54 protein-coding genes, 1 pseudogene and 1 riboswitch (1 of these 56 running past the window's edge) are annotated in these 57,671 nt (G+C 58.0%); of the genes and pseudogenes, 12 read left to right on the forward strand and 43 right to left on the reverse strand.

Annotation, left to right across the window (positions count from 1 at the left end):
* Positions 1-86: 86 nt before the first annotated feature.
* Positions 87-950 (forward strand): Cof-type HAD-IIB family hydrolase, encoded by an 864-nt coding sequence (locus ACTQXI_RS06575; protein ID WP_441548431.1) that lies wholly within the window; start codon positions 87-89, stop codon positions 948-950.
* A 118-nt stretch (positions 951-1,068) separates the two neighbouring features.
* Here the strand turns inward: ACTQXI_RS06575 and ACTQXI_RS06580 are convergent, their stop codons facing one another.
* The 4 genes from ACTQXI_RS06580 to ACTQXI_RS06595 all read right to left on the reverse strand — a co-directional run bounded on the left by ACTQXI_RS06580 (position 1,069) and on the right by ACTQXI_RS06595 (position 7,514).
* The gene (locus tag ACTQXI_RS06580) at positions 1,069-1,863 is read right to left on the reverse strand and encodes a Cof-type HAD-IIB family hydrolase (protein ID WP_427794984.1); all 795 of its coding nucleotides are present in this window, start codon (positions 1,861-1,863) and stop codon (positions 1,069-1,071) included.
* Between the two features lie 206 nt (positions 1,864-2,069).
* Complete coding sequence (locus ACTQXI_RS06585; RefSeq protein ID WP_441044634.1) at positions 2,070-3,890, reverse strand: adenine deaminase; 1,821 nt, start codon at positions 3,888-3,890, stop codon at positions 2,070-2,072.
* 357 nt (positions 3,891-4,247) lie between these two features.
* Entirely contained in the window at positions 4,248-5,459 is a 1,212-nt protein-coding gene (gene tyrS / locus ACTQXI_RS06590) for a tyrosine--tRNA ligase (RefSeq protein WP_427717719.1), read from the reverse strand.
* A gap of 96 nt (positions 5,460-5,555) precedes the next feature.
* Positions 5,556-7,514 carry a U32 family peptidase gene (locus tag ACTQXI_RS06595; protein ID WP_441546763.1) on the reverse strand — a complete coding sequence of 653 codons (1,959 nt, stop codon included), beginning with the start codon at positions 7,512-7,514 and terminating at the stop codon, positions 5,556-5,558.
* Between the two features lie 160 nt (positions 7,515-7,674).
* Here ACTQXI_RS06595 and ACTQXI_RS06600 point away from each other — a divergent pair, with 160 nt between their 5' ends.
* The gene (locus tag ACTQXI_RS06600) at positions 7,675-9,849 is read left to right on the forward strand and encodes a transglycosylase domain-containing protein (protein WP_441548432.1); all 2,175 of its coding nucleotides are present in this window, start codon (positions 7,675-7,677) and stop codon (positions 9,847-9,849) included.
* Positions 9,850-10,021: 172 nt separating this feature from the next.
* Here the strand turns inward: ACTQXI_RS06600 and ACTQXI_RS06605 are convergent, their stop codons facing one another.
* The 23 genes from ACTQXI_RS06605 to yqeB form a co-directional block, all read right to left on the reverse strand.
* Positions 10,022-10,459, reverse strand: a complete 438-nt coding sequence (locus ACTQXI_RS06605) for an arginine repressor (protein WP_154516043.1) — start codon at positions 10,457-10,459, stop codon at positions 10,022-10,024.
* 132 nt (positions 10,460-10,591) lie between these two features.
* Entirely contained in the window at positions 10,592-11,719 is a 1,128-nt protein-coding gene (locus ACTQXI_RS06610) for a glycosyltransferase (RefSeq protein ID WP_441548433.1), read from the reverse strand.
* A gap of 68 nt (positions 11,720-11,787) precedes the next feature.
* Complete coding sequence (gene truA / locus ACTQXI_RS06615) at positions 11,788-12,612, reverse strand: tRNA pseudouridine(38-40) synthase TruA (RefSeq protein WP_441063375.1); 825 nt, start codon at positions 12,610-12,612, stop codon at positions 11,788-11,790.
* Positions 12,613-12,704: 92 nt separating this feature from the next.
* On the reverse strand, positions 12,705-13,187 hold the full coding sequence (gene rplQ, locus ACTQXI_RS06620; protein ID WP_271742473.1) for a 50S ribosomal protein L17: 483 nt from the start codon (positions 13,185-13,187) through the stop codon (positions 12,705-12,707).
* Between the two features lie 30 nt (positions 13,188-13,217).
* A complete protein-coding gene (locus tag ACTQXI_RS06625) occupies positions 13,218-14,159 on the reverse strand; it encodes a DNA-directed RNA polymerase subunit alpha (protein WP_154516055.1) in 942 nt (313 codons plus the stop codon).
* A gap of 32 nt (positions 14,160-14,191) precedes the next feature.
* On the reverse strand, positions 14,192-14,788 hold the full coding sequence (gene rpsD, locus ACTQXI_RS06630; RefSeq protein WP_006235275.1) for a 30S ribosomal protein S4: 597 nt from the start codon (positions 14,786-14,788) through the stop codon (positions 14,192-14,194).
* Between the two features lie 19 nt (positions 14,789-14,807).
* Positions 14,808-15,212, reverse strand: coding sequence for a 30S ribosomal protein S11 (gene rpsK / locus ACTQXI_RS06635; RefSeq protein ID WP_006235274.1), 405 nt, complete (start codon positions 15,210-15,212; stop codon positions 14,808-14,810).
* Positions 15,213-15,226: 14 nt separating this feature from the next.
* On the reverse strand, positions 15,227-15,601 hold the full coding sequence (gene rpsM, locus ACTQXI_RS06640; RefSeq protein ID WP_154516058.1) for a 30S ribosomal protein S13: 375 nt from the start codon (positions 15,599-15,601) through the stop codon (positions 15,227-15,229).
* 14 nt (positions 15,602-15,615) lie between these two features.
* A complete protein-coding gene (gene rpmJ / locus ACTQXI_RS06645) occupies positions 15,616-15,729 on the reverse strand; it encodes a 50S ribosomal protein L36 (RefSeq protein ID WP_006363204.1) in 114 nt (37 codons plus the stop codon).
* A gap of 150 nt (positions 15,730-15,879) precedes the next feature.
* Positions 15,880-16,098: a translation initiation factor IF-1 gene (gene infA, locus ACTQXI_RS06650; RefSeq protein WP_035137443.1), complete on the reverse strand. Its 219-nt coding sequence runs from the start codon at positions 16,096-16,098 to the stop codon at positions 15,880-15,882.
* 232 nt (positions 16,099-16,330) lie between these two features.
* A complete protein-coding gene (map, locus tag ACTQXI_RS06655; RefSeq protein WP_441063374.1) occupies positions 16,331-17,119 on the reverse strand; it encodes a type I methionyl aminopeptidase in 789 nt (262 codons plus the stop codon).
* On the reverse strand, positions 17,116-17,742 hold the full coding sequence (locus tag ACTQXI_RS06660) for an adenylate kinase (RefSeq protein WP_347486596.1): 627 nt from the start codon (positions 17,740-17,742) through the stop codon (positions 17,116-17,118). Before ACTQXI_RS06660 ends, map begins: the two co-directional genes overlap by 4 nt.
* Positions 17,743-17,760: 18 nt before the next feature.
* Complete coding sequence (secY, locus tag ACTQXI_RS06665) at positions 17,761-19,047, reverse strand: preprotein translocase subunit SecY (RefSeq protein WP_370450586.1); 1,287 nt, start codon at positions 19,045-19,047, stop codon at positions 17,761-17,763.
* On the reverse strand, positions 19,041-19,490 hold the full coding sequence (gene rplO / locus ACTQXI_RS06670; protein ID WP_006235267.1) for a 50S ribosomal protein L15: 450 nt from the start codon (positions 19,488-19,490) through the stop codon (positions 19,041-19,043). The genes secY and rplO overlap by 7 nt, the downstream gene beginning before the upstream one ends.
* Positions 19,491-19,493: 3 nt before the next feature.
* Positions 19,494-19,676 (reverse strand): 50S ribosomal protein L30, encoded by a 183-nt coding sequence (gene rpmD / locus ACTQXI_RS06675; protein ID WP_154516067.1) that lies wholly within the window; start codon positions 19,674-19,676, stop codon positions 19,494-19,496.
* 2 nt (positions 19,677-19,678) lie between these two features.
* Positions 19,679-20,203, reverse strand: coding sequence for a 30S ribosomal protein S5 (rpsE, locus tag ACTQXI_RS06680; protein ID WP_154516070.1), 525 nt, complete (start codon positions 20,201-20,203; stop codon positions 19,679-19,681).
* Between the two features lie 14 nt (positions 20,204-20,217).
* Complete coding sequence (rplR, locus tag ACTQXI_RS06685) at positions 20,218-20,586, reverse strand: 50S ribosomal protein L18 (RefSeq protein ID WP_118270231.1); 369 nt, start codon at positions 20,584-20,586, stop codon at positions 20,218-20,220.
* A 75-nt stretch (positions 20,587-20,661) separates the two neighbouring features.
* Positions 20,662-21,198 (reverse strand): 50S ribosomal protein L6, encoded by a 537-nt coding sequence (gene rplF / locus ACTQXI_RS06690; RefSeq protein WP_370450587.1) that lies wholly within the window; start codon positions 21,196-21,198, stop codon positions 20,662-20,664.
* A gap of 33 nt (positions 21,199-21,231) precedes the next feature.
* Positions 21,232-21,630: a 30S ribosomal protein S8 gene (gene rpsH, locus ACTQXI_RS06695; protein ID WP_006235262.1), complete on the reverse strand. Its 399-nt coding sequence runs from the start codon at positions 21,628-21,630 to the stop codon at positions 21,232-21,234.
* Positions 21,631-21,749: 119 nt separating this feature from the next.
* The gene (locus tag ACTQXI_RS06700; protein WP_441548434.1) at positions 21,750-21,935 is read right to left on the reverse strand and encodes a type Z 30S ribosomal protein S14; all 186 of its coding nucleotides are present in this window, start codon (positions 21,933-21,935) and stop codon (positions 21,750-21,752) included.
* Positions 21,936-22,014: 79 nt separating this feature from the next.
* Entirely contained in the window at positions 22,015-22,572 is a 558-nt protein-coding gene (gene rplE / locus ACTQXI_RS06705) for a 50S ribosomal protein L5 (RefSeq protein WP_154516073.1), read from the reverse strand.
* A gap of 665 nt (positions 22,573-23,237) precedes the next feature.
* The gene (locus ACTQXI_RS06710) at positions 23,238-24,281 is read right to left on the reverse strand and encodes an XdhC family protein (RefSeq protein ID WP_441548435.1); all 1,044 of its coding nucleotides are present in this window, start codon (positions 24,279-24,281) and stop codon (positions 23,238-23,240) included.
* 9 nt (positions 24,282-24,290) lie between these two features.
* Positions 24,291-25,085, reverse strand: coding sequence for a selenium-dependent molybdenum cofactor biosynthesis protein YqeB (gene yqeB / locus ACTQXI_RS06715; protein WP_441042533.1), 795 nt, complete (start codon positions 25,083-25,085; stop codon positions 24,291-24,293).
* A 102-nt stretch (positions 25,086-25,187) separates the two neighbouring features.
* On the opposite strand from yqeB, the gene yqeC reads away from it, so the two are divergent.
* A complete protein-coding gene (gene yqeC, locus ACTQXI_RS06720; RefSeq protein WP_441548436.1) occupies positions 25,188-25,925 on the forward strand; it encodes a selenium cofactor biosynthesis protein YqeC in 738 nt (245 codons plus the stop codon).
* A 113-nt stretch (positions 25,926-26,038) separates the two neighbouring features.
* Here yqeC and ACTQXI_RS06725 read toward each other — a convergent pair whose 3' ends face one another.
* Positions 26,039-26,629 (reverse strand): nucleotidyltransferase family protein, encoded by a 591-nt coding sequence (locus ACTQXI_RS06725; RefSeq protein WP_441537924.1) that lies wholly within the window; start codon positions 26,627-26,629, stop codon positions 26,039-26,041.
* Between the two features lie 267 nt (positions 26,630-26,896).
* Between ACTQXI_RS06725 and ACTQXI_RS06730 the strand changes: the two genes are divergently transcribed.
* The 5 genes from ACTQXI_RS06730 to ACTQXI_RS06750 all read left to right on the forward strand — a co-directional run bounded on the left by ACTQXI_RS06730 (position 26,897) and on the right by ACTQXI_RS06750 (position 31,049).
* The gene (locus tag ACTQXI_RS06730; RefSeq protein ID WP_441038800.1) at positions 26,897-27,550 is read left to right on the forward strand and encodes a helix-turn-helix transcriptional regulator; all 654 of its coding nucleotides are present in this window, start codon (positions 26,897-26,899) and stop codon (positions 27,548-27,550) included.
* Between the two features lie 123 nt (positions 27,551-27,673).
* On the forward strand, positions 27,674-28,363 hold the full coding sequence (locus ACTQXI_RS06735; protein ID WP_441548437.1) for a hypothetical protein: 690 nt from the start codon (positions 27,674-27,676) through the stop codon (positions 28,361-28,363).
* A 298-nt stretch (positions 28,364-28,661) separates the two neighbouring features.
* Positions 28,662-28,752: riboswitch (SAM riboswitch) on the forward strand.
* Between the two features lie 8 nt (positions 28,753-28,760).
* Positions 28,761-29,183: a hypothetical protein gene (locus tag ACTQXI_RS06740; RefSeq protein WP_441548438.1), complete on the forward strand. Its 423-nt coding sequence runs from the start codon at positions 28,761-28,763 to the stop codon at positions 29,181-29,183.
* Between the two features lie 215 nt (positions 29,184-29,398).
* On the forward strand, positions 29,399-29,704 hold the full coding sequence (locus tag ACTQXI_RS06745) for a hypothetical protein (protein ID WP_427717667.1): 306 nt from the start codon (positions 29,399-29,401) through the stop codon (positions 29,702-29,704).
* Between the two features lie 10 nt (positions 29,705-29,714).
* Positions 29,715-31,049 (forward strand): hypothetical protein, encoded by a 1,335-nt coding sequence (locus ACTQXI_RS06750; RefSeq protein WP_427717665.1) that lies wholly within the window; start codon positions 29,715-29,717, stop codon positions 31,047-31,049.
* A 207-nt stretch (positions 31,050-31,256) separates the two neighbouring features.
* Here ACTQXI_RS06750 and ACTQXI_RS06755 read toward each other — a convergent pair whose 3' ends face one another.
* The 6 genes from ACTQXI_RS06755 to ACTQXI_RS06780 form a co-directional block, all read right to left on the reverse strand.
* Positions 31,257-34,289 carry a restriction endonuclease gene (locus ACTQXI_RS06755; RefSeq protein ID WP_427717663.1) on the reverse strand — a complete coding sequence of 1,011 codons (3,033 nt, stop codon included), beginning with the start codon at positions 34,287-34,289 and terminating at the stop codon, positions 31,257-31,259.
* A 3-nt stretch (positions 34,290-34,292) separates the two neighbouring features.
* On the reverse strand, positions 34,293-36,158 hold the full coding sequence (locus tag ACTQXI_RS06760) for a site-specific DNA-methyltransferase (RefSeq protein WP_427717661.1): 1,866 nt from the start codon (positions 36,156-36,158) through the stop codon (positions 34,293-34,295).
* Positions 36,151-36,921: a DUF4391 domain-containing protein gene (locus ACTQXI_RS06765; RefSeq protein ID WP_427717659.1), complete on the reverse strand. Its 771-nt coding sequence runs from the start codon at positions 36,919-36,921 to the stop codon at positions 36,151-36,153. The genes ACTQXI_RS06760 and ACTQXI_RS06765 overlap by 8 nt, the downstream gene beginning before the upstream one ends.
* The gene (locus ACTQXI_RS06770) at positions 36,918-40,196 is read right to left on the reverse strand and encodes a helicase-related protein (protein WP_427717656.1); all 3,279 of its coding nucleotides are present in this window, start codon (positions 40,194-40,196) and stop codon (positions 36,918-36,920) included. The genes ACTQXI_RS06765 and ACTQXI_RS06770 overlap by 4 nt, the downstream gene beginning before the upstream one ends.
* 260 nt (positions 40,197-40,456) lie before the next feature.
* The gene (locus tag ACTQXI_RS06775; RefSeq protein ID WP_441548439.1) at positions 40,457-45,688 is read right to left on the reverse strand and encodes an AAA domain-containing protein; all 5,232 of its coding nucleotides are present in this window, start codon (positions 45,686-45,688) and stop codon (positions 40,457-40,459) included.
* Between the two features lie 383 nt (positions 45,689-46,071).
* On the reverse strand, positions 46,072-46,806 hold the full coding sequence (locus ACTQXI_RS06780; RefSeq protein WP_441548440.1) for an exonuclease domain-containing protein: 735 nt from the start codon (positions 46,804-46,806) through the stop codon (positions 46,072-46,074).
* A gap of 237 nt (positions 46,807-47,043) precedes the next feature.
* Here ACTQXI_RS06780 and ACTQXI_RS06785 point away from each other — a divergent pair, with 237 nt between their 5' ends.
* Positions 47,044-47,190, forward strand: a complete 147-nt coding sequence (locus ACTQXI_RS06785) for a hypothetical protein (RefSeq protein ID WP_441548441.1) — start codon at positions 47,044-47,046, stop codon at positions 47,188-47,190.
* A 434-nt stretch (positions 47,191-47,624) separates the two neighbouring features.
* Here the strand turns inward: ACTQXI_RS06785 and ACTQXI_RS06790 are convergent, their stop codons facing one another.
* Positions 47,625-48,083 (reverse strand): solute carrier family 23 protein, encoded by a 459-nt coding sequence (locus tag ACTQXI_RS06790; RefSeq protein ID WP_441548442.1) that lies wholly within the window; start codon positions 48,081-48,083, stop codon positions 47,625-47,627.
* Positions 48,084-48,324: 241 nt separating this feature from the next.
* Here ACTQXI_RS06790 and ACTQXI_RS06795 point away from each other — a divergent pair, with 241 nt between their 5' ends.
* Positions 48,325-48,981 carry a helix-turn-helix transcriptional regulator gene (locus ACTQXI_RS06795; protein ID WP_427717642.1) on the forward strand — a complete coding sequence of 219 codons (657 nt, stop codon included), beginning with the start codon at positions 48,325-48,327 and terminating at the stop codon, positions 48,979-48,981.
* Positions 48,982-49,226: 245 nt separating this feature from the next.
* Here the strand turns inward: ACTQXI_RS06795 and ACTQXI_RS06800 are convergent, their stop codons facing one another.
* On the reverse strand, positions 49,227-49,604 hold the full coding sequence (locus ACTQXI_RS06800; RefSeq protein ID WP_441548443.1) for a RidA family protein: 378 nt from the start codon (positions 49,602-49,604) through the stop codon (positions 49,227-49,229).
* A gap of 299 nt (positions 49,605-49,903) precedes the next feature.
* Between ACTQXI_RS06800 and ACTQXI_RS06805 the strand changes: the two genes are divergently transcribed.
* On the forward strand, positions 49,904-52,399 hold the full coding sequence (locus tag ACTQXI_RS06805) for a DUF3656 domain-containing U32 family peptidase (protein WP_441548444.1): 2,496 nt from the start codon (positions 49,904-49,906) through the stop codon (positions 52,397-52,399).
* 15 nt (positions 52,400-52,414) lie between these two features.
* Entirely contained in the window at positions 52,415-53,074 is a 660-nt protein-coding gene (locus ACTQXI_RS06810; protein ID WP_441548445.1) for an RluA family pseudouridine synthase, read from the forward strand.
* 444 nt (positions 53,075-53,518) lie between these two features.
* Here ACTQXI_RS06810 and ACTQXI_RS06815 read toward each other — a convergent pair whose 3' ends face one another.
* From ACTQXI_RS06815 to rplP, 7 genes and pseudogenes are all read right to left on the reverse strand, one after another.
* The gene (locus ACTQXI_RS06815; RefSeq protein WP_427717633.1) at positions 53,519-54,265 is read right to left on the reverse strand and encodes a DeoR/GlpR family DNA-binding transcription regulator; all 747 of its coding nucleotides are present in this window, start codon (positions 54,263-54,265) and stop codon (positions 53,519-53,521) included.
* A 3-nt stretch (positions 54,266-54,268) separates the two neighbouring features.
* The gene (locus ACTQXI_RS06820; RefSeq protein WP_441548446.1) at positions 54,269-55,348 is read right to left on the reverse strand and encodes a Gfo/Idh/MocA family protein; all 1,080 of its coding nucleotides are present in this window, start codon (positions 55,346-55,348) and stop codon (positions 54,269-54,271) included.
* 579 nt (positions 55,349-55,927) lie between these two features.
* Positions 55,928-56,233, reverse strand: a complete 306-nt coding sequence (rplX, locus tag ACTQXI_RS06825; RefSeq protein ID WP_006235043.1) for a 50S ribosomal protein L24 — start codon at positions 56,231-56,233, stop codon at positions 55,928-55,930.
* Positions 56,234-56,246: 13 nt separating this feature from the next.
* On the reverse strand, positions 56,247-56,615 hold the full coding sequence (gene rplN / locus ACTQXI_RS06830) for a 50S ribosomal protein L14 (protein ID WP_117734331.1): 369 nt from the start codon (positions 56,613-56,615) through the stop codon (positions 56,247-56,249).
* A 118-nt stretch (positions 56,616-56,733) separates the two neighbouring features.
* On the reverse strand, positions 56,734-56,994 hold the full coding sequence (gene rpsQ, locus ACTQXI_RS06835; RefSeq protein ID WP_006235040.1) for a 30S ribosomal protein S17: 261 nt from the start codon (positions 56,992-56,994) through the stop codon (positions 56,734-56,736).
* Positions 56,995-57,010: 16 nt separating this feature from the next.
* Positions 57,011-57,226, reverse strand: a complete 216-nt coding sequence (rpmC, locus tag ACTQXI_RS06840; RefSeq protein WP_006235039.1) for a 50S ribosomal protein L29 — start codon at positions 57,224-57,226, stop codon at positions 57,011-57,013.
* A gap of 86 nt (positions 57,227-57,312) precedes the next feature.
* A pseudogene (gene rplP / locus ACTQXI_RS06845) lies at positions 57,313-57,671 on the reverse strand (50S ribosomal protein L16) (its annotated part continues 58 nt past the right edge of the window); the annotation flags it as partial.

The following is a 57,671-nucleotide window of genomic DNA, read 5'->3' on the forward strand; positions in this document are numbered from 1 at the left end:
GCCAGCCCCAGCTCCCGGGTCGCCCGGTGAAGGCGAGGAAGAAGGGCGTGAAGGGAGCGAAGAGCGTTGCTGCCTAGGCTAGCCCCTTGTCACACAAACTACCGAAGCCTCTTGTTTTTTCCGATATGGATGGAACACTGTTGACGAGTGACAAGCAGATGAGCGACGCCACCTGGGCGATGCTCGACGAGCTCGCACGTCGCGGCATTGAGTTTGTACCGTGCACGGGGCGTCCGCTGTCGGGCGTCTTTGAGGCCATCCTCGCCCATCCCGCCGTGCACTACGCGGTCTGCGCCAATGGCGCTAGCGTCTGGCAGCTCGACGAGGATGTGCCCACCGATGCCTCACGCGCCACGCGCATATTGAGCCGACCGCTCGACCGCGCCATCGCCCACCGCGTCCATAGCATTGCCGCCGGCCACGATGTGACCTTCGATATCTTCGCGGACGGGCAGTGCTTCCTCCCCCGCTCGCTCTACACGCGCCTGGACGAATTCTGCGGCGGAGATCCTCACATCGCGGCTTCGCTCAAGCGCACGCGAACGCCGATCGACATGGATATCGACAGCAAAATCGACGAGGTCGAGGTGCTCGAACGCATCGCCATGTACTGGCACGACTCAGCCGACCGCGATGCTATCGTGGCGGCGCTCGACACGCTCGAAGGCATTGAGGTCACGCGTTCGTACGCCATGAATATCGAGGTCATGGGCGGGGGTGCCACCAAGGGAACGGCATTGGCTTGGCTATGTGGGCATCTGGGCGAGCCTCTCGCCGACGCCTGGGCGTTCGGCGACAACATCAACGACATCCCCATGCTGCAGGCAGCGGGCCACGGTACGGCGATGATCAATGCCGAGCCCGAGGACCGCGAAGCCGCCGGCGCCATCACCGAATACGACAACGACCACGACGGCGTCGCCCGCGCCGTCATGGCCGCCCTCGCCTAGCAGCAGCAACCCGGCAGGGTAGCTAATTTGGGACGGGGCTTTTTTAGCTACCCTGGTCACAGTAGTCGTTGGGGGCACTCTTCGCGGGGCGCTGCAAGGACTGTCCCCATCTGCCGAATTAGGCGAGACTCTCCAGCACGCGACGGAGCTCCTGCTGGACGGCGTGGTCGCGGTTGCACCCCACCACGCGATCGGCGACTGCCTTGAGCGCGGGGCGCGCGTTTTCCATCGCGCAGCCCGTGCCGACAAAGCGAATGATCTCGTAGTCGTTCATCGAGTCGCCAAAAGCCATGACCTCGTCGCGTTCGACGCCATAGTGCTCCATGAGCTGTGCGATGCCCGAGGCCTTCGACACACCGGGCTGCATGGCATCGATCCACGCGTTGCCCGAAGGCGCAAAGGTAAAGAACTGGCCGAGCTCGCGCTGCAGTACGTAAGCGCTGTCCATAACGGCACCATCATCGCAAAAGATACTCGCCTTGATGATATTTACGCTGGGATCGGGCAGCTCCCAAATGCGCTCGGCATTGGGAAGGTCCTTATCCACCTCGCGCACGAACTTACTCTCGTCATCGAGCAAGAAGGACTTGGTTCGGTCAAAGAGCGCAAGATGCAGATTGGGAAACGTCGCGACGGCCTGGGCTAGCTTTCGAATCGCCAGGTGCGAATACACCTCACGGCCTACCATTTTGCCGTCGGCGTAGACCTGGGCACCGTTAGCTGCGACAAAGTCCATTTTGTCGCGAACGGGCGCAAAGAACTCGCACAGGCGATCGTAGCGGCGGCCTGACGATGCGGCAAAATGCACGCCATGCTCGCGTAGCGCCAAAATCAGTTCGTAGGTCTCGGGAGGCACCTGGCCGTTTTCGTCAAGCAACGTGCCGTCCATATCGGATGCAATCAGCTTAAACATAGAAAAGCTCCCTTCGGGCTTGCTGGAATCGAACGTGTATCCGATTCCAACGTACCCAAAGGGAGCTCAAATAAGACCCCGCAGTCATAAACGTTACATAGACCTGGCAAATAGCTCACGCGCGCCAGAGAGCCCACGGTCGCGGCGTCAGGCGACACGCCAAAGAGTGTCCCCAGCGACTAGTCGTTTAAGAACGTCCCCGATGACTAGTCGGCGTAGGTGAAGGTCGTGACGTCGAACATGCCCTCGGGGCGGATGCGGAGCGTCGGGATGACCGGCAGGGGCAGGAAGATGATGCCCATGATGGGGTCGAGCGGCGGCTCAATACCCATGGCGCGCGCCTTGACCATAAAGTCGTCGTGCTGCGCCGCGACATCCTCGGCCGTGCCCTCGCTCATCAGGCCACCGAGCGCCAGCGGAATGCGCGCCACGACCTCGCCGTTGCGCACCAGCACGTGACCGCCCTGGCCCACGGCCTCAACAGCAGCCATCATATCGGCGGCGTTGTCGCCCACCACGCACACGTTGTGCGAGTCGTGGCCGATTGTGGAGGCAATGGCGCCACCGGTGATGGTGAAACCGCGCACCCAGCCGCGACCGATATGCTTGCCGACCAGGCCCAGGCCAGCGGGGCCGTCGCCGTCGACGCCCTCGGCTTGCAGCGACACGCCGCGGCCATGGCGCTCAATCAGCATAATGCGGCGCAGGCCCTCGGCGCTCTCGGGGCGAGCCATACCCGTGATGGCCTTACCCGGCACCACGTCAATCACAGCCTCGCCCGGCTTAAAGGCATAGTCGAAAACGTCGAGCGAAAGCTTCGGCAGCTTAACAGAGGCGCGCAGCTCATCGGCAAGGGCTGCAACCTCAGCCATCTCGGGTGCGATCTCGCCCACAAAGGTGCCATCCTGCGCCACCAGAGCACCGGCGGCATATACGCGATGCGGGGCCGTGGCAAACGTCAGATCGTTGAGCACCAGCAGGTCGGCACGCTTGCCCGGAGCGATGGCGCCGCGGAGCTCATGCGGGTCACGACAGCCGTGGTCCAGGCCAAAGGCCTCGGCCGTGGAAAGGGACGCCATGGAGATGGCGACCACCGGGTCGATGCCGGCCTCGATAGCCACGCGGCAGGCATTGTCGATCATGCCGGTCGAAAGTGCATCGGAGGGAGCGCGGTCATCGGTCGCGAAGCAGCAGCGGCGGGCACGGGCGGGGTTTTCCAGCAGCATAGGCGACAGGTTGGCAAGATCATGGCTGCAGGTGCCCTCGCGCAGCATGACATACATGCCGCGGGATAGCTTGTCGAGCGCTTCCTCGGGAATCGTCGACTCGTGGTCGGCGATAATACCCGCCGCGGCATAGGCGTTGAGATCCTTGCCGGCAACAAGCGGAGCATGACCGTCAACCTGCTTGGACGGTGTCTGGTTGGCAGCATCGATGCGAGCGCAGGTCTCGGGGTCGGCCATAAAGACACCCGGCAGGTTCATCATTTCGCCCAGACCAAAGACGTCGCCCGGATGCTCGGCAAAAAACGCCTGCATATCGGCAGCAGTGATGACGGCACCGGCCTGCTCGTCGGGCAGTGCGGGCACGCACGAAGGCATCATGTACTTGATGGAGATGGGCGCGCGACAACCGTCCTCAATCATAAAGCGCAGGCCGTCTAGGCCGGAAACGTTAGCGATCTCGTGGCTGTCGGCAATAGCGGTGGTGGTGCCACGCGTCGCCGCCATGCGCGCATACTCGGCAGGGCGGATGTTCGAAGACTCGATATGCAAGTGTCCGTCAATAAAACCGGGTGCGAGATAGCGACCCTGACAGTCGATAACCTCAGCTGCCTCGTACGTGCCAGCAGCGTCATCTCGACCATCGTAGAGAACACCGACGATCACGCCGTCCTTGACGGCGACGCTACCGGGCGCCACGCGCTGACCGTACACATCGACGATCTGCGCGTTGGCAAACAGCGTGTCGACGGGCACGCGGCCCTCGGCGGCATCGATCACAGACCTCATGACCTCAACGGACATACATACTCCTTTAACCGTAGAAAAAAGCTGCGGAGCGGACAGACCTTCACCGCAGCAAGCCAATAGCCATTGTATGCCCAAACGATGGGCCAGCAATACGCCCCTCTGCTTAACGGCACGCACCACTTGGCGCAATGGGGACAGGCTGCTTTGCACCAAAAAGAAACGTCCCTAAGTGCCAACCAGGACAACGCCGTAGGTGGAGGACGGACAGCGAGCGGACTCCAGAGCGAACAAATTGGCATGAAAAGAGGACGGCATAGACCTTCTGGTCATGCCGTCCTCTTTGAATGACAAGTTGTCGCTCTGGAGCCCGCGCAGCGTCAAGCTGTTACGCGGTTTGGTAAAACCGCGTAACTAAATAAGCTTAAAGCCCTTGCGCTTGCCCACGGAGAGGGTGTCGCCCAGCTTGAGGGCACTGGGGTCGATGTTGTAGCTCTTGGGAGCCACGGCCTTGCCGTTGATCTTGACACCGCCGCCGTCAATGTCGCGACGGGCCTGACCGGCGCTGGCCGAAAGACCCAGGTCCTTGAGCAGGCCGGCAAGGTAAATCTGGCCCTCGTCGTTTACGGTCAGCTCAATATGCTTCTCGGGGAAGTCGGCGAGCTGGCCCTCCTTGAACACGCGGTCGAACTCGGCCTGAGCCTCGTCGCCGGCACCGGCGCCGTGGTAGGTGTCGCACAGGTCGCGGCCCAGAGCGCGCTTGAGCTCATAGGGATCGGCAGAGCCATCGGCCAGGGCAGCGTCGATCTTGTCGACCTCGGCCGGGGTGAGCGAGCTCGCCAGGCGGTAGTACTTGCCAATCATCTCGTCGGGGATGGACATGGTCTTGCCGAACATATCCTTAGGCGCGTCGGTCAGACCGATGTAGTTGCCATAGGACTTGGACATCTTACGGACGCCATCGGTGCCCTCGAGCAGCGGCATGGTGAGCGCGATCTGCGGCTCCATGCCCATCTTCTCCATGAGCTCACGGCCGGCGAGCAGGTTGAAAAGCTGGTCGGTGCCGCCCATCTCCACGTCAGCCTTGATCATGACCGAATCGTATGCCTGCATCACGGGATACAGGAACTCGTGCAGGGCGATCGGCGTCTGGGACTGATAGCGCTTGGTAAAGTCATCGCGCTCAAGAATGCGGGCGACGGTGAACTTGGAGCACACCTGCAGCAGACCGGCCAGGTCCATCGACAAGATCCAGTCGCCGTTGTGCACGATGGTGGTCTTCTCGGGGTCCAAGATCTTCATGGCCTGGCTCACGTAGGTCTCGGCGTTGGCCTCGATCTGCTCCTGAGAAAGCTGCGGGCGGGTGGAGTTCTTGCCCGAAGGATCGCCGATCAGTGCGGTACCGTTGCCGATGATCAGGGTGACGTTGTGGCCCAGGTCCTGGAACTGGCGCATCTTGCGCAGGGGCACGGCGTGCCCCAGGTGCAGGTCGGGGCTGGTGGGATCGACGCCGAGCTTGATGTTGAGGGGCTCACCCTTCTCAAGCTTCTTACGAAGGTCGGCCTCGGGGACGATCTTCGCGGCGCCCGAGGTGATGATACGCATTTGCTCGTCAACAGACAGCATTGGGTATCCTCCTTTTGCTATAGCACCCTCGCCGAAAACGGCGGTGCTGGAAGTCCATAAACTCTCATATGATAACAAACTGACGCGACGCGGCACCTACGACAGGAAAATCCTCGTCCTGCCGCATGCGTCGATGGCAACTGGCAGACGTGTACCGTCACGCTCAACCAGATAGCGCGTCTGCCGGCGACGCAAGCAGTCGCGGCAACAGGCCTGTCCCGTCGCATCGGTGGCACAGACGCCCTCGGCGGTCAGCAGGCAGTGCTCGCACACCATGAGCTCGGGACGGTCGGTATCGACGGGGCCCAGGACGCCAGGACAGGCGGCAAGCTCGGCAACGCGTTTCGCATCGTGAGCGACAAGTTCGGCAGGCAAAAACACGCGCTGCGCCCCAAGCCCTCGCAACCAGGCGAGCGTTGCCCGGTTCGCACAGAACACCGGCGCTGCCACGTCAAAGGCGACGCGCAGTTCGCGAGCTATCGCCACTTGTCCCAGATTACGGCAGACGATGCGGCCGGCGCGCTGCATGAGCGACCGAGTCCGCTCGATATCGCCCACACGGCAGACCTCGTCGAGCACAACAGTCGCACCGGACAGGTCGAGCTCTTCGTTCGGGTCCTGGTCCATCAGCTGCCAGGCAAAGACCAAGCGAGCGGCGACAGACTCTGCAGGTTCTTCCAGCTGCGCGCCACCATCCATCAGAACGCCTGCAAACGGCAGCGTCTCGACAGCGCGTTTCGCAAGCGCGACCGCATCGGCCTCGGCCCGCATGCGCTCCAGTGCCGCTGCCGTTTGCTCAAGCACACCAGCGCTGCGAATCAGATACACTTCGCAGCCCGCGTCGACCTTGCGCTTGCAATGGACAACGATGCGCTCCCCCGCCGCGGCATCCACCGGGCAAGGAACTTGCGGCCAGCGTTTAGGTACATCGGGGCGCGCGTCGGCGCCCGGGTAAAACCTAATCTCGAGCGTATCGCCCGCCGCCACGGCGGCATCGAGCTCGACGGTCACTTCCTCGTGTCCCACGGCAACCAAACGGCCCACACGCACGCCCTGGTTGATCGCGCGTTCAAAACTCATAAGCTCCGCGCCCGAGCGGCCTCGCAGATACGCGTCGGTAAACCCGCGGTTAAACGACCTTCCCAGATCACGTTCGAGCGCCTGCACGGCATCGGGATCCCACGCGCCATCACGCAGCATATCGAGCGCCCGGCGCCACGCCCGCACCACGTTGTAGACGTAGTCGGGGTTCTTCATACGCCCCTCGATCTTGAGCGACGCCACCCCGGCAGCAACAAGCTCGGGTAAATGAGCAATGCCCAGATAGTCACGCGGGCAGAGCAGACGATCGCCTTCGACGGCAACGACGCTCTCCCCAGCCTCATCCACCAAATCGTATGCCAGGCGGCACGGCTGCGTGCAGTCGCCACGCATCGCCGACCGTCCGCGCCGCAGGGCCGAAAACTCGCACGCGCCCGAATAGCCAATGCATATGGCGCCATGGCAGAACACCTCGATGGGCACACCGGTAGCGCAGAGCGTCGCAATCTCTGCCACGGTCAGCTCGCGCGCCGTCGTCACGCGCTCGACCCCCAGCTCGTCAGCCGCCAAACGCACGGCCCCCTTGCTATGGACGCCCGCTTGGGTGGACAGATGAATCTCGACCCCCGGAATTGCCGCATGCAGCGCGCGGGCTAGGCCCGCATCTGCCACGATCAATGCATCGGCGCCCAGCGCATGCGCATGTGCCCCCAGTGCCACGGCTTCGGACAGCTCGTCGTCGAACACAAATACGTTGAGCGTCACGTACACGCGCACACCATGGGCGTGCGCCACGGCACACCCGCGCGCAAATTCGTCGTCACTAAACCCGTGCGCACTCACGCGGGCGTTAAATCCGCTCAACCCGGCATAAATGGCATCGGCACCTGCCGCGATCGCGGCAAGCATCTGACTGAGCCCGCCAGCCGGAGCCAACAGCTCGGGCAGTGCCAGACCCGATGTTGGCGTCCCATTCCCGCATTGTCTGCTAGGCTCCGTCGCCCAAATCGCCATCGGCAAACTCCTTACCAAGGTATGCAATCACTCTGTTAATTGCCGTCAACCAGCATACACGAGGCTTCGCGCGGCTCGATTGGTTTATCGTGTAATAACTTATGTCCATCCTGCCCGACGCATACCCGCCGCCTGGCACGACATACTTGGAGGTCAACATATGGGTCCTCGCCAACGACAGGGACACGGTCGCTCTAAGACGCACGCTCTGCCCGTCATCCTGCTTTCGCTTTTGGGTTTTTTGCTCATCGCGGGCGTAGCATTTGGCATCGGCATGATCGGCAACGTCAACCGCTGGCTGTCCGACCTGCCCGACTACACCGACGCCAACGCCTATCTGGTCAGCGAGCCTACCGAGATTGTTGACTGCAACGGCAACAAGATCGCCAGCTTCTATACCCAAAACCGCAAGTCCATCACCAAGGACCAGGTCTCCCCGTACGTCCTGCAGGGCACGATCGACGTCGAGGACGAGCGTTTCTACGAGCACGGCGGCATAGACCTCTTGGGCATCGCGCGTGCCTCGGTGGCAACCCTTGCCGGCGGCCACGAAGGAGCCTCGACCATCACCCAGCAGCTGGTGCGCAACACCATCCTGCAGGAGGAGCAGTTCGACTCGACCATCGAACGTAAGGTGCGCGAGGCCTATATCGCCATCAAGATGGAGGACATGTACTCCAAAGACGAGATCCTCATGATGTACCTCAACACCATTTACTATGGCCACGGCGCCTATGGCATCGAGGCCGCCGCCGAGACCTACCTCTCCAAGAGTGCTTCCGACCTCACCCTGAGCGAGGCCGCGCTGCTCATCGGTCTGCCCAACTCGCCTTCACAGTACGACCCCACGGTCAATCCCGACCTGGCGCTTTCCCGCCGCAATAAGGTGCTCGACAACATGCTGCGCCTGGGCCACATCACGCAGGAAGAGCACGATGCCGCGCAGGCTGAGCCCATCACCCTCAACGTGACCGAGATCTCGGGCAGCGGCGTCGACGTATACTCACAGCCCTACTTTGTCTCCTACGTCAAGCAGCTGCTCGAGCAGGAGTTCTCCACCGACGTACTCTTTAAGGGTGGCCTGACTGTTAAGACCACCATCGACCCCACCATGCAGCAGGTGGCCGAGGAGGCTGTGCGCTCACAGCTCGACACGCTTTCGCTCGATGGCCTGGACATGGGCATGGTTGTCGTTGACCCCAAGACCGGCTACATCAAGTGCATGGTGGGCGGCTACGACTACAACGCCGACGAGAATCACGTGAACCACGCTACGGCAAAGCGCCCCGTGGGCTCCACGTTTAAGGCCTTTACGCTGGCAACTGCCATCCAAAACGGCATGAACCCCAACGTCATTCTCAACTGCAACTCGCCACTCAAGGCCAAGGGCACCACGACCGAGGTGCAAAACTATGACAAACAGAGCTATGGCAACATCACGCTTAAGCAGGCAACGGCATACTCATCCAACACCGGCTATATTCAGGTGGCCGAAGCCATCGGCAATGACAAGATCATGTCGCTCGTCAAAAAGCTCGGCATCGATCCCGCCAAGGACAATATCGAGGACGTTCCCGTCATGACGCTCGGCACCGGGTCCATCTCACCGCTCGAGATGGCATCGGCCTACGCCGCTTTTGCCAACGGCGGCTATTATCGCCAGCCGATCGCCATCACCGAGATCGACTCGCGTACCGGCTCGGTTCTGTACCAGCACACCGACAATCCCACGCGGGTGCTCACCGAAGGTGAGGCTGCCGCGGTTACCGACGTTCTATCCGGCGTCATGCAGGGCAGCGGCACGGGTGCCGCCGGCGCGCTGAGCGTCAACCAGCCCTATGCCGGCAAGACGGGCACCACTGACAACACCACCAACCTGTGGTTCTGCGGCTACACGCCGCAACTGGCATGCGCCCTGTGGACCGGTTATTCCGCAGGCGAGATTCCCATCCAAAAGTACGGTTCGGACCTGCTGGGCGACAGCACCAACCTGCCCGTCTTTAAGAAGTTCATGAACACCGTTCTTGCGGGCGCCGAGCGCGAGGAGTTCCCGACCGGAACGGCTCCCACGTACAAGAACAATAACGTCTGGAAGTTCTACGGCACAAACAACAAGAAGAAGGAAGAGGGCGAGGATAAGGACGAAGACGAGGAAGAAGAGGAGGAGACCACCGGCGGGAGCGGCAACGAGGGCGGTAACACCGGCGGCGAAGGCGATGGCGGCAGTACCACCCCTACTCCCGACCCCAGCCCCGATCCCAGCCCCAGCCCCGACCCTGGCCCGACCCCCGATCCCAGCCCTAGCCCGACCCCCGATCCCTCCACAGGTCAGTAGATAGCAAAGCGCCCGAGCAGCTCAAATGCTCGGGCGCTTTTTGCTGGGACATACATGGCATATCGCGCGCAATCGAGATGCCACGACAGGAGCGTCACAAAAAGGGCGTCGGCTCAAAACCGACGCCCCTGTATTTCCACCGTCTTAGCTGGCGTTGTTTACGCGCGTAAAGCTATTTACGCGCGGCACTGAGCTTGTTAATCAGCGCTTCGAGACGTTCGCCATCCTCGGCAGTCTGAGCGATAACCAAAATCGTGTCATTGCCGGCAAGCGATCCGAGCACATCGGGCAGCTCGGCCGCATCGACAGCCGCGGCAATGCCCGAGGCGGTGCCGGGCTGAGCCTTAATCATAACCAGGTTGTCGGTGCGCAACACACCGGTAACCAGCTCGGAGACCATGCGCTGCAGGTGCAGGTCCTCAGCCAGAACATAGATGCCCTCGGGCAGTTTGCGCAGCCCCATATCGGCGATGTCACGCGAAACCGTCGCCTGCGTGCAATCAAAGCCCATGGCGCGGAGTTCGTCCACCAGCACGCGCTGCGTACGCACGTCTTTATTGCGCACGATATCTCTGATGGCATCCTGGCGCCCGTTGCGTTTTTTAGCCATATAAAACCTCACTCCATAGATGGCGAAGACAATCTATCAGTGATTGAATAGTTTAGCGCTATTTGAGGCTATTTGTGAATAAGAACGCATTTCGAAACAATTCTATGCAAATTATTTTCGAATATGACACAGCTAGGCTATCCTTGCGCCCGTTCTGTTCAAAAAAGCAGCCAGATGCGCATACATAACGCAGCGCATAGGCTTAACGTTGGCAATCGGCCCAAACAAAAGTCCAAGGCCTCGGCGCTCTCCCTTAAGGGCCACCGCCATCTGGCGGGTCCGCACGTCGTTGAGCATATCACGCAATCGTGCCGTGCGCTCAATTGAAGACACCCCATGGGGGCTCAGGCACAAATTCTCGATACAAGCAACCAAGCGGCCATAGTAAAACCGTTGGCAGGCCAGCTTTAGATGGTTATCGTCATCTATTGCGTCGAATGGCACGCAAAGCTCTTCAAGCGCCTTGGCGTCATCGGAAAGTCGCGAGAACATGGTGGGGTCGAATGAATCCGCAACCGATGGCGCGGCCGTATGGAAACAAGCTTCGGCGCACCCCAATACGCGTTCCGCATGCGAAAGGGCAGGCGCCAAAAAGGCGATCGCACGATACGACTCGGCATGCTGCAGACACAACTCAAACAGGGAGCGTTCATACATCACGCCGGAATGTTGACAAACCAGACCGCTCTCGACCAGCTTGGCCAGGCCTAAAGCCCGGTCTCCATCGTCGGCAAGGGCAATGGATTGCGCGTCCAACATACGAGAATGGCGTTCCCGATGCGTATCGTAGCGATCGAGCGACACCGAGGGAAATACGATATCTGCCGAGGTCTCACAAGCGACATCGAGCATTGCCAAAAACGCGTGCGGCGCAAACCACTCGTCGGCGCTCATTGCGATAATGTGGGCCCCGCGCGAAGCGGCAAAACCCTCGCGAAGGCAAGCTCCGCTCGACGGATCGTCAACGTCTATCAAATCGATGTGAATATCTCTGCCCGCGGCAACATCGAGCGAATGACGAACGCCCGGCGCAGCGTTGCGACATGCAACGACAATCTGCATATCGTAGAGGTCTTGGTTTTGGACGCTTTCGAGTGCACGCATCGCGTAGCTGGGCGAACCCTCCACAACAAGGATCACCGAAAGTCGCGGAAGCGAGCCACGTCGAAGCAAGTTATCCATCCTCTCGACAGCAATAATCAACTGCCGTTCATGGTACACCCCGGCAATAAACGCAATGAGTCGCCTGATGCGCTGCACGCCAAGAACAGATGTTGCACACGGCTCGCCCACACGAGCAGCATACTTAGATGGCTCTCGCTTCTCCTCTATTCGAGCGCGACGAGCTCGGTGGGGTCATAATCTACGCCCATAAAGGTAAGGCCGCACGCCGGCGCCGTGGGACCCGCAGCAGTACGATCGCAAGCGTCAATCACCTCGCGCATCCACTCGGGATCGCGGCGATGCATGCCGATCTCGACGAGCGTTCCCACGATGGTGCGCACCATCGAATGCAAAAACGCATTGCCCTCGATGGTAAACGTGAGGATATCCTCGCCAAAGGCGACCTCGTGGCCAAACTCGGCACGCATCACGCAACGATGCGTTGGCTTGCCCACGGCAGAAGCGACCTTACAAAAGCTCTTAAAGTCCTGTTCGCCCAAAAGCGCTGGGCAGGCGGCTGCCATCGCATCCACGTCCAAAGGATAACGATGCCACCATACTGCGCCACGCGATAGCACCGGACGCGCATCGCGATCGGCAATGCGGTAGGTATAGGTCCGAGAACGTGCGTCAAAACGCGCAGAAAAGCCCTTACGGGCCTTGTAGACCTCATTAACGGCGATATCTTTGGGCAGCAGCGCATCCATAGCTCGCAGCCACCTGCGGCGCGTTAAAGCGAGCTCAGCATCCGCAACGGGCACGCTGATGTATTGGGCCACCGCATGCACCCCTGCATCGGTGCGCCCGGCACACGTCAAATCGACTGAGCGGCGCAAGAGCGTCTCTATGGCAAGACGCAGCTCTCCGGCAACCGTCGTCTGCCCCGGCTGCTCGGCAAATCCGCTATAGGACGAGCCGTCATAGGCAACACGAAACACCAACGTGGCATCGAGCTCTGGAGTCAAATTGAAATCAGACGGCGCGGTCATGGGCGCTCCCAACAAACAAACAACGATATCGCGACAAAAAAAGAGGGGTACGCGAACATACCCCTCGAATATAGCCTATGCAGACGAATTGTCTACTCAGCGGTCTCCTCAGCAGGAGCCTCCTCGGCAGCGGTCTCCTCGACAGCCTCGACCTTCTTGGGAGCAGCGGCCTTCTTGGGGGCCGGAGCAGCCTTCTTGGCCTTGGGCGTGCAAGGCTCGGTGACGAGCTCCATGATAACGATGGGAGCGTTGTCGCCCTTACGGTTACCGAGCTTCATGATGCGGGTGTAACCGCCGTTGCGATCCTGCCACATGCCCTGAGCAGCCTTGTCGAAGATCTCGGCAACGAGCTGCTTATCGCCGAGCTTGGCGATAGCCAGGCGACGAGAGTGCAGGTCGCCCTTCTTGGCCCAGGTGATGATCGGCTCGACAACCGAACGCAGCGCCTTAGCGCGGGTCTCGGTGGTCTTGATGCGGTCGTTCTCGAAGAGGGCCTTGGCCAGGCTCTTCTTCATGGCCTTGGTGTGGCTCGCATCGGTGCCGAGCTTCAGGCCCTTCTTAACGTTGTGACGCATGGTCTAGTTTCTCCTCAAATATGCGAAGCATTAAGCCTTCAGGCTCAGGCCCATGGACTCAAGCTTGTCCTTCACTTCCTCGATCGACTTAACACCGAAGTTGCGGATGTTCAGAAGATCGTTCTCCGAGAACTCAACGAGCTGACGGACCGAGTGAATGCTGGCACGCTTAAGGCAGTTGTAGGAACGGACAGAAAGGTCCAGATCCTCGATCTGCTTGTCCAGCTCGGCGTTGTCGTTGGTGACCTCGGGAGCGAAGATCGAAACCTCCTCCTCGACCTCGGGGGTCTCGGCAAGGTTCATAAAGGCAGCCATATGCTGGTTGATGATATTGGCGGCCTGGACCACGGCGTCGCGCGGGGCGATGGAGCCGTTGGTCTCGATCTCGAGGACAAGGCGGTCGTAGTCGGTGTGCTGACCGACACGGCAAGCCTCAACGAGCTTGGCGCAACGGGATACCGGCGAGTACAGCGAGTCGACGTGGATCACACCGATGGGATCGTTGTCGCGCTTGTTGGCCTCGCCAGAGACATAGCCGCGGCCATAGCCGATGCGCATGCTCATGGTGAGATGGCCACCCTCAGTGAGCGTAGCGATGTGCTGCTCGGGGTTGACCAACTCAAACTCGGACGGAATAAAGAAGTCCGCACCGGTGACCTCGCAGGGGCCGTCAACCGAGATGGTGGCGGTCGCCTCGTCGGTCGTGCCGAGAGCCCTGAAGACAAGACCCTTGACATTCAGGACGATGTCAGTGACATCCTCGACCATGTTAGGGATGGTCATGAACTCGTGCTGCGCACCATCGATCTGAATAGCCTCGACGGCGGCACCCTCGAGCGAGGACAGAAGAACGCGACGCAGGGAGTTGCCCAGCGTATCACCGTAACCGCGCTCGAGCGGCTCGACGGAGACACGAGCAGACGTCTCGTTGATCTCTTCGACCTGAACCTGAGGCCTAATGAATTCTGACATGTATTACCTCCAGCCTCAGCAGCCCGGATGGACTACTTAGAGTAGAGCTCGACGATGAGCTGCTCGTTGATATCACCGCTGATCTGCTCACGCGTCGGCAGAGCGAGCACGTTACCAGACAGCTTCTCGATATCGACCTCAAGCCAGCCAGGGACCTCAAAGCGCTCGGAGGAAATCAGAGCCTCCTTGATGGGGAGGAGGTCACGGAACTTCTCGCCAACAGCGACGACGTCGCCGGCCTTGACGCGGTAGGACGGGATGTCCACGCGCTTGCCGTTCACGGTGAAGTGACCGTGGCGGACGGACTGACGAGCCTCTTTACGGGTGCGAGCGAAGCCAAGACGGAAAACAACGTTGTCGAGGCGAGACTCAAGGATGATCATGAGGTTCTCACCGGTGACGCCGTTCATCTTACGGGCCTTGTTGAAGTAGCCGTGGAACTGCTTCTCCAGAACGCCATAGATGAACTTGACCTTCTGCTTCTCGCGCAGCTGCATGCCGTACTCAGATTCCTTGCGACGGCGCTTGGGCTGACGGATAGATTCCTTCTTGCTGCTGTAACCGAGCTCAGCGGGATCGATCCCGAGCTGACGGCAGCGCTTAAGAACAGGAGTCCTGTCGATTGCCATATTGATACGATCCTTTCAGTTACACGCGGCGACGCTTCTTGGGGCGGCAGCCGTTGTGCGGGATGGGGGTCTTGTCCTGAATGCTCGAGACCTCGAGGCCAGCAGCCTGGAGGGAGCGGATGGCGGTCTCACGACCGGAGCCGGGGCCCTTGACGAAGACGGAAACCTTCTTCATACCGTGCTCCATGGCCTGCTTGGCAGCAGCCTCGGCAGCCATCTGGGCAGCGAACGGCGTGGACTTACGGGAGCCCTTGAAGCCCACCTGGCCAGCCGACTTCCAGGAAATGACGTTGCCCTGGGGATCGGTGATCGAAACGATCGTGTTATTGAACGTAGAACGGATGTGAGCCTGGCCCACGGAAATGTTCTTACGGTCCGCGCGCTTCAGACGGGCAGCGCGAACGTTCTTCTTAGCAGTAGCCATCTATCTAGCGCTCCTTATTTCTTCTTCTTAGCACCGATCTGACGCTTCGGGCCCTTGCGGGTACGAGCGTTAGTGTGGGTGCGCTGGCCGCGGACCGGGAGGCCCTTGCGGTGACGAAGGCCGCGGTTGCAGCCGATGTCCATAAGGCGCTTGACGTTCTGGTTGCGCTCACGGCGGAGGTCGCCCTCAACCATGATCTGGTTCTTGTCGATATACTCGCGGATGGCGTTAACCTCATCCTCGGTGAGGTCCTTAACGCGCGTATCCACGTTAACGTTGCACTCGACGCAGATTTTCGTCGCAGTGGTGCGGCCGATGCCGTAAATGTAGGTCAGACCGATCTCAACGCGCTTCTCACGCGGGAGGTCGACACCATTAATACGGGCCAACGTAGTCTCCTCTCTTAACCCTGACGCTGCTTATGACGGGGGTTCTCGCAAATGACGAGGACCTTGCCATGGCGCCTAATGATTTTGCACTTATCGCACATCTTCTTGACCGAAGGACGTACCTTCATCGTTCTTCCTTTCGGTAGCGCTCAAACTACTTCCCTACTATCTACTCGCCCAGCCGCAGGCGTTTAAAACTATGGCTGGTCTTCACACACAATCCGACCGTAGGTTGAGCTAAGCCTGCAGTCGGAAATAGAGTGCGTGTATGCGTGCCGCTATTTGTAGCGATAGGTGATGCGGCCGCGGGTCAGGTCGTACGGGGAAAGCTCCACGACAACCCTGTCACCGGGGAGAATACGGATGTAATTCATTCGAATCTTGCCAGAAATGTTGCACAGAACCGAATGACCGTTCTCGAGCTCGACCTTAAACATGGCATTAGGCAACGGTTCCTTTACCGTACCCTCGAGCTCAATTGCGTCTTCCTTCTTCACAAGCAATCATCTTTCTCTAGAAAACGACAGCGATTGAGTATTCTACAACACGTATACACGCATCGTAATAACTTCGTAATGGCTCCACAACTACGTGGAACTTGTTACATTTGAAATGTAAAACAAAGCCGTTCCCTGATGCCCAAGATCGCCTTGAAATGAGAAGGCATAGACCTTGGGGTCATGCCTTCGAAATTGAAAGGCGAGGTTGGGCATCAGGGGGCGGCAACTTTTACATTTCTCCGCCTTGGAGCGAACACCAGGATCCTTGCGCATCGGTGGTGAGAATCACCGGACCGTCATTGGTGATGGCGACGGTGTTCTCGTAGTGCGCGGCGGGCAGGTGGTCGTTGGTGGTGACGATCCAACCGTCGGAGCCCGTGCTCACATGGTTGGAACCCATCGTTACCATCGGCTCGATGGCAATGACCATACCGGCCTGGAGGCGAACGCCCCTCCCCTTCTTTCCATAGTTAGGAACATTGGGGTCCTCGTGCATCGCGCGGCCAATGCCATGGCCCACATAGTCACGAAGCACGCCATAACCGTGAGACTCGGCGAGAGACTGGACGGCATGGCCAACATCCCCGATATGGTTACCGGGAACAGCCTGCTCAATGGCAGCCTTAAGGCAATCGCGCGTAACCTCGCACAGGGCCTTGGCCTCGGGCGTAGGGGTGCCGACGAAAAACGTCCATGCGTTATCGCCAACCCAACCGTCGACAACGGCTCCCGTATCGATAGAGATGATATCGCCATCGCGCAGGATCATATCGGGGTTGGGAATACCGTGGACCACGGCATCGTTGATCGATGCGCAAATGGTCCCCGGGAACCCGCCGTAACCCTTAAAGGCCGGGGTGCCGCCATGCATGCGGATAATCTGCTCCGCGAGCTGATCGAGCTCAAAAGTCGAAACGCCGGGGCGCACCATGGCTCCAACGTGGCGGAGCGCCATCTTAGATAGCGCTCCTGCCTTCTTCATCTGCTCGATTTGCGTTGCAGACTTAATCTTAATCATAGACCGAGGGCCTCTTTGACATCCCCGTATACGGTCTCGCGAGCCTGGTCACCGTTGACCGACTTGAGCAGACCCTGGCCACGATAGTAATCGACAAGCGGGCTCGTGGACTTCTCGTAGACGTCGAGACGGTTCTTGATGGTCTCGGGCTTATCGTCGTCGCGCTGATACATCTCGCCGCCGCATTTGGGGCAAGTAACATCGGCAGCAGTGCCGGTGTAACCGCAGGCGCGGCAGGTGCGACGCGAAGACAGACGATCGATGATGACCTCGGGGGCCACGTCGACCAGAAGGGCGCAGTCGATCTCGCGACCCATGGCGGAGAGCTCGGAATCGAGCGTCACAGCCTGGGCGGTGTTGCGCGGGAAGCCGTCGAGGATGAAGCCCTGCTGGGCGTCATCGGCGGCAAGGCGCTCCTTGACAAGGTCGATCACGAGCTGGTCGGGAACGAGCTCGCCAGCGTCCATGTACTTCTTAGCCTGAATACCAAGCTCGGTGCCACCCTTGACGGCAGCACGCAGCAGGTCGCCCGTGGAGATGTGGGCGACGCCAAACTCGGCGACGAGCTCCTGTGCAACGGTGCCCTTACCGGCACCCGGAGCTCCGAGCAATACCAGGTTCATGAGCAATCCTCCTCTAGCCTATTTAAAGAATCCATCGTAATCATACATCTTGATCTGGCCTTCGAGCTTGTCGACCGTGTCGAGCACGACGCCGACCATGATGAGGATGGACGTGCCGCCAAATGCCTGGATCAGCTGATTGCCCGTGAAGGAGAAGATGATCGAAGGCACGATGGCGATGAGCGCCAAAAAGACAGCGCTGGGAAGCGTAATCTTGTTGAGCGCGTTCTTGATGTAGGCCGCGGTAGCCCTACCCGGACGAACGCCCGGAATGAAGCCGCCCTGCTTCTTAAGGTTGTCGGCCGTGTCATCGGGATTGAACACCATGGAGGTGTAGAAGTACGCGAAGAACACGATGAGGACAACGTTAAGCACCCAGTTGAGCCAACCGGTCGAAAGCGCAGAGGCAACTGCCTGAATCCAGCCGATGCCGGGGAAGAACACGGCAACCTGAGCCGGGAAGTACAGCAGCGCCGAAGCGAAGATGATCGGCACGACACCCGCGGTGTTGACCTTGATGGGCAGGTAGGTGGTCTGGCCACCCATCATGCGACGGCCCACGACGCGCTTAGCGTAGGAGACCGGAATGCGGCGCTGGCCGCGCTCAAGGAAAACGATCAGCGGGATAACCAGCAGGATGATGGCGCAGATGATCACCATAGTGATGATGCCACCGCCATTGCCCTCGGTGCTGGAGAAGATCGCCTGCGGCAGACCGGCCATGATGTTCGCAAAGATGATCAGCGACATGCCATTGCCGATACCGCGCTGGGTAATGAGCTCACCAATCCACATGATCAGCATGGCGCCCGCGGTGAGCGTGCCGACGATCATGAGGTCGAAGATGATCTCGGGAGCGGCGGCGCCATTAAAGCTGATGCCGAAGCTCTTAAAGAGGAAGAGGTAACCCACGGAGTTGAGGATTGCCAGAGCCAGGGTGAGGTAACGCGAATACTGCGTAATCTTGGTCTGACCGACCTCGCCCTCGCGGGCAAGCTCATGCAGGGAAGGCACAACGGCCTGGAGCATCTGGAGGATGATCGAGCTGGTGATGTAAGGCATGATGCCCAGCGAAAACACCGACACATAGCTCAACGCGCCGCCAGAGAAAAGATTCAGGAGGGCCATAGCACCTGCGGCGACCGAATTGTTATCGGTCGAGAAAAGGCCCAGCATCCCCTGGAAGGGAATGCCGGGCACAGGAACGTGCGCACCAATGCGGTACACGACGAGCATAGCTATGGTAAAAAGAATCTTTTCGCGCAGTTCTTTGATGCGGAAAGCATTCTTAAGACCATTTAGCACGGCAGCTCGACCTTTCCGCCGGCGGCCTCGATCTTGGCCTGCGCAGAAGCGCTGACCTTGTCGACCTTGACCGTGAACTTCTTGGTAAGCTCACCATTGCCGAGCACCTTGACGGGCTCGAACTCGCTCTTGGTGATGCGAGCGGCCTTAAGAGCGGCACCGTCGATCACAGCGCCATCCTCGAACTTACGCTCGAGACGCTCAACGTTAACAGCGGTGTACTCGATACGACGGGGGTTGCGGAAGCCCGGAAGCTTGGGCAGGCGCATAGCCAGCGGAGTCTGGCCACCCTCGAAGCCGGCACCCTTGGTGCCGCCAGAGCGAGAGCCCTGGCCCTTCTGGCCACGGCCAGAAGTGGTGCCGTGACCCGAAGAATTGCCACGGCCAACGCGCTTGCGGTTCTTGGTGGAACCGGGCGCGGGAGTAAGATCGTGAAGCTGCATTTGCTACTCCTCTACAATCTCGACAAGGTGCTTGACCTTGAAGATCATGCCGCGGACGGACTCGTTGTCAGTAATCTCGCGAACCTCGCGGATCCTGTGGAGACCGAGGGCACGGACAGTACGGACCTGGTCCTGCTTGCAACCGTTGGTGCTGCGGACCTGCTTGATCTTGATGGTGTCAGCCATGCTTAGTTCTCCTTACCGACGAACATCTCGGAGACCGTCAGGCCACGGCGAGCCGCGACGTCCTCAGGGCTGGAGAGCTCCTTGAGGCCCTCGACGGCAGCCTTGATGATGTTGAGGCCGTTGTCGGTACCGAGGGACTTGGACAGGACGTTCTTGATGCCAGCAAGCTCAAAGAGGGGACGCACAGCGCCGCCGGCGATAACGCCGGTACCCTCGACAGCGGGCTTGATGATGATGCGGCCGGCACCAAAGTGGCCGATAACCTCGTGCGGAATGGTGCCCTCTTCGGTCACCGGCACGTGGAACATGTTCTTCTTGGCATCGAGAGACGCCTTGGAGATGGCCATGGGCACCTCAGCGGACTTGCCCATGCCAACGCCGACGTTGCCCTTGCCATCGCCAACGACGACGAGAGCGACGAGGCTCATGCGACGACCACCCTTGACGGTCTTCGACACGCGGTTGATGTAAACGACGCGCTCCTCGAACTCGGAGGCCTCGCGCTGCTGCTTCTGATTACGAGCCATGTGCTACATACCTCCTAGAACTCGAGACCGGCGGCACGAGCACCGTCGGCGAGGGCCTTGACGCGGCCATGGTAGATACGGCCACCGCGATCGAAGGCGACCTTGGTGATGCCGGCCTCGATGGCACGCTTGCCAACGAGCTGACCGACCTTCTCCGCAGCCTCCTTGTTCGAGGTGTGGGTGCCCTTGAACTCGGCCTCGAGGGTCGAGGCAGAGACGAGCGTCAGGCTGGAGCCCTTGCTGTCGTCGATGATCTGGGCATAGATGTTGGCGTTAGTACGGGTCACGCGAAGACGCGGACGCTCGGCGGTACCCGAGATCTTGCCGCGAACACGACGCTGACGACGCTTGAGGCCTTCCAGCTTCGCCTTATGCTTGTTCATACGTAAACTCCTAAAAAGGTTGATCTTGCCAGCACCTAACGGGGTGCTGGTCTTATGCGAGTGAGTCGGTTACGACTACTTGGCGGCCTTACCCAGCTTGCGGCGGATGTGCTCGCCAACGTAGTGGATACCCTTGCCCTTGTAAGGCTCGGGAGGACGGTGGCCGCGGATCTCAGCGGCGATCTGACCGACCTGCTGCTTGTTGATACCCTTGACGTTCACGTGGGTGTTGTCGGGAACCTCGAAGGTGATACCCTCGGGAGCCTCGACGATCACGGGGTGCGAGAAGCCCAGGGAGAACTCGAGGTTCTTGCCCTTCTGCTGCACGCGGTAACCGACGCCGGCGAGCTCGAGCTTCTTCTCGAAGCCCTCGGAAACGCCAACAACCATATTGTGGATGAGGGCGCGGGTGAGGCCGTGGCGGGCACGGGTCTCACGCTCGTCGTCGGGACGGGAAACGGTGAGGACGTTGTCCTCGATATTGATAGCGAGCTTCTCATAGACATCGAGCTCGAGCTGGCCCTTGGGGCCCTTGACGACAACGTTGTTGCCGTTGACTGCCACTTCGACTCCGGCGGGAATCTGGACAGGCTTATTACCGATACGAGACACGGTGATCTCCTTTCCTTCTACCTACCGAGCGAATTACCAGACGTAAGCGATGATCTCGCCGCCGACGTTGTGCTTGCGAGCATCGCGGTCGGTCATGACGCCATGGCTGGTGGAAATAATGGCGGTACCAAGGCCACCGCGGACGCGGGGCATGTCGGCAACGCCGGTGTACTTACGCAGGCCCGGCTTGGAAATGCGGCGGATGCCGTTGATGACCTTAGCCTTCTTGGGACCATACTTAAGCGTGATGTGCAGAGTCTTCTGGGGAACGGTGTCCTCGACATCGTAGCCCTCGATGTAGCCCTCCTCGTGCAGAACACGAGCAATCTCGACGAGCTTCTTGCTGCTCGGCATGGAGACCGTGGCCTTGTTCACAGAGTTAGCGTTACGAATGCGCGTAAGCATATCTGCGATCGGGTCTGTAAGGTTCATACAGATTCTCCTTCGTTCTTGATGAACACGTGCTCTTGGTTCTTCGCCGCCCTTAACGGCAAAGCCTAACTAGCACGTTTTCCCTGTTCCAAACGGATGCTTGAAACGCTGGTAGTGACTTACCAGCTGGCCTTCTTAACGCCGGGAAGCTCGCCCTTGAGTGCAAGCTCGCGGAAGCAGACACGGCACAGGCCGAACTTGCGGTACACAGAGTGCGGACGGCCGCAGCACTGGCAGCGCGTGTACTCACGAGTAGAGAACTTCTGCTTGCGATTGCACTTGACGATCATCGATGTCTTAGCCACTTATATCCTCCTCACATAGAGTATTGTTCGCCCCAAGCGCCGCCCCCTTGTGGGAACGGCGCTTATAGGGCAGGTGAACCTATTTCTTGAACGGGAAACCAAAGGCGTCCAGAAGGGCCTTGGCCTCCTCATCGGTGTTGGCGGTGGTCACGAAAGTGATGTCCATACCACGCTGGTGATCGACGGAGTCAAAGTCGATCTCGGGGAAGATGAGCTGCTCGGTGACGCCCATGGAGAAGTTACCACGGCCGTCGAAGCTCTTGGCGGAGATGCCGCGGAAGTCGCGGATACGGGGGATAGCGACGGAGGTCAGACGATCGAAGAACTCCCACATGCGGTCGCCACGCAGGGTAACCTTGCAGCCGATCGGCATACCAGCGCGCAGGCGGAAGGTAGCGATGGACTTGCGGGCACGGGTGATCATCGGCTGCTGGCCGGTGATGGCGCGCAGGTCGCGCACGGCACCGTCGATGGCCTTGGAATCGGTAGCGGCCTCGCCGACACCCATGTTCACGACGATCTTCTCAAACTTGGGGATCATCATGACGTTCTCGTACTGGAACTTGTCCTGAAGCTGCTGCTTGACCTCGTTGTTGTACTTGGCCTTCAGACGCGGCACATACTTCTCTTCTGCCATTGTTCACTCCTTCTTGGGGTTTTAAGCACGGGGCGTGGCCACGGTGGGTTGTCCTCGTGCCTCCTGACTGCATCCGCGCCGCTCATGGCATTTCGCGGTTTGGACTCGACGCAGCAGGAGCCGACAAAACAATCGGTACTATACGCGCATTGGGTGCGTATTTCCAGAAAAACATCGTCTGCCTGCACAACTCCACAACTCCCCCGCACAAATGGGTCCCAAAAAGCCGTTGCGGTGAAATAGGGACTGTTTGACGGCTTAACCGGCTTAAACAATCCGTATTTCACCGCAACTCATATATGGGGCGTTATTTTTGGCGAGGCAGGACCAGGTTGAGGACGACGGCGACAAGTGCGGCGACGGCAATGGAGGATCCGCCAAACCTAGGCAGCGGCCCTATGCCGCCCAACGGGCGGACATTATAGGGCATATGGCACAGGTAGCATTTTGACCCGCATGCGGCAGAGGGCTGGGGTAGCTAATTTGGGACGGGGCTCTTTTAGCTACCCAACAGTGAGCGAACGCCTCGAGATGATTTTTCTGGGACGGGGATTTAAAAATCATTGCGTACCTAATGATTTTTAAATCCCCGTCCCAGAAAAATCATCGAGCAGGCAGGGTAGCTAAAAGAGCCCCGTCCCAAATTAGCTACCTCTGGGATGCGACTAGCGCTTGCGGGGGACGAGCTTGGTGCGACGCAGATGGATCATCTCGGCGGCGATGGAGATGGCGATCTCTTCGGGATCCTCGGCCTGAATGGCAACGCCGATCGGCAGGTGTAGCTCGTCGATCTGGTCCTGCGTAAAGCCCTCCTGCTCCAAGCGAGCCCGCACAAAGGCCGTCTTGCGGCGCGAACCCAGGCAACCCAAATAGGCGGGCTTGGCGCGCAAGGCTTGAATCACCACATCGATATCGGACTTGTGGCCCGCCGTGGCGACGACTACCAAATCGCGCGGACCGATCGGGCATTGCTCGTCCAGGTTCTTGTAGTCGACCAGACGACGGTCGTAGACGCCGGGCACCCATTCGGGCGTCAGCGTGCCGGGGCGGTCATCGCACGCCACGACGGCAAAGCCCGCCGCCGTGAGCACGCGCGCCGTCGCGGCGCCCACGTGACCGCAGCCAAAGATGTAGGTCAGGCCTTCGGGGCAAAGCGTCTCGATGTGCGCCGGGGGAATCTCGGAGGCGGCGTTGGTGTAGGTGACCTTACTCCCCTCTTCCGTCAGCGAAAGCCCGGGGCAACCCACAATGGTGCGGCGCGACTCCTCGCCATGGTATTCGGCAGCGTCGCTTTCGAGCGCGCTTGCGATAAACGGTTCAAAGTCGATGACGAAGTCGCCGATGCGTCGATACGCCAAGACGTCGGCAACCGACTGGAACAACGGCGCCTGCGATGCATCCAGGTGCAGATAGCACAGGCAGATGGCTCCGCCGCAAATCATGCCGGTATCGGAGTTCTCGCTGCCCATGGTGTAGCGGACCAGGCGCGACTGCCCTGCGGCCAACAGCTCGCGCGCCTCGGCCAGCGCAAGGAGCTCAATCTTACCGCCGCCGATGGTGCCCGCTTGGCTGCCATCGGCAAAGACGGCCATCCATGCGCCCACACCGCGCGGTGACGACCCTGCCGTGCCGGCCACTACCACCAGCTCGCACGTCTTACCAGCCTTCAGAGCGCCAAGCGCAGCATTCACCACATCGAGCTTTTCCATCGTCGCTTCCTATCCCCTAAAAACGTCGGTGAACATGGCGAGCGCCTCGAGCACGCCGCCGCCGACCGACGTCGCCTTGTCCGAAATATAGTTGATATAGCTGGCATCGCCGCGTGGATCGACATCGGCGCATTTAAAGCCCTCGGTCACCAGAACGCCGTCGGCCAAAAGGCCGCGCAAGCAGCCGTCAATCTGCGTGACCATGGGCGCATCGCCCGCATACCCGATCACATCGCCGGCACTCACGATGTCGCCAATCACATGGTCGGACCTAAACACGCCGGCGGCGGGGCTGTGGATAACGCGCTCCTTGCCATAGCCGGCGATGACACCCGGCACGCCCGTATTGGGCTGGGGCGAGCCCTGGGTGATGACGCGGCCGAGGAAATGCCCGCGCATGGTCTCGACCACGGCATCGCAATCGACCGGCGCGGTAAAGCCCGGTCCTACGGCGATGACGACAGGCGCCATATCGCGCGTGGTGCCCAAGTTGCGCTTGGCCAGGATCGCGTCGACCACAGCAGCGGGCTTAAGTTCGCCGAGCATCTTGGCCTGGGGATCCACCACAACGGCAACATCTCCGGCCTGGGTAATTGCAAGCGCCTCTGCCGGCGTCTGCGCCAAGCGAGCGCGAATGCCCTCGACCTGAACCTCGCCCAGGCGAATGGCCTCGCAAAAACTGATCGTGCGACGGATACACGTGGGAACCGCGATATCGGCCATGACAACCGACACGCCGGCGCGCACCAAACGGGCGGCGACGCCCGTGGCGATATCGCCGGCGCCGCGAACATAAACGAGCATTTCCGGGGCACCTCCCTGTGCTACGGTTTGAGCAGAGCAAAAGCGGTTCGACCGCTACTCTGATGATTATTTATTATCACAGTATTATACGGCGGTGAACAGATGGAAACGACGAGCGGAAACCTTGCCTCCGCGCTCAAGCTCGAGCCGGGCATCACCGCAATTATCGGCAGCGGTGGCAAGTCGACCTTGCTCAAGGCGCTCGGCCTTGAGCTTATGCGCGCGGGCGGCCGCGTGCTCCTCTGCACCACCACGCATATGTTTCCCGTCGCCGGCGTGCCATGGGACGGGTCGAGTCGTCGCCTGGACGCCGCACCTTGGAAGCCGGGCGCCTCACATGTCCCCGGTTGCACCTGCGAGGCCTGCACGGGCCTTGCGCGGGGAAGCATCTGCCAAGCAGGTGTCTTGGACCCCGAGACGGGCAAGCTCTCTGCCCCCGCCGAGCCGCTCGGCGAGCTAGCACAGCGCTTTAACTACGTCTTGGCCGAGGCGGACGGCAGCAAGCGGCTCCCGCTCAAGGCCCACGCCGCCTGGGAGCCGGTGATTCCCTCTGGCACGGCCAACATCGTCTGGATCGTTGGCGCCTCGGGGCTCGGCAAGCCCATCAACGAAGCCGTCCACCGCCCCGAGCTCTTTTGCGAGCGTTGCGGCTGCGAGCTCACCGATACCGCCACGCCCGAGCGCGTCGCCCAGGTGCTCAATGCCGAGATGCAGGCGCTGAGGCTCGACGCCGCGCACGTCATACTCAACCAAGTCGACGCGCTCAGCGACCCCACGATGGCCGACCGCTTCGAGGCTGCCCTCGGCCGCCCCATCGTCGCCACCAGCCTCCAGGGGTAGCTAATTTGGGACGGGGCTCTTTTAGCTACCCCATGTTGAGAGAAAAATCATCAGGTAGGCAGGGTAGCTAAAAGAGCCCCGTCCCAAATTAGCTACCCTGGCGGCACCCCCTGCTAGCGAGGCGCGTAGCAGGCCGCAACGTGTTCTGAGACGCGGCGCTGGCCCTTGGCGGTATCGACGTCCCACAGCTCGTAGGCACGCGCCTCGACCAGCACCACGTCGGTGCGGTTCTTGAGAATCGAACCGCCGCCGTCCTTGCCCTCAAGACACATAAGCGCATCGAACAGTTCCGCCGGAAAGAGCACCGGGCTCGAAGGCTCACCGTTGCACGCGAGACGTACCGGATGCTTGCTGCCACACTCGTCAAACGCGCGAACCATGGCCTCAAAGGAATCAGAACTCACGAGCGGCTGGTCGCCCGGCAAAAAGAGGCAACCTTTCCAGTTGTGATCGACTCCCCACGAAAGGCCCGCACGGACGCTTTCGCTGCGCAGCTCGCCATCATGCAGCACGCACGGGCAATGCTTGTCCTCGCAAATCTGAGCAACCTCGGGCCAACGCGTCGAAACCACAACGTCAAAGCCCCGGGGAACCGAATCGATGGTCCGGGCAATCAGCGGCTCGCCATAGATATCGGCAAGCATCTTGTTAGAGCCAAACCGCTTGCCCTCGCCCGAAGCCATAATGACGCATCCAAGTTTCATGGCGATACCTCCCCAGAAGCCATCGTACCCATAACGCGCGTCGCGGGGCATCTACATCGAAAGCGCTTATCCCGCACGCCCACGATGCAAAAAGGGGGCACCCCGCCGGTTGGCAGAGCGCCCCCTTTACATGGTTTACCTCAACCCGGCTTTAGGCCTGGAACCAACGGGCGGTGTTTCGCTCATAACGCTGCGACGCTTTCGTTATTTGCGAACAAGTGGGGTTTATGGCAAAGTGTGCCCAAACTAATTTTTAGGAAGGCACCCATGACCCCCGCACAGATTGAGTTTTTTAAGCGCCTTGCACACGGCCTGGCGCTCCAGTTTGGCCCCAACTGCGAAGTCGTCGTCCACGATCTGGAGACCGAGGACGTGGACCACTCCATCGTAGTGATCGAAAACGGCCATGTAAGCGGACGCAAACTGGGTGACGGTCCCAGCCATATTGTGTTTGAGTCCATGCACGAGGACACCACCGACGTACACGACCGCGAGCCATACCTCACCAAAACCGCCGATGGCAAGCTGCTTAAGTCCTCGACCATCTTTATCCGCAACGACGAGGGCAAGCCTGTCGGCATTTTGGGCATTAACTTTGACATTACGCTCATGAAAGCTTTTGAGCGCTCGCTCGATGCCTTTACCGGCACCGACGGCACGGGCTACACCGAGCCCGAGCCCATTACCAAAACCATCGGCGACTTGCTCGAAGATCTGCTGCGCGAGTGCGAGCAATACGTGGGCAAGCCCGCAGCCCTTATGACCAAAGATGAGCGCATTCGCGCCATTGGCTACCTCGACCGTCGCGGCGCCTTCCTCATTTCCAAGTCGAGCGAGCGTGCCTGCGAGTTCTTTGGCATCTCTAAGTACAGCTTCTATAGCTACCTCAACGAGGCCAAGGCGGCGGCCGGCGACAAGTAGGCAACTCGGCCGGATCGCCCTCCCCTTTTGGGCGTGAGTTCTGGAATGCACGAATCCGAGAGTCGGCCGCAAGGCAAGTTCCATATAATCGATGAGATAGACGGTTCGAAAGGATGGAACAAGATGGGGTCGAGCAACGCATCACGCAACGACCGCGGAGGCTTCGCTTCTGCCGCCAGGCATGCGAAACGCGTGTTTGACGAGGGCGAAGACGATCTGTTTGCGTTGAGCCTCGACGACGTGATGAGCGATCGCCCTTGGACCGCCGACGAGCACATGAGCGGCAAAACCCATTCGGCAGGCGATCCTTCCGAGACGGCATCGTTTATCGCCGCGGCGCAGCATCTTGCGCCCGAACCGCCCATTGCAGATCTCGACGACTTTGCGACCCGTCAGCTCGCCTTCGATTCCTGGGCTGATGCCGATCTGGACGAAACATCTGCCGGCGCGCCGACGCTCGGCGAGCCGGTAAATCCACTTGTCGCCGCGTCCGCTTCCGAATACGAGCCGGACGACCATGCGCAAGCTATGCCCACATCCTCATACACCGATAGCCACACTGATAACGACGATTATTATGGCGACTACTACGCCGCAGAAGAGGCGCCGCGCTTTTTGGATTTCAATCCAGTAGCAAAGATTATCTTTATAGCGATCGTCGTAGTGCTGCTTGGCGTAATCGCATTTGAGGGATTCCAGCTGTTCCGCAGCCCCGTCGAGTCCGAATCGGCAACGCAGCAAAAAGAGGACGAGAGCAACGACTACCTCGACGTCAACAACCTCAAGGGCGACCCCAACGACGGGGACGAGTAGCGAGGGCTGAGGGCGGCTGAAGCGTCCATATGTAGCACCAGATTCTACGTGCTGTTTTGTTATCCAGTTACACTTTTCCAGATGTTGAGACCGTCAGATTCGACACTTTTCCGTACTTTTGAGGTGCCGATTTCGACACTTTTCCGTACTTTTATAACGCATATTTCGACACTTTTCCGAATGTTGGCCGAATAATTGCCGCGTAATCAAGCGCCGTCTGCACATCATTTCGCAGGCGGCGCTTGATTATTGTCCGCGCGCGCTGATAGACTCCATCGTGCCCGCAAGGAGCGGGCGCGTTTTATCCAGAGTCGGGGTAGAGAGTTGGCTCCACGATCCCGACGCCAACCGGCCAAGAGGCACGGTGGCCCTGCCAACATCGATGAAAGGAGTCCGTATGGACAATTTCTCCGTGCGCAGTGAGCGCAACTTCCACAACCTGGCAGCCAAGCCAAAACGAATACATCTTCTGGACAAGCCGAACGGCCATGCCTCGGCCATGGTCAAGAGCAGTCTCTCCCACCAGATGCGCTTTACGGTACAGAAGCTCGAGGAAGAGCTCTGCGCCGCCGGCAATCCGCACGTACTGCAAATCAAGCTGCTCGGAGACGACTCGCGCGAGCCGTCGAGTTGGAAGTTGTTTGCAGACGGCATGTGCGTTGCGGACGGATCTGGCGCCTTTGCCCGCGAGTGCTTCTACGAGGAAGCCGAGGTATTCCTGGACCTGTGCCGCGACGCCGTGCGCGCGGCCGAACTGCGCCAGTGGAGCCAGAGGGAGTACGAGCTGCTGAGTGCGGCGCGCGGGATTGCGGGGGTTTAGAGACAGAGCGGTGGCGTTATCGAACTGTCGGCGCCGCCGCCTCACCAATTAAGCTGAAAGCAATCCACTCCACGTGAGCTCTGCAAGTATATCCAAACCGCCGAACACTCACCGATCGCCATCGATCGCCCCCAATGAGCCGGCAACTGAGTCAGTGGCACAGGGTTCAAGGTAAAATGTGTAAACGGATTCAGTCATTGCCAGGGAGCGAGTCGATGGGATCATTTTTCAATAAAGCACTCCAGTTCCTGAGCAAGAACTGGAAGAGGATCGTCACACCACTTGGCACCCTTGCTGCGGGCCTCTTCCTCGGAAAAAGCCTAGAGAAGCACGAAGCAGAGAAAGAGTTTTCGAAGCTTCAAAAAATAATCAGGAAGCAAGAAGCCAAACTCATAGCGCTTGAGTCAATACAGAAGAAAAGTTTCAGAGATAAAAGAAAGATACGAGAACTCGAAACAAAAATCAGAAAGCTCGAGATACAGAAGGAATCGCTTTCGAAAAACGCCGAGGAACTAGATTGAGAGATCTCCCATGTTTAGGAAAAAGAAGGGCCCGCATAGGGAAATCGAAGAGATCCTCCTAGATCATGAGAATCGCATCGCTACACTCGTGGCAAATGCTGAGCTTCTCGAAGAGACAAATGTGGAAGATAGCCTCACTCCCGAGGATGAAACTGGGGCCGAGGAATACACATCGTCACTCATTGTCGTTCCAACCTGGAATGATATGGCAACACAAGCGAACAAATCCGTTTCGGAAGACGATAGACTCGACAGCCTCCTGACACAGTCAGACTGTGACGAAGTTGACAGCAAACTCGCCGCTCTAAATGAGGAATTCGCCGCACAGCATCGCCTTGACAAGTTTGACATCGGCATTGCAGTGATGTCGGGAATTCTAGCTGCCGCAGTGGACATGTTCCTAGTCGGCGTTCCCGCTAGAACTCATGAACAGGGCTTACGAGCACAGCCCCTTGAGAACTACGTCCGCGACCAGTTTAAGAAATGGCTTCCCGAAGACGAAATGAAGAAGCTCTCCGCAACGCCCGTAGCAAAGGTCCCGTATGACGCACAATATAATGCCGGCTTTACCGAAACGTGGGTTGAAGGACTATACCCTACGATGCACAGGCTCTACTCGCTAGGCCATGACCCGCTGCTGGGTTTTGTAGTGGGCGTGGGAGACATCCTCAACGGAACCATTACCACCGTCGACAAGACCGGCAACGTAGTAGTTCAACAAATTGGCAGATACACAGATCGCAAGGCATCGACCGTTGCCGAAGCCCTCATCAGGCAGTTCATCCATCTCAAAACCGATGTGAACACCGCCATGGGTCTCCCGGCGCCCCTCATGGGGCTGTTCAATATTATGCAGTTTGGCGAACTTGGGACAGAGAAGCAAACAGTCGCTGAGATTGTCCAAGGCATGTACTACGAAGGCTACGACTTCGAACACTTCTGCGCACAGAGCATCCCCACCATGCTCGCCGAGATCGCGGTGCGAGCCTCATACTTCTCCAAACGAATCCATGAGGGGCATAGCGTGAAGGAGTCCATCCCGTTCTCCAAGAACAGGGAGAAACATCCTAAGCTCGCCACCATGCTGTTCCTGGCACATTCAGTTGCCGCGGGTATCGATGCTGGCAGGATATACTTCTCGAAGAATCCAATGGAGCTCAGCTACCCTGAGATGGCTACCTTCGCCGTTTACGCCATGGGGCAGCTGAAGTGGTCTTTGGTGAAGAAGCCCAATCTCAGACACAAGCACATCATGCAAGCACTTGATCTCGAGCTGCAGGAGATTGCGAAATCATCCGAAGAGAGGCTTGAGGATATGGAGGATTTTGAGTTCATCTTCGCTTAAAACTAGAAGTTGAACCCTCCCGTCCCATTCATGCCGAAAGCCCTTCCAGCCCATTAGCCGCATAAGACCGATGCCCCTCGCAGTCTAGCCTTCTTCCTGATACTACGCACACAAGATTGCAATGGTGCGAGCGAAACTTGAAATCACAACCGAACGTCCACGATAGGGGGGGGCGTTGAAGATGGTTCTTCAGCGCCCCCTCAATACTTACGAGCGATATGTCGTCTTTACGTTGTAGAAGAAGTCAGGTTCCCAAATGGCTTCGAAGTGCTTCTCGGCACAATTGATCTTACCCTGCTCGGTCGGGCGCGTATGGATATCGTTGTTTCCGCCGCCCTTAGTCTCGGTAACAAAATACACGCGATGTTCGCCCTCGATCTCTTGCACGTAGGCCCAATCGGGGTTGTAGGCTCCTAACGGCGTATCGATCTTAAAGCTGCTCGGCAGCTTGGCAAACACCTTGATCTCCTCGGCCTGATCAAGTTCAACGGCAAACGGCTTCTCAACCGACGACGAGTCGTAGACAACGTAGTTGTATAGACTCTTGTGGTGCGCGGACTCCCAAGCGTTCTGGCCAACATAGGCCTTAAGATCACCAGGGTCCAAATCTTTCATCGTGTACCAATCTTCCTCGGGCAGCTTGGTGTACTTAATGCCCTTGGCAATTGCCACGGCCTTAACCTTGTTCACCTTAGAAGCCACCTGGGCTAGGAACAACGCGGGATTGAGAGCAAACTCGTCATAGCGGCCACAACCCTCAAGAATGCGCTTGATGGTAGCACGGGTAAGACCGACGGCATCCTGCAGCTCCGCGATAGGATCGGGCAAGTCATACACTGCGCGACCCGCCGTTCGCACGAGCGCGGTCGAGCGCGCCTCGGCATTCACTCCAGCTGTATCTACGGTCAGATCCGCACGCGTGCTCAGGATTTCAGGCGCCTTCACCTCAGGCATCTTGGCAATCTCCTCGCACGCGTCCTCGACCAGCTTGTCGGAGTCCACATCGACCTCAAAGCGTGTGCGTTTGCGAATGCGCTCCCAAAGCTCCTGGAAAGCAGGGTTGGCAGTCACATCCTTGCAGAGCTTAACCTCAACCTCTTTGGCCTTGTCGCGAATCTGCAGCTTCTGAGCCTTCTTGAGGATAATGCGCTCAACCTCGGTCTTAACGTTTTCCAGACCCTCGGGAACAGGGACACTACCCTGCTCGGCCGCCTGCTTGAGCTCGGGTGTAATCTTGCCCTTATCATCGATGAGCCCCTGGTCCTTAAACGAGTCGAAGACGGCCTTAGACTTCTGGAAGCCCAAGAGCTCCTCGGTTCCGTCCTCGCGTTCCACCACGACATTCGAGAAAGACTCAGCGGTGAGAATGCCAAACTTGTAGCCATCCTCCTCAAACTCAGACTGCAAGCCATTGGCAAACGAGTCATAGCTCTCGTTTGCGATGACAGTCAGTACGTTCACGCCTTCGTCATAGCAGCGCTCACCATTCTGATCTACGCACAAACGAAGACCGCGACCGATCTTTTGGCGCTTAGTCAGCTTGTCCTTGGTCTCCACCAGCGTGCAGATCTGGAACACGTTAGGGTTATCCCAGCCCTCCTTAAGGGCGGAGTGGCTCCAGATAAACTGGATACGTTTCTTTGCGCGCGTCTCGTCGTCATCGCCGTCCGCAGGGAAGGAAAGTAGCGTCTCCTTATCACGCATGATAGTCTCGAAGGTCGAGATGTCAGCAGCCGAGGACGCCGCGTCGGACGTATTCTTAAGATGCCCCTTGCCGTCCTGCGAGAAGTAGCCCGAATGTACCGCAGTAGCATCCGTATCCAATTTCACGCCAGCTTCGGCATAGCGCTTGCGCCACTTGGGCGAATTCACCGCTGCGGTATATTCCTCCTCGAACATCTGCGCATACTCGCCGTTTCGCACCGGATCATACAGGCGGTACTTCTCAACCTTGTCGATAAAGAACAGCGAAAGTACCTTGATGCCGCGCGGGGCAAGCTCGAGCTGACGCTGCAGATGGTCCTCGATGGTGCTCTTGATTTGCGCGCGCTTGATAGCTTCGGCCGCAACATCACCAACGGCCTGACCAAGCTCGATGTGTTCGCCGTTCTGGAACTCGACCCATTCGTCGCCAGCAGCGGCGGAGATGTTATTCACAATCCAGCCGGCCTCATAGTCGGCATTCTCGCCGCTCTTGTTAAACAGGTTGTCACCCGTCTTGACGTTTACCTTTTTGCGCTTCTGAGAACCATCCTTCTGGCGCACATCAATTGTCAGCTTAGCCGTAATGGGCGAGGCAATCTTTGTAGACTCAAGCCTCACATACGAGCCATTCAGGTCCTCCTGCGAGAGCACCGAATCGACGGTGATGCCCTTGACCAGTCCGCGTTGAAAGGCGTCGACAGGCGTCAAGCGATAAACCTTGTTATATGCCTCCTTGTGGGTTGCCGAATAACGCAACACGAACAGCGGATTCAGGCTTCGGATAGCCTTTTTGCGTTTAGCTGTAGAGTCAACGCTCTGCGGCTCGTCGATTATGACGATAGGATTGCATGAGCTTACAAGCTCGCGCGGACTTTGTCCACCGATGAGCCTTTCGCTCGGACGGTGGAACAGGTTACGCTTATCCCGACCACCGGTGGGCCCGGCGATCTCATCGTCATCGAAGTCGTTATCTTTGTCGAAGGCACCGATATTAATGATCATCACTTGGATGGAGCTCGAGGTGGCAAAGCTACCCACCGGCCCCATGTCTTTGGAGTCATAGACGAAGCACTCGAGCGGTGCCTTGTCATAGAGCATGTCGAAGTGCTTCTTGGTGCTCTCGAAGCTCTTCTTAACGCCCTCGCGAATGGCGACACTCGGCACCACGATAATGAACTTGGTCAGCCCATAGCGACGATTGAGCTCGTAGATAGTGCGAATATAGACATAGGTCTTGCCCGTACCGGTTTCCATTTCGACGGTAAAATCGCGCAGATGCCCGTCAGTAGCAACGCTCGACGGAGCGAGCGCGTTACCTTCTTGGATCACATGCAGGTTACGCTCGAGCTGGGCCGCCGAGAGCCGAAGGCCGTTGGCATGGCCCACCTGAGTAACCTGTCCCTCCAGAATGCCGGTACCCATCTCCGCAACGAAGTCAGAGTCCATAAACTCCTGGCCTCGAAACAAATCACAGACGGCGTTGACGGCCTCGACCTGGTGCTCCTGATCAGCGGAATATTTTATTTCCAAAGCCATGCGTTACACCGTCCTCAGCTGTACCTCGTAACCGGCCCGTTCCTCCACACGCCTAAACGCCTGGACGGCATTGAGCTTGAGCGTATCGGTAAGGATCGAGTCGCGCATGAGCACACGGCGCGGCTCCATGTCGGCAATAGCATCGAGCGCTTCCATGGTAAGGCCGTCCGCCAGACAGCACACAAGCTCGCCACAAGCGACAGAATATACGGGATAGCCGGCAACTTCCTCCTTCTCGACGGGAAGCGTGAGTTCGAGTCCCCATTTGAGCATCATCTCAAAGACGATATCCATATCGGAACGGTCGGGCTTGACCACGTCAAGGACAAGCTGCCCGGGTTGGGGCTTTTCGATGCCAGAATTATCGAGCGAAAACACGCGGAAACCGATGTCAGGCAGCTTCTTAGACTCCTCGCCAAGTTTAAGCTGAACGTTGGCATCTTCAATCTCGGCCTTGATCTTATCGCCTGCACGACGGATGCGCTCTTCACCGATATCGCAAAGGGTGGCATAGCCGTCCTTGAAGGCATCGCGGCTTGAGCAATTTGGTTCAGGAAGCTGAACCATGATGTACTTACGATTACCGCCATCTTTAGTATTTAAATTCATAGCTGCATGTGCAGTAGTCGCAGAACCCGAGAAAAAGTCAACAACGATGCAATCTTGGGTCGTATACAGTTCAAGACATCTTTCTAGCAGCTTAACCGGCTTTGGGTAGTCAAAGTATTTCTTACCGTCAAACATCTTTGCTAGTTTTTGAGTGGCGGCCTGAGAATGATCGACTTCCTCGTATTTCCAAATCGTCATCGGAGTAACGCCGGTCTTGCGCAATTCAGAGAGAAAGCGTTTCATAGCGGGAACGTTATCCCCTTTTGGACCAAACCATATTCGATTGTCCTGGAGCCTTTCCCGAAACGCAGTTCGGGAAAGCCTCCAGCTGCGCCCAGCTGGAGGCTTTACAAGACGCCCAGAGGGCGTCTTAATCTCGTAAATGTTCTCTTCAACTGCGGGGCCAACTGACAAATCGCTCGCTTTCCAAACACCCCGCGGATCGTTGTCTGGGTTTGCATATCGATTATTCGCTTCATCGCTTCTTGCGATACCGTTGCAAATCGCAATTTCTACGTTCTTTGCATAGCAAAGAACGTAGTCATGAGACGGAGAAAAATGCTTCATTAAATTGATAGGAGAATAAGCTCTTTCCCATACAACCTGAGCTAGGAAATTAGTCTCCCCGAATACCTCATCGCAAATGATGCGTAAATTGCGGTCCTCATTGTCATCGATGCTAATAAAGATGACACCATCTTCGGTTAGAAGTTCACGGGCGAGTCTCAGCCGGGGATACATCATCGAGCACCAGTCGCTGTGGTAGCGACCGCTCGTATCGGCGTTGGACTGGTTGGCCAACCCTGCCTGCTTCTTGTAGTTTTCGATCGTGTCGCCGAACTTGTCTTTGTAGACGAAATCCTTACCAGTGTTATAGGGTGGATCGATATAGATCATCTTGACCTTGCCGTGATAGCCGCTCTGCAGCAGTTTCAGCACCTCAAGATTATCGCCTTCGATATAGATGTTGTCAGAGTCAAAGCTGCCGTCCTCGCCATCGCGGCCACGGCTCTTCTCAACGCAAGGGCGCAACGTGGCAGTGCTCGGCGTTTGCGACTGACGAATGGCGTCCATCTTGCCAGGCCAGGTAAAGGCGTAGCGCTCCTGGCCCTCGTCGACCTCGTCACCAAGCTCCAAGCGCAGCTTGTCAAAGTCGATACCGCTCTCAGTGAATACCTCGGGCATCAACTCCTTAAGACGCGCAAGGCGGTCTTCCACGAGGTCTTCGGACTCGAGACTCATCTTCTCGATCTTAGCCATTGCAGATCTCCTTTATCTCGTCGGTCGTCTGACCGAGCTCCTTTTCCAGCTTTTTGAGCTCCATACGCAGATGCGCAGATTCATTCAGGGTCAATTCCCGATCGCGGCGTCGTCGCTTGGTGTCCTCTACTTGGGAGGCAAGCGCATCTCTCCGCGCCACCAACCCCTCCAGACGCTCATAATCCTGTTCCGCGCACGTCGGAAAGAATCCTAGAGACGGAACCGCGCGTGAAAGTCGCACTGCCCAGGCAATGCTGCGCAGATAGACCAGAAGATTCACCTGTGGCAATTGCTCAAACGCGAGTGCATCCAAAAACGGTGCATACCGTGTGTCACCAGGATCGAATGCCCCCGTTGACTCAACGTCATCAATCACCATGGCACCCTGCTCAGCAAGGCTCTTACGCGTCGTTGCCAGCGAAATGCAAGCCTCGTCCTCGCCGCCAAACAGAATCACCGTCGGATTGGGGAAACACTTGTGGACGAGCCTTGCCACTTCGGCATAAGCCGCCCCACGAGACAGCTCGCACCGAAGGATGAGCACGCTTTGAATATCGTGTTCATCATCTTGAACGGGTGCGATGCGCGTCGTGGACTTTTGCACGGTGGCAAAGTGTGTAAGCACGGCTACACGATCAAGCACTTTCTGCTCGGTCTTTGTAAGCTGAGCTTGGCGCGTGAGTACCGTCTTGGGTATGCGTCTATCGCCCGCCAGAGCGGCATCGGGCAAACAGAACACGTCGTTCCAGTCAAAACCTCTCATCGCAACACCGCAAAACTGATCAGCGAGTAATCGTCGAAGCCAAGGCTCGTGCCCGTTCCCACTTCGCCCAGCGAGAACAGGCTCTCAATGCCCTTGTCCTGCTGCACGCCGCTAATGGTGGCAACCACTTTGTCCAAAAGCTCGGTATAAGCCCCCATACGCTCGCCGTCGCGCGTCTCACGGTTAAAGTCGCGACACAACTCCGCAATTGGCTCGGATTCACCCGCACAACAGGCGCGCATCATATCGAGTGCATGCTTGGGCTGTGTATGTTTGGTCAACACATCGCCGTCGGCCGATACGTACACCACGTAATACGGGAAGGTAGGATTCGTGTCCTTGGGGTTCGCATTCTCATCGTTTTGCGCCAAACAGAACACCACGCCCGGCGCCACGGATCCACGCAGTTCATCGGGAATGCGCGCCACCGCATGCATACCAGCCGGCGAGTTTTCTAAAAGACCCGGGTGCTCCTTTTCGTAGCGCTGCAATTCAACACGAAAATCATCAAAGGCGAAGTCAGTGATCGAGATGCCGCCTGAAATATCCTCTAGGTCCAGCACCTCGCTCTTGAGCTGCTGAAGTTGCTGGCGACGATACTTGAGGTCGTTCATCTCGCCCGTCGCTTTGGACTCCAGCACGTTCTCCTCGCCGGTGGCTGAGGCGTCGAGCAAGGCCATACGACCCTTTACGCGACTCTCGAGCTGAATGTACTCATCGAGCGCAATGTCGGGCCAAAAGTCCACCAGCTGAATTTGCGTGTTGGTGGAGCCCAAACGGTCGATACGACCAAAGCGCTGGATAATGCGCACCGGATTCCAATGAATGTCATAGTTAACGAGACAGTCGCAGTCCTGAAGATTTTGGCCCTCGGAGATGCAGTCCGTGGCAAAGACAACGTCGATTTCACCAGCGGCGAGAGACGCCTCGGGCAGCTCCTTGGAGCGCGGGCTAAAGTACGCCAGGATGTTCTCGAAGGTGGTGCGGCGCAACTTAAGCGAATAGGTGCGGTTTGCGCTGCCGGCAACCTCGGCGCACTCGAGGCCGAGTTCGTTCTTAAGACGAGGCGATAGCTGCTCAAATAGATAGTCCGCCGTGTCCCCAAACGCCGTGAATACGAGCACTTTGCGGTTGCCGGGGTTGTAGGGGTTATTGACCTTATCGACTATAAACTTGTAGAGCTCATCCAACTTAGCATCGCGCTCAGGCGTTACGGCATTGGCATAGTCGAGTAGGCGGCGCAGCACGGTGATATCAAAGTCCAGATCGCTGCCCAGACGCAAGGCATCGACATCGCGCAGGTCGACGCGCACCTTGCCACCGCGCTCGATTTCCTCGGCATCATCGTCGTCCATGCCATCCTCGATGCCCGCCGCATCATAGCTTCCCGCTCCCATGGCCGCAGGGTCATCGAGCCGCGCGCGAAGCTCCTCGCATCCCACCAGGATGCGCGAGAGCGTGATTCGGAAACTGTTAACCGAAGATTCCATTCGCTTGAGCACGTTTACGCGCATAAGGTTGGCAACAGCACCCGTACGGTGGACCTGGCTCTCAAAGTCCTTGCCCCAGGTGTCGCCGTAACGATCCTCGTACTTACGACGCTTATCGCTGCGTACATAAGAAAGCAACTGATACTGCGCAAACGTGAGCTGAGCGATCATGTCATTGAGCTCAGCGATAGGAGGAAGCTCCCCCGCCAAATCGATTGGCGTGGTAATAGAGAGGGGCTTGCGACGCTGCGGGAACGTACCCGAAGCGGCGCCATAGTACTTAGAGATATGCTTGCGGCTGCGCGCGATGGTAAGCACGTCGAGCAGCTTAAAGTAATCGGCGTTGACGGCGTTGACGAAGCTCTCGGTGGTGCGCTCGGCATCGTCGAGCTTGCTCCACTCGTTGAAGCGCGCTTGTGCTGTACGGCACACCTGAGTAATCGACTCAATACCATCAGTATCCGCCAGATACGCATCATCGCCCTCGGTGATGAGCTCAATCTGGTTGCGCAGATCCAGCAGGCGATTGTTCACAGGCGTAGCCGAGAGCATCAGCACCTTGGTGCGCCGTCCACTCTTAATCACATCCTCAATGAGGCGTGTGTAACGGTCCTTTTTCTCGGAATCCGTGCTCTTGTTACGGAAGTTATGGCTCTCATCGATCACCAGCAGGTCATAGTGGCCCCAGCGTAGGTGCTCCAGGTCGACATCGCCGCTCATGCCCGCATAACGGGACAGATCGGTGTGATTGAGTACGGTGTAGTTAAGACGATCGTCCGCCAACGGGTTGCGGTCATCGTTATCTTGCGTCCACAGCGTCCAGTTATCGCGCAAGCGTTTAGGTGCCAGTACCAGAATGCGGTCATTGCGTTCCTGGTAGTACTTAATAACGGCGAGTGCCTCATAGGTCTTACCCAAACCAACGCTGTCCGCAATGATGCAGCCCTTGTACTTCTCGAGCTTTCGGATGGCGCCCACCACGGCGTCCTTTTGGAAGTCGTAGAGCTTGTTCCAGACAACGGACTCCTCAAACTTAAGGCCGGGCCTCAAATCGTTATCTTCGTCGGAAAGGTAATCGCGGAACAAGTGGTAAAGCGTAAGGAAATAAACGAACTCGGGCGGATTCTCACGATAGAGCGTGCCTACCTGCGCCGCCACCTCATCGGTAACATCGGCGACCATCGCAGGCTTATCCCAGACGGACTCAAACATCGCCTTTAGGCCGGCAGTTTCCGTCGCGCCCTCGTAGTGGCTTACGCCCATTACGGTGTTGGGGCGGCGCTCGTAACCAAGTCCTTCCTGGGTAAAGTCAGCGGCGGCACCCATGAAAGCATGGTCGTCGCCATTGGGGTTCTCGACTATATAGGTGCCTCCGGGCTGAATTGCCCCGTTCATCTTGGCAGATTGAAACTCGCACTTAGCGCGCACCCATTCGGCGCACTCACGGGCAATGGCGCGTTGATTGAGATTGTTGCGCAGCGTGAGCTCGAGACCCAAGCCGCCCACGCCACGCTCGCGCGAGCATTGCGATATGGCAAACTGGCGTGGATCCTTATCGGTGGCCATGCGCTTAACGAACGTAGGTTCGCTAAAGAGAAAACGCACTGAGTCAAGCTTCTCCAGCTCTTCTTTGAGCTCAGAGAAAGCAAAGACCGTAAAGTAACTGCTGATGATTGAAAGCTTGGCGCCCTCATCGATGGATTTAGCGAGTGCGTCTCCCAGACGATTGCGTCCGACGTTATCGAGAAACTCCATCAGCACACCGTCCTTAAGACGGCGTGCCAAGCTATTTCATTATTGACCGAGAGGGAACGCCCGCTTCGGAGCGCCTCCCCCCGAAATTTATCCGCAGGCATATCCACGAAGTACACTCCAGGTTTAATTGCTATTGGTTCAGGACGCAGGGCCCTTTGCTAAAACTTTATCCATTGTCTCCCAACTATAGAAGAGCGTCAGGACATTTTCGGCAAGCGGGTTATCTCTACGACCTCAATTATTTGTTGTGCAATTAATAGACACCGTTCATGTACTTCGTGAATGCTTCGTTATTTTGTGTACCACGCAGGTCGGGACGATGTCGACCTTGACCCTTGTTTGCTGTATTTGAACCTCACTTTATATTTTGCCTCGATGCCGAGGCGCTTTTCCTTAAACACCGGATCGTCAATGACCCATAGCGCACCGTGTTTGCTTCGCTTATCAATACAGGTGAGGCCCAGAGAGTTCAGCTCAGCAAGCAAAGCATCCCCGCAACCGTTTCCTTTATGCCATTTAAGTGCTTCTGATTGCAGCGTAAGCGCTTCTGATTGCAGCGCATGTGCAATGCTAGCCCGCTTACCCTTAGGGTACAAAATCCATCCGGAAAGACCAGTGTTCGCGCCGGTGTCCCCAAAGTTGTAAACGCAACTGTAATCAAACGAAGAACAGATGTCCTTTATTGACGCCCGCATTGATAAGTCCCCAAGCACCCAAAAGACGTCCGCCTGCTCGGTTTCATAGAACCGATGCCCTGCCCGTTCGAGTGCGAGCAGAAGCATCTCCTGACGCGAATCCTCAGTTATTGTCTGTCCACGTTGTTCATCCACCTGCTCGCACTGGCCGCTTGCGTCGTCATTCTCGATCACATCCGAGCAGCCAGCCGCAACAGCAAAGTCATCCGCCTTGGCATACGCTTCCTTAGCGCCATCATCTTTCGATAGCATATCCGGCTCGCGCGGCGGCTCCTGTTCTTGAAGAGCGGCTGCGATGGCCGAATCTCGAGCAAGCGTGGACTCGAGTGTGTTCTCGTCCACTTCGTCATCGAAATTGTCACGAACCGCCTCGAGCACTCGCTCGAGAAGTTCGCTGGTGTCACGGGCAACCGTGGGGAGCTGCTGGCCTGGCTTAATGTCGTAAATAGCGAGTTCGGCTACAACTCGATCCATCGTTGCATCCCGATCGCTGTAGAATTCACTACCTCGAATACGGATGAAATCCCATCCCACACGTTCCAGAATCGTCTGTCGCTCCATGTCCGCGATAATTTGCCCCTCGGTTGAATGCCAACGATCGCCGTCGCATTCGATAGCAACGTTGTGATGGTCGCTTTGCACGACAATATCAATGCGGTAGCTTCCGACTTCCTTTTGCTGCTCATATTGATAACCGCGCTTGGAAAGCTCAGTGCACACCTGCAACTCAAAATCAGACTCGGCTTTTTCTTGCGTCTCCTCAATCTGAGTGTCAAACGTATGCGGGTCGAGCATGTACTCAATTAGCTGCCTACGCAGGTCGCCACTCTTTAAATCACGAACTGGATCAAGCGAATATACAAGCCACATCTGGTCTTTCGCGCGGCTCGCAGCAACGTTGTAGCGCTTCTTGTATGCGTCATCCGAGCCCGTCCCCATAAAGCGCAAGGGAGTCTCGGATTCGTTGCTGTCAACCATGCTTAGAATCATGACATCGCGTTCATCGCCCTGGAAACCCGCAGCGTTGCCGCAAATAATCTCATGTTTTTCAAACTCAGCGGGATCCATCTCTTTAAGCAGTTCGTTTCGAATCAAGTCAGCCTGCTCTTCTCCCAGCAAGGACAAAACGCCAAATGTCTTGTTCTCATATTCTGGCTGCTCAAGACAGGCACGGATAATCGCAACTGCGGCTTTGGCCTCTTGCTGGTTAATCTTCGCCTTGCCCGAGCGCATGCCGCTTTTGACGCGAAAGGGAACCAACGCCGGCATCAATCCACCCGCATCGGCGTCTCTCAGCGCCTTGATTTTTCCACCGTACGATAGCCCATTGCTAAAGCCGATGATATCCGGCACGCACCTAAAGTGCTCGGTAAGCATGATGGGCGAAAAGCCCTGCTGGGCAATTTCGTAAAGCGAGTATCTTGCTCGATACAGATGGGCGTTGGGAATTCCCTTTCCCTCGATATATGAAGCAGCCAATCCTTCGGCAGTGGATTCCTTTGCACCGACAGAAAGAGGGCTTACCTGTTTGTCATCACCAACAACAATTACCTTTTTTGCAAGATATGTAATAGCCAGGGCGGTCATGTCGGCCTGGCTTGCCTCGTCGATGATTACGATATCAAACAGATTGTTGGCGGGGTCAAAAGAGTCAAGCGCTTGGCCAATCGGCATAATCCATGCCGGCACAGCCCGCTGACATTTCGCCATGAGAGCACGGGCCTTCGAGCGATGCCGCGATGCATTCTTGCCCGTTCCCTTGCCAATTCGCGCGACCGTCTGCTTCCAGCCGTTCAGCGCGACCTTGAGCTCTGTATTGCTCTCAAGGTCCTTGTGAATCTTGAGCCACGCCATCATGCCTGCCAATTTTGCCGTTATGTCACGATAGCGTTTGCCCAGCTCAGAAATTTCCTTCTGGGGATTGGAAGAGTTTGCACGATCGGCATACTCAACAATTGCCTGGCACTGCTTGTATTTCCATGCTCGTTCGATATCCCGCGGAACGCTCGTAGCCCCGTGAACGCCCTCGCGCTCACGAACGGCTTGTGCCCATCCCGGAGCAATTTGCGACAACTGATTCAGTTGCTCATGTCGGCACTTAACTGCCGCCCTTATTTCGCACAGCCACTGTAGACGATTGTACTGATCGCGGTATGTTTGCACCAAGCCGAGTTCGGGGTCAACCGCTTCGCCGAAATCCCCAGCTGGGCGAAGCTGCACGATGCAGTCGCTCAATGCGACAGCGGTCTCACAGTGCTTGGCCGAAGCGTCTTCGATTCTCTTCAAAACGTCCTCTGCCCATGCCTTAATCGCCCTTATTTTTTTGAGTGCGACACACAACTTAAGGTAATCCGTGAGATCCGTTTCCAGTGCTTGCAAGGTTTTGGCCACGACCTCCTTTTCGGAAATCATGGAAGGGCAGTCAAAGAACGCTTCATGAGAGATACCGTTTGAGTCCAATGCGTCAAACAGCTTGTCAATGCACTCGGCTTTCCACGCAAGGGCCGCCTTAATACCCTCAACATATCGAAATGCCACGTGCTCGGGCTCACTGCTATCCAACTCTGCAAAGCAGCTCACGCCAACGGTTCCCATAAGCGCATCCCATTGAATGGCGCAAGCGTGTCGCTTGTCCATAAGCTCTATGTAATCCAGGATGGCATCGCAGTCCTCGGGCGAAGCCGCCTGTGCCCCGTTGACCGCCACACCATCGGGCAAGCTCTTGACCGAAGAAAGCAACTTTCGCAGGCCCGTTTTAGCTAGGTACTCTTTGTACCCGCTTACAAGCGCGCGCAGTTGTTGATAATCGCCGTTGTCACCAAGCGCAACCTGCCTCGGAAACCACTTGCTTCGATATGACGAAGCCTGCTGTTCAAGCAACTGAACCTCATCGCAGAGACGATACCAGATCGTTTTCTCGCCCTCGCCCCTCAAGGATCTCGCAGCGACCCCTCGCTGCCACTCCTCGCTCAGAGCTCCGTGCATTACGAGGTTCTTCACCGTGCCGAATGCTTCGGACTCATCGTCCAAAACGGGAAGAACAGCCGATCCAATCTCCACCGTTCCCCCATCGTCGCATAGTTCCCAACCGTGGCGACGAATCAGCTCGTCCGCCAAAGAACTGGCTTGGTTATATTTCTCAAACTCCTGTGCATAGACGTCTGGCTTGGGGAGCAAAGCCATCCAGTCGACATCCTGTAGACAGATCGCCTCTGCCTCATCTTCTGCAGAGGCAATGCCGTTGCTTTGGTAAAGCTCCTCGACAATCGAAATATCAAGCTGCGCTAACAGCTTCACCTGGCCGGGAATAATGTCGTCCAGCTCTTCCTTATTCTTCGCAACAAATTGCGCGGCATCATGCGGAGTGAGGGTTTCATTCCCCAGATCAAACTGTTTGTTCTCGGCCTCTCGTTCAACAAAGGCGGATTTGCGCGCCTTTGCAAGATCAACCAGTATCTCTTCTCGCTGACAAGATAATTCCTGCACGGATTTATTCAGTTCACTTATCGAATGCTCGCCGAGATGGTTGACGATTGCTTCTACCGAATCACGAGCGTCCTTGCCGTTAGATGCCAGCGAAGACACACAAAGGCTTCTGAGCTCAGGAGGCATCTTGTCGGCAAGAACCGTCAAAGCCTTTGAGGTATAGCTCGTTACAAGCACCCTTTTGCCTTGTGCCAAAAAGCTTCCCATCAGGTTTGCAATCGTATGGGTTTTACCGGTACCCGGAGGGCCCTGAACGAGAACGGCGTCATCTTGCTCGATTCGCTTGGCAATCTCTAACTGCGCACGGTTGGCAGGTTTCGCCAATAGAATCTCGTCGTCTTCTCCGTTTGCCTCCGCCAAGCGCCGAGAAACCGTAGACCCGTCCGATAAATCCTCAAGGACCGGAGTGGTTTCATCGTGCGTAAACTCGCCAAGAAGGCCGTTTAAGAACGCAGGGACGCGCTGAGTCTCATCAATCGTTTTTACAATTCTGCCGATAGCGCCCGCGGTTCCATCAGGGCGCTGCCTAAAGATTAAATAGAAACCGGGTCGAACGTCTATATCGGCTTCTTGGTCTCGCGCAGCATCAGCGCGGTCAAAATAACGAGACTTGGGCGATAGCTGATTCACGAGCAGTTTGGCTTCACGGGCAATTGCATCACGATCAAGCGGATGCACTTCTTCCTCGTCGAGCCTCTGTTCCGCCTCACTAATCTTGCTCATCGTCAGATTCTGAGACTGAGACAGCAGGTCCTTTTGAATCAACGTGTCGGAATCGACGTCTTCAACGGAAATGATTCCCTTTTCCGCATCGAGCTGAATCCTCATGTTCCGCGTAAAGACTGGGTGATCCACCCTCTTGTCTTCGGAAAGCCGAACGTTCATCGATGCGGCAACAACCTCGAGTTTATCGGGGTCGCTCTTGAGTTTTTCTTTCATTTTAAACAGGCGCTCATACACCCCAGAGGCTTCTGTCGCCTTAGTTTGGTATGTGACCCATTTGTCTCGCTCGCCGCCCCATTCCTCAAGCAGTTGAGCTCTAGCGGGATCGGACATAAATAGATCTTGAGGCGCTTCTTCATTTGCCTCCGCAAGCTCCTCGGGTGGAAACTTGAACCCTATCTGGTTCTTATAGCTTTCCCATCCGCTTGCAATCCACGGCGCGATCTCATCCGGAGGCTGCGGGCACGTTTTGAACTCCGGTTTAGCGACACTCAAAATCGGACCATCGTTATTAGCGGAATCGCGAAATCGCACCTCGATCCATCCGTTATCTGTTGGCAAGCTCTCCAAATCAATGCAGTCCGAAGCGTAATCTCTTACGTTGCGAACGATCTTCATCCTAATCTTGGAGAACTCTTCCAAGTATCCAAAAAGGGCCTCTGCCTTATCTACAACCGATAAGGTATTGAGATCAGAACCCATTTGACACCATCCGCGCAGTCATCTATCTCGGCCAGCACAATATGTTACTAGCTTACGCGGAAAACCTGGCGATATTGGCATTAAATCGACAAGCGTGCGTTTGCGTGCCTAGATATCAGAAGGGATATCCGACTCAACGAAATGCATCGCACGCATATGAATCGCTACAATCTCATATCAATATAAAATGAGCCCCGGCGACTTAAATCAGAGGTCATTCCCAGGGCCATTGACTTATAGCTTTTTCGCATGAGGACAATTAATCAGATGGGCTTCGGTTGCGAGGACCGACAACGCCCCTACCTCCCCTCCGCCTTCAGCTTCAGCAGCAGGTCGCCCAGCTCGGGGCACTTGCTAGAAAGGCACGTCTCGGCTCGCTCGCCCATCCCCCACCGCTGGCGGACTTCCTGGGCGCGCGGGCTCACGTGGTAGTCCCCGTCCATCACCTGCTTGAGCAGCTTGGCGGTCACGCGCGCATCGGCAAGGGCGCTGTGGGCGTGGCCCGTCGACTCGTCGAACTCAATGCCAAACCACATCGCCGCGTCGCCCAACGAAACGCGCCCATGGCTGCCCACATCCATGATCGAGGTGTAAAACGCCTGCAGGTCGGCCCAGTCCGTAGGAAATGCGGAAAGGTCGATGTGCTTTGCCTGGCACTCGGTCAAAAGCTGTCGACGGTCCGTCCCGCTCCAGCAAACTATCTGGGCGGAGTAGCGGCCGATCCAATCGCCGAGCCTTTTGATCACCATGTAGAGCGGATCGGCCATCGCGGTGTCCACAGCCGATATCCCCGTAAGCTCGCGGACGGGAAACGCAACGCCTTCGGTAAATTCCGTCTGCACAAACTGCGAGAACTCGCCCATAACGTTGCCGTGGTAATCGAGCTTAACGGCGCCGACCTCGATAATCTCGTTGCGCAGTCCACGGCGCTGGCGCTGCTTTGGCACCGGCGCAAACTCAAAGTCCAGCACGATCTGGCGCGCAAAGTTCGTCGTATCGATAGCCGAGATACCCGGCATCTTTTCAGCTGACACGGTTATGGCCTCTCTCCGTTGCCTGCCGCTTGCTACATAGGCGGCTACATTGCCGTAAGGATAGGCGCTCGTGCGGACATGAAAGCGCCCAGCGCGGCCACCCGGCACCCTTGCGTAAAGCCGCGCTTTGAGATGGCCACGTCGCTGTTATGAGCGAACATATATTCGTATTTATGACTGCAGTTTGATAGACTGGTTATTGTTGACGGCAGTTCCATGTGCCGGGCAGCGCCCTCCATGCGACGGGAGGTGATGCCCATCACCGATCTGATTGATTTCGTGAAGCTCCTGACCTCTTTGGTCTCGCTCCTCACGGCGCTTATCGGACTTACCGAGGCACTCAAGCAGCGTTCGAAGCACAAAAAGAGGGGTCGACGCCGTTAAGGCATTGACCCCTTGATCAAAGCAACGGCGCTGCCCAGCTATCACCCTTGGGCTGCCGTCGACTTTATTCTACCCACGGTTGCCAGGTTTAACAAATGAATTTTCAGTAATGGAGCCTCGGAGCCCGCTCCTGCGTTCGCTCAACTCGTCGCTCTACTCCAGCCACCACTCAACATCCACGGAGCACTCAACCGCAAATGCTAAAGACCACGCGATCGGGCAAAGCCCCGTCCCCAACAACACAGGACGGACCCTCAGCTTCCTTTACGTTATAGCTAGCTATATTATGTCTTCCTATAATATAGCTAGCTATAACGTAATTCGACAATCGCGCACGCAGAAGGGGCGGCACGCCACCGCACGTGAACCGTTCCGGAAGCTCCTGACCGCTCTGGTCTCGCTCCTCACGGCGCTCATCGGACTTTCCGAGGCACTCAAGCAGTGCTCGAAGCATAAAAAGAGGGGTCGACGCGGTTAAGGCATCGACCCCCTAATCTAAGCAACGGCGCTGCCCAGCTCTTCACCACTTGGGCTGCCGTCAGCCTTATTTTACCCACGGGGCAAACCCTTTGAAGTGCGGCTTGGCGCCGCATGACGTCGGCGGACGAGGCGATACGTCCGCCGACGAATAGCACCAAATTGGTTACTTCTTGCTCTCGGGCAAGACCAAAGAGGACCGCGACGGCACCGCCGACAATCTCGCCGCCCAGCAGCGCACCAAAGCTAAAGCCCGAGGCACCCATAGCCTGCAGGGCCGGCAGGAACGCGAACGAGACGCCCATGACGATGGGCAGGCCGCCGCCGATGCGACGGAAGGGAGCGAAGGCCTGAAGGGCCGTGTCGATTGCCGAAAGAATGAGCGCCACCTGAATGATGTCGGTGCTCTTTCTCATTCTCAATAATAATTTTTTGTTATCAGACCATTTTTCAGCTGAGACAACGCATTTCCGCAGGTCAGGAAAGTGTCTGGTCAAAATAACATCTAACTTTTCTTTTGGTCGACCGCTTACCGCCAAAATCCTACCGTTCGTCTGTATTACGCAAGGTACCTGCGAATATACGAGTCAATAGACACCGTGTTACCATGAGAAAAAATTGTTATGAAACTTCCGATTTCATCCAAAGGAGTTGCCCGTGAACGAGACTGTACGTCGCTTTTTGCCGATGGTCGATTTCCTGGAGCAGATACTCGGCAAAAACAGCGAAATCGTGCTGCACGATTTCTCGGATCCCGACCACGCCATCGTCGATATCCGCAACGGCATCGTGAGCGGCCGCAAGGTCGGCGGTCCCGCCACCGATCTGGCACTCAAGATCATGCACGATCCCAAGTATCGCGACCTGCCGTTTATTACGGGCTACGAGGGGCGCGGTGCCGGTGGCAAGACGTTGGAATCCGCAACGTACTTTATTCGCGAGGATAACGAGATCGTCGGCATGCTCTGCGTCAACACCGATCTTTCCACGGTACGCTCCATCAACGCCATGGCTCAGCAGCTCATGGCCTGCTTCGACGCTGCGCCAAGGCAGGCGGAGCCCGCGTCTATCGAGGTCGAAATTCTTTCGGAGTCTACACAGGAGCTCATCGACCACAGCATTTCCGAATTGCTCGAAAGCCGCGGCCAGGATGTCGCCTCGCTTGGGCAGGCCGATCGCGTGGACGTTATTCGCCACCTTAACGGCAACGGCGTATTTATGCTCAAGGGCGCTGTTGCCTGCGCTGCCACCGCACTGGGCATCTCGGAGCCCAGCGTCTACCGCTACCTGCAAAAAGTTCGCAAGGAAGGCTAACGAGCAAAATGGAGCGCGGGCAGTCTTTTTGGGACGGGGCTATTTTAGCTACCCTCCCTCTGCCCACGATTTCGATGAGCCGCAAGTAAAAGCAATCCTGCATATAGGGGTAGCTAAAATGGCCCCGTCCCAAAAAGACTGCCCTTGGTGGCTCCGCAAGCGATCCGTCACGTGATAAAAGAACCCTGCAGCTCACACGCGCTGCAGGGTCTTTTTGCATGTCATGTTTAGTTGTTGCCAACGCCTTAGAGAGCGGCGACGACCTCGATCTCGACCAGACCGCCAGCCGGAAGAGCGGCAACCTGGAAAGCGCTGCGCGCGGGGTACGGGGCCTCAAACTTGGAGGCATAAATCTCGTTCACGGCGGCAAAGTCGGCGATGTCAGCCAGGTAGACCGTGGTCTTGACGACATCGGCAAACGTAGCGCCGGCAGCGGTCAGCAGGGCCTCGACGTTGGCGAGGGACTGCTTGGCCTGGGCCTCGATGCCCTCGGGCAGCTTGCCGGTCGCGGGATCGATGCCCAGCTGGCCGGACAGGAACACCATGTTGCCGGTCTGGATACCGGGGGAATACGGGCCGATGGCTGCGGGCGCGTTATCGGAAGACACGACGGTCTTGCTCATGTTTTTCTCCTTACGATCAAATAGAGAGCGTGAGCGCGGCGTTCGCACCGGGAGGCACAGTTCGGTCTGAACACCGCGCTTGATTGGGATAGTAGGGGATGATTTCGCCCGCTGCAAGATAATTATCAGAATGCGAGAATATTTTATCGCCCAACGGTTTCCCCGAACCGCTGAACGGTTCTCCACGGGGTCAGCCAGCCCAGGCTACTGAAGACTTTGTCCTGCTTAGGCTGCGGGCATCGCCCTTCGCGACGGTGCCACTATACTTTCGAGTATCTGAGCATTTTGAAAGGCAGGATATGACCGCAACCGCCAGCCGAACCACCAACCGCAGGCCCGAGCTTCTGGCCCCCGCCGGAGGCCCGGAGCCCTTTGCCGCCGCGCTCGCCGCCGGGGCAGACGCCATCTACTGCGGCATGGGCAGCTTCAACGCCCGCCGCAAGGCCACCAACTTTACCGATGAGGCCTTTGAGCAGGCCTGCCGCGCTGCGCACCTGGCCGGCTCGCGCGTCTACGTCACGGTCAACATCGTCATCAAGCAGTCCGAGATGAGCGATGCGCTGCAGCTCATCCACCGTTGCTCCACGCTGGGCGCCGATGCCTTCATTATCCAGGACTGGGGCCTGTTCTTTGAGGTCAAGCGCACCATGCCCGGCATCGAGACCCATATCTCGACCCAGGCGAACATCCACGATGACCGTGGAACCATCTGGTGCCGCGAGCAGGGCGCCGACCGCGTGACCCTCTCGCGCGAGCTTTCCATCGACGAGATCGCCGCCATCCACGACGCCGCGCCCGACGTTGACCTGGAGGTCTTTAGCCACGGCGCCATCTGCTTTTGCTACTCGGGCCTGTGCCTGCTGTCGAGCTTTGCCATGGCGGGCCGCTCGGCCAACCGCGGCATGTGCGCTCAGCCCTGCCGTCTGCCCTACGAGCTGATCGACGAGAACGGCCGCACGCTCTCCCCTGCCGGTCGCGAGCGCGCGCTATGCCCGCGTGACACCAACACTTCACAGCTTGTTCGCCGCCTGTATGACGCCGGCGCCGCATCGCTCAAGCTCGAGGGCCGCATGAAGGCGCCCGATTACGTGTACTCCATCGTCGATGTGTATCGTCATCAGATCGATGACATGCTGGCCGGGGCCGTCGTAGATAAGGACGAGGACGCCGCTCGCCAGCGCCAACTCAAGCGCTGCTTTAACCGCGACTTTACGCACGCCTATCAGGACGGCACCTCGGGCGACGAGATGATGAGCTACGAGCGCTCCAACAACCGCGGCCAGATTGTGGGCACGGTGCTGGGCAGCCGTATGGCCAACCGCGACGTGCGCGGGCTCAAACCCGACGACCGTCGTCGCCGCGCCGCCATCGCCCGCATTGAGCTGTTTGAGCCCGTGGGCAAGGGCGACCTGTTGGAGCTTCGTCACGACGACGAGTTCGATCAGTTCCTGACCACCATCGCCGCCGATGATGCCGCCGCCGGCGACATCATCGAGTGCCGCGTGCCCCGCAGCATGCCCGGGGGCTGCCGCGTGCGTGTGATTCGCAGCCAGCGCGCCATTGACGCTGCCGGCGCCGCGCTCAAGCGCGACGTGCTACGCCGCCGCGCCGTAGACGTGTCCGTTGCGGCGCGTCTGGGCGAGCCGTTTACCGTCACGCTCACCTGCTGCGACGACCCCACGCTCACCGCCACCGCCACCGGCTTTACCGTCGAGGCCGCCAAGACCCGCGCCGTCGAGGCGTCCGATCTGGTGGAGCATGTGGGCCGCATGGGCTCCTCTCCCTTTGAGGCCGCGAGCTTTGATGTGGCGCTCGATGAGGGCTGTGGCATGGGCTTCTCCGCTGTGCACAAGGTGCGCGCCGCCGCTTGCAAGGCGCTCGAGGAGGCCGTTCTGGCGCCTTACGAGGAGCGCGCGAAAACGCTCGAGATTCCGGCGATTGTCACCAGCGATTCCCGCCCCGCGCCCGAGCACTACCGCGATGAGCCGCAGATCTGTGCCACCGTCACCTCGCTCGACACCGCCGAGGCAGCGCGCGCGGAGGGAGCCGCGCGCATCTACATGACCACCGACGCGCTCGATGCGGCCGAGCTCTCCCCCGCCGATGCGTTTGAGCAGGGTATTGTCCCCGTGCTCGATGAGGTCTGCCGCGCCGTCGACCACGCGCGCGTCGACCCGTGGGTCGTTGCCGGTGCCACGGTCGCTATTGGCAACATCTCTGAGCTTGCCCTGGCCGCCCAGGTTGGTGCCACGGCCGAGATTCGCTCTTGCCTGCCCGTGCACAACACGCCTTGCATGGAGGCACTCGCCGAGCGCGGAGCCGGGGCGTTTTGGCTCTCGCCCGAGATCACGCTCGACGAGATTATCTCGCTTGGTACCTCCGCGCCCGCGGCCCTGGGCATCACCGTTTTCGGCCGCCCGCGCGTTATGACGAGCGAGCACTGCATCCTGCAGGTGGCCAATGGCTGCATCCACGATTGTGCCAACTGCCGTCTGCGCGCCCGCAAGCTGTCGCTCAAGAATATCGACGGCAAGGTCATGCCGGTGCGTACCGACATCCACGGCCGCTCGCGCCTGTACGACGCCTACCCCATCGACCTCACACCGCAGGTTCCACAGCTGCTCGACGCCGGCGTGCGCCGTCTCATGGTCGACGGAACCCTGCTCGAGGCCGATGAGATTGGTCGCGCCGTCGCACGCGTCCGTCGCGCCGTCGAGGCCGCGCAGGCCGGCCGTAAGCCCGCCGCCCGCCTGCGCGGCGCCACTTCGGGCTGCATGTTTGTGGGAATTAGCTAACCGAAAGGCTTACACGTGAACGAAGAACCTCAAGTCCTCTACTGCGACGCCTGGCTCATGGCCATCGATAAGCCCGCCGGCATGATCGTCCACGGCGACGGCACCGGCGAGCGCACGCTTACCGACTATGCCAGCGACCTTTTGCTGGCGATGGGCGACGGCTTTGCCGCGACCGACATGCAGCCGCTCAACCGCTTGGACCGCGACACTACCGGCGTGGTGCTGTTCTCGCTCGACAAGCAGACGCAGCCCGCCTTTGACCAGATGGTCATCGACCACGCCTTCGAAAAGCACTATCTGGCGCTCGCCGAGGGCAAGATCGACTGGAACGAAAAGCTCATCGACAAGCCCATCGCCCGCGACCGCCACGATAGCCGCAAGATGCGCGTCGGCGCCAGCGGCAAGCCGTCGCAGACGCGCGTCAAGGTGCTCAAGCGCCTTAAGAGCCGCCGAGGCCTGCCCACCCGTTCGTATATCGATGTTGAGCTGCTCACGGGCCGCAAACACCAGATCCGCGTGCACCTGGCAAGCGAACATCATCCCCTGGTTGGCGACGACCTGTACGGAACGCCGCGCCCCTGTGGCCTCATGCTCCACGCCCACAGCGTATCCTTTACCCATCCCGTAACCGGCGAGCGCATCCACATCGAAGCCCCCTGCCCCTGGGAGCCCTAAAACCTGCCAAAAAGGGACAGGTTTATTTTGGCAGGTTTTATCTGGGCAAACGTCAAGCCGCCACGATGGCTCAGCCGCGGCCCCAAAACATCTCGATCTGTAACAGTTAGAACCCATTTTCCGGCCTATCTGTTACAGATCGAGACACTCAAATCCCCCTCAAGGGAAAATCTCGATCTGTAACAATAACTCGGCAAAATCGGTCCCAGATGTTACAGATTGAGACAAAGGGATGGCGCGGTTCGGAAGTATCTCAATCTGTAACATCTAACCCACTTTTAACGGTCCAGTTGTTACAGACTTAGACAAACCGGCGGACAACGAAAGCGGCAACGCCTGTGATGGACGTTGCCGCTTTTCTATTGAGAAAACTACTCGGTTTTCGTTACTAACCACCACAATGGGGACAGGCACCTTTGTGATGGTTTTGGCTTTGTCCCGTCGCTAGACCGTGATGACGTTGTCCATTGCCCGGTACTTGGCGGGCACCTCGCCCGCGGTAATAATCGTTGCGTCGCGAAAGTCCGCGAACTTGACGGGCGCCACCATGCCAAATTTACTGGCGTCCGAGATTACAAAGCGTTTAGCCGTATGGCGCATCGAGATGCGCTTAACCTGCGCTTCCTCGATATCGGGCGCCGTGAAGCCCTGCTCGGCGGCAATGCCGTTAGAACCCCAAAAGCCACAGTTGAAGTTGTAGCGGTCTAAGGTTGCCAAGGCATCGGGGCCAACGAGTGCTTCGGTCTCGGGCTTGAGCTCGCCGCCCAGCACCACGGTACGCATGCCGCGCAAAGCGAGGTGCTGAGCATGGAGCACAGAATCGGTCACATAGGTGACATCTTCAAGGTGTGGAAGATGCTCGATGAGCTTGAGCGTCGTCGAGCCCGAATCGATGTACACAAAGCTCTCGGGCTCCACCAGCGCCGCCGCACGGGCGCAGATACGCTCCTTATCGTCGTTATGGAGGTCGCTGCGCTCATTGAGCGTTAGGTCGCGCGTCACGTGCGCACGCTCAAGACTTGTCGCTCCGCCGTGGACCTTGGCGATACGGTGTGCTCGATCGAGCGTCTGCAGGTCGCGCCGAATGGTAGACGCCGTTACGCCCAGGGTATCGGCAAGCTCTTGCACAGTAACCGAGCCAGCCTGCTGGACCATCGACACGATCGCGTTGAGCCTATCCTCCGCAAGCATCGCTTACTCCTCCTCGGGGTACACGACTCCCCAGTCGGCGCGGAGCTTGGTCATCAGCTCCATAACATCAGAAGCGTAATCCAGAAGCTCGCGCTTCGAATCATCGCCGGCAACGGCCTTCTCCAGGTCGGCCATCTCGTAGCACAGGGCGTAAGCCTCGGTGCCGGTGTGGACCTCCTCACGGTGCCCGTCCGCAGTCCACACGATGGTCGCGTGATCGGCGCGGGGATACTCGTTGACCTCGATATAGCACTTGTCAAAGCTGATGACCGAGCGCTTGGGCTGCTTGGAGTGAAGTGTAAGGCTCACCACGCCCAGCTGCTGCTCGGCATTACGGCAGACGATGCCGCCCGCAACGTCAACGCCGGTCTCACAGGTGTTGCCGAGCGAAACGACCTCAACAGGCTGGCTTGCCATAAAGAGGCGCATGACGGACAGGGCATACACGCCAATATCGAGCATGGCACCGCCGGCGAGACTACGGTTGTAGAAACGGTTGGTCAGGTCGCCGTATTCCTTGTAGCTGCCAAAGTTGAGCTGAGCGAGGTTCATGCGGCCAAACTCGCCGGCATCCATGCGGCGACGCAGCTCCCGATACAAGGGCATGTGGAGCACCGTGGTGGCGTCCATAAGGACCACGTTATGCTCGTCGGCAATGGCACGCGCTTCGTCGAGCTCGGCGGAGTTGAGGGTGATGGCCTTTTCGCAAAGCACGTGCTTGCCTGCTGCCAGAGCGGCGCGCAGGTAGGTGATATGCGTGTTATGCGGCGTGGTGATATAAACGGCGTCGATGTCGGGATCGGCGTAGAGGTCCTCAACCGTCTCGTACACCTTCTCGACGCCATACTGCTCGGCAAAAGCCTGGGCCTTGGAAAGCGTACGGTTGGCGACGCCCGCAAGCTTGCGGCCGGCAAGGGCGAGAGACTGGGCCATCTGGTTGGCGATAACGCCGCAGCCGATCACAGCCCAACGAAGCTCGGGAGCCGTAAAGATGTCGTTAGGGAACGGCTGATCTTGGACCGAGGCAAACGCCGCCTTAGCGGCTGCTTCGGCGTCGAGCGGAGCCTGTTTGGAATCTGTCATCATGTGCCTCCTGAGTCACCGGAAGTTCTTCATTTCCAACAGCCTTATATTCGCACAAATTTGCGCGCATTTGCTTGTATTTGCGTGTTTATTTGTTTATCGGTTATAATTAAACCATAATTAGCAGATATTTGCGCGGCTATGCGCATTATCGCGCAAGACTCTGTGCGTAAATACGCATGCATCGATCGTTATGATGCAGAAAAAGGCGGAACACCAAAACCCCTAAAGGCAAAGCAGGCTGTCTTACTCTGCCCCCTAGGGGCATCAGACATCAAAAGATCATCCCTAACTGCCGGCACATAGGGACTGTCCCAGGCTGTCGAATCCTGGGGGCGTTTCCCGTACGACGCTTTCGTGGCAAGACTGTCCCCATCAACTAGCCGTTTAAGAACGTCCCCAACGACTAGTCATTTATGTCTGTCCCCAATGAGTATAGCCACTCATTTAAGTCTGTCCCCAATGAGTATGTCAGAAGTAGCCACTCATTTAAGTCTGTCCCCAATGAGTAGGGATAGAAAAAGGCCCGAGTGCCGTGGCATCCGGGCCTTTGCTAGCAACTTAGATGTTGCGGGCAGCTTAGAACTTGTGGCCGCACTTCTTGCAGACGCGCAGCTTGTTCTTGCCGTCCTTCTCGTGACCGACACGGGTAACCTTACCGCACTCGGGGCAAACGAGATTGACGTTGGAGGCATCGATAGGAGCCTCCTGCGAAACGATGCCGCCCTGCTGGTTGGCAGCGTTGGGCTTGACGGCCTTCTTGACGACCGAAACGCCCTCGACAACGACCTTGTTCTCGGCAGGGAGAGCACGCAGGACAACGCCCTGCTTGCCGCGATCCTTACCAGAGAGAACCTGGACCTTATCGCCCTTCTTGATATACATATATCTCCCCTAACTACAGGGTCTCGGGAGCGAGCGAGACGATCTTCATGTACTTCTTGTCACGAAGCTCGCGAGCGACGGGCCCGAAGATACGGGTGCCGACGGGCGAACCATCGTTGTTGATGACAACGCAGGCGTTATCATCAAAGCGAATGTAGGAGCCATCCTTGCGGCGGATCTCCTTAACGGTGCGAACGACGACGCAACGGACAACGTCCTTCTTCTTGACGTTGGCGCCAGGGGTAGCCTCCTGGACAGCACCGATGAACACATCGCCGATGCCTGCATAACGACGCTTGGAACCGCCAAGCACCTTGATGCAGCGAATCTTGCGAGCGCCGGAGTTGTCGGCGACGTTCAGCATGGTTTGCATCTGAATCATGGTAGATGTTCCTCCGAACTAAGAACCGAAGAGAGGTGCGCAGCCTTTATGCGGCCCGTGGTATGCAAGCCAGGCATACGCACATCTTCGGAAACGTATAAGTCGTAAGAGCGACTGCTTATTTAGCGCGCTCGACGACCTCGATGAGGCGCCAACGCTTCATCTTGGACATAGGACGGGTCTCCATAACGCGGACGGTGTCGCCCACGCCAGCCGTGCACTCCTCGTCGTGAGCGTGCAGCTTCTTGGAGCTGGTCATCATCTTGCCGTACTTGGGGTGACGCTTGCGCTCGGTGATGGTGACAACGATGGTCTTAGCACCGGAGACGGAGGTAACGACACCCGTACGGACCTTACGCGAGTTACGCGAATCAGTCATGTTCTCTCCTTAGGTCCTACTCGGCGACAGCGGACTTCTCCGCTGCGATCTCGCGGGCGCGCTGCTCCGTGAGGACGCGAGCGATGTCCTTCTTCACGGTGTTGACGCGAGCGGTGTTGTCCAGCTGGCTGGTGGCCATCTGGAAACGAAGGTTAAAGAGCTCGGCGCGCATTTCCTTCAGCTTCTCAACGAGCTGAGCGTCCGAGAGCTCACGAATCTCTGCGGGCTTCATTAGTTCTCCTCCTTGGCGGCGGCGGCGTCCTCAGCAGCCCACTTGGTCTCGAGAGCGGCCTCCTCAGCCATCTCCTTCTCGATGCGCTGCTCGGCGTTCTTGGCAGCAACGATCTTGGTCTTGATGGGGAGCTTGTGCTGCGCAAGACGCAGAGCCTCGCGAGCGACCTCCTCGGGAACACCCTTGACCTCGAACATGATGCGGCCGGGCTTGACGACGGCCACCCACTCCTCGGGGTTACCCTTACCAGAACCCATGCGAGTCTCGGCAGGCTTCTTGGTGATGGGCTTATCGGGGAAGATCGTGATGTAGACACGACCGCCACGCTTCATGTAGCGGGTCATGGCAATACGAGCGGCCTCGATCTGACGGTTGGTGATCCAATGGGCCTCGAGAGCCTGGATACCAAACTCGCCGAAATGCAGCTCGGTATTACCCTTGGCCT

This window comes from Collinsella sp. LCP19S3_C9 (assembly GCF_052121575.1).
GTDB lineage: Bacteria > Actinomycetota > Coriobacteriia > Coriobacteriales > Coriobacteriaceae > Collinsella.

Coding starts and splice junctions, on each gene's coding strand:
- ACTQXI_RS06580 (WP_427794984.1), bottom strand. CDS start 1,863: ATGTTTAAGCTGATTGCATCCGATATGGACGGCACGTTGCTTGACGAA.
- ACTQXI_RS06585 (WP_441044634.1), bottom strand. CDS start 3,890: ATGTCCGTTGAGGTCATGAGGTCTGTGATCGATGCCGCCGAGGGCCGC.
- tyrS (WP_427717719.1), bottom strand. CDS start 5,459: ATGCTGTCTGTTGACGAGCAAATGCGTATCATCACCTCGGGCGCCGCG.
- ACTQXI_RS06595 (WP_441546763.1), bottom strand. CDS start 7,514: ATGGCGATTTGGGCGACGGAGCCTAGCAGACAATGCGGGAATGGGACG.
- ACTQXI_RS06600 (WP_441548432.1), top strand. CDS start 7,675: ATGGGTCCTCGCCAACGACAGGGACACGGTCGCTCTAAGACGCACGCT.
- ACTQXI_RS06605 (WP_154516043.1), bottom strand. CDS start 10,459: ATGGCTAAAAAACGCAACGGGCGCCAGGATGCCATCAGAGATATCGTG.
- truA (WP_441063375.1), bottom strand. CDS start 12,612: ATGACCGCGCCGTCTGATTTCAATTTGACTCCAGAGCTCGATGCCACG.
- rplQ (WP_271742473.1), bottom strand. CDS start 13,187: ATGCGTCACAACGTTAAGAAGGGCCTGAAGCTCGGCACCGATGCGAGC.
- ACTQXI_RS06625 (WP_154516055.1), bottom strand. CDS start 14,159: ATGTCAGAATTCATTAGGCCTCAGGTTCAGGTCGAAGAGATCAACGAG.
- rpsD (WP_006235275.1), bottom strand. CDS start 14,788: ATGGCAATCGACAGGACTCCTGTTCTTAAGCGCTGCCGTCAGCTCGGG.
- rpsK (WP_006235274.1), bottom strand. CDS start 15,212: ATGGCTACTGCTAAGAAGAACGTTCGCGCTGCCCGTCTGAAGCGCGCG.
- rpmJ (WP_006363204.1), bottom strand. CDS start 15,729: ATGAAGGTACGTCCTTCGGTCAAGAAGATGTGCGATAAGTGCAAAATC.
- map (WP_441063374.1), bottom strand. CDS start 17,119: ATGATTAAGATTAAGTCTGCAACGCAAATCGAGCAGATGAAGAAGGCA.
- ACTQXI_RS06660 (WP_347486596.1), bottom strand. CDS start 17,742: ATGAACCTGGTATTGCTCGGAGCTCCGGGTGCCGGTAAGGGCACCGTT.
- rplO (WP_006235267.1), bottom strand. CDS start 19,490: ATGCAGCTTCACGATCTTACTCCCGCGCCCGGTTCCACCAAGAACCGC.
- rpmD (WP_154516067.1), bottom strand. CDS start 19,676: ATGGCTGACACCATCAAGATCAAGCAGGTCCGCAGCACCAACGGTTGC.
- rpsE (WP_154516070.1), bottom strand. CDS start 20,203: ATGGCTCGTAATCAGAAGCAGCAGCGCGAGGCCTCCGAGTTCGAGGAG.
- rplR (WP_118270231.1), bottom strand. CDS start 20,586: ATGAACAAGCATAAGGCGAAGCTGGAAGGCCTCAAGCGTCGTCAGCGT.
- rpsH (WP_006235262.1), bottom strand. CDS start 21,630: ATGAACCTTACAGACCCGATCGCAGATATGCTTACGCGCATTCGTAAC.
- rplE (WP_154516073.1), bottom strand. CDS start 22,572: ATGGCAGAAGAGAAGTATGTGCCGCGTCTGAAGGCCAAGTACAACAAC.
- ACTQXI_RS06710 (WP_441548435.1), bottom strand. CDS start 24,281: ATGGAAAAGCTCGATGTGGTGAATGCTGCGCTTGGCGCTCTGAAGGCT.
- yqeB (WP_441042533.1), bottom strand. CDS start 25,085: ATGCTCGTTTATGTTCGCGGCGCCGGCGATATCGCCACGGGCGTCGCC.
- yqeC (WP_441548436.1), top strand. CDS start 25,188: ATGGAAACGACGAGCGGAAACCTTGCCTCCGCGCTCAAGCTCGAGCCG.
- ACTQXI_RS06725 (WP_441537924.1), bottom strand. CDS start 26,629: ATGAAACTTGGATGCGTCATTATGGCTTCGGGCGAGGGCAAGCGGTTT.
- ACTQXI_RS06730 (WP_441038800.1), top strand. CDS start 26,897: ATGACCCCCGCACAGATTGAGTTTTTTAAGCGCCTTGCACACGGCCTG.
- ACTQXI_RS06735 (WP_441548437.1), top strand. CDS start 27,674: ATGGGGTCGAGCAACGCATCACGCAACGACCGCGGAGGCTTCGCTTCT.
- ACTQXI_RS06740 (WP_441548438.1), top strand. CDS start 28,761: ATGGACAATTTCTCCGTGCGCAGTGAGCGCAACTTCCACAACCTGGCA.
- ACTQXI_RS06745 (WP_427717667.1), top strand. CDS start 29,399: ATGGGATCATTTTTCAATAAAGCACTCCAGTTCCTGAGCAAGAACTGG.
- ACTQXI_RS06750 (WP_427717665.1), top strand. CDS start 29,715: ATGTTTAGGAAAAAGAAGGGCCCGCATAGGGAAATCGAAGAGATCCTC.
- ACTQXI_RS06755 (WP_427717663.1), bottom strand. CDS start 34,289: ATGGCTTTGGAAATAAAATATTCCGCTGATCAGGAGCACCAGGTCGAG.
- ACTQXI_RS06760 (WP_427717661.1), bottom strand. CDS start 36,158: ATGGCTAAGATCGAGAAGATGAGTCTCGAGTCCGAAGACCTCGTGGAA.
- ACTQXI_RS06765 (WP_427717659.1), bottom strand. CDS start 36,921: ATGAGAGGTTTTGACTGGAACGACGTGTTCTGTTTGCCCGATGCCGCT.
- ACTQXI_RS06775 (WP_441548439.1), bottom strand. CDS start 45,688: ATGAAGATCGTTCGCAACGTAAGAGATTACGCTTCGGACTGCATTGAT.
- ACTQXI_RS06785 (WP_441548441.1), top strand. CDS start 47,044: ATGCGACGGGAGGTGATGCCCATCACCGATCTGATTGATTTCGTGAAG.
- ACTQXI_RS06790 (WP_441548442.1), bottom strand. CDS start 48,083: ATGAGAAAGAGCACCGACATCATTCAGGTGGCGCTCATTCTTTCGGCA.
- ACTQXI_RS06800 (WP_441548443.1), bottom strand. CDS start 49,604: ATGAGCAAGACCGTCGTGTCTTCCGATAACGCGCCCGCAGCCATCGGC.
- ACTQXI_RS06805 (WP_441548444.1), top strand. CDS start 49,904: ATGACCGCAACCGCCAGCCGAACCACCAACCGCAGGCCCGAGCTTCTG.
- ACTQXI_RS06815 (WP_427717633.1), bottom strand. CDS start 54,265: ATGCTTGCGGAGGATAGGCTCAACGCGATCGTGTCGATGGTCCAGCAG.
- ACTQXI_RS06820 (WP_441548446.1), bottom strand. CDS start 55,348: ATGACAGATTCCAAACAGGCTCCGCTCGACGCCGAAGCAGCCGCTAAG.
- rplX (WP_006235043.1), bottom strand. CDS start 56,233: ATGTATATCAAGAAGGGCGATAAGGTCCAGGTTCTCTCTGGTAAGGAT.
- rplN (WP_117734331.1), bottom strand. CDS start 56,615: ATGATTCAGATGCAAACCATGCTGAACGTCGCCGACAACTCCGGCGCT.
- rpsQ (WP_006235040.1), bottom strand. CDS start 56,994: ATGACTGATTCGCGTAACTCGCGTAAGGTCCGTACGGGTGTCGTTACC.
- rpmC (WP_006235039.1), bottom strand. CDS start 57,226: ATGAAGCCCGCAGAGATTCGTGAGCTCTCGGACGCTCAGCTCGTTGAG.